Here is a 57,129-nt window from a genome sequence, read left to right on the forward strand (position 1 = left end):
AGCACACCCGCCCCCGCCACCAGCCCGAACGCCAGCGTCGTCACCAGACCGAACGACACGACCAGCGACGTAGCGTCGGCGACCGCGCCGATTGCCGACGGGGCGATCAGGCCCGAGGTGTACGTAATGGTCGCGACGCCCGCGATCGCCTGGCTCGGGTTCGGGCCGCTGCGGCCCGCCGCCGCGAAGGCCAGCGGGACGACGACCGCGACGCCTAGCCCGATCAGCGCGAACCCGCCCATCGCGACCGCCGGATGCGGCGCCACCACGACCAGCACGCCACCGGCCGTCGCCGCCACCCCGCCCACCCGGACCGTACGCACGGCACCGAAGCGGTCGACCACCTTGTCCCCGGCGAGCCGCGCCACGGCCATCGTCAGCGCGAAGGCGGTGGTTGACGCCGCGGCGAGGCCCGGCGACGTATCCAGTACGTCCCGCAGGTACACCGCCGACCAGTCCAGGCTCGCCCCCTCCGCGAACACCGCGCAGAACCCGATCGCGCCGATCACCAGCGCCGACTTGGGCGGCAGCGCGAACCGCGGGGGCGCCTGCGCGTCAGGGGCGCTGCGCAGGTCGAGTACGCCCTGGCATGCGGCCAGGCCGAGCACGGTGAGCGCGGCGGCGGCGAGCACGTGGTGCAGGCGGGCATCGCTGCCGAGGTGTGCGGCAAGCGTCCCCGCGGCCGAGCCGATCAGTGCGCCCGCGCTCCACATGCCGTGCAGCCCGGACATGATCGACTTGTCGAGCCGGTTCTCGGTCTCGACGCCGAGGGCGTTCATCGCGACGTCCGACATGCCCGCGGTGGCGCCGTACACGAAGAGCGCGGCGCACAGAGTGCCCAGATTCGTCGCCAGGGCGGGCAGCGTGAGAGAGAGCGTCCACAGTGCCAGCAGCCCCCGCAGCGCGCCCCGCGCGCCGAAACGGTGGCTGATCGCGCCGGCCAGCGGCATCGCCACCGACGCGCCGATCGCCGGGAAAGCCAGCGCGAGGCCGAGCTGTCCCGCGCCGACGGAGGCGTGGTCCGCGATCCACGGGATGCGGGTGGCGAAGCTGCCCGTCACCGCGCCGTGCACACAGAAGACGGCGGCCACGGCGTAGCGCGCCCGCCTCAACTTCCCCTGACTGAAGACTTCGCCCGACATGCGTCGCGTCCTCCCCGGATCGTCCCCGGACCCTCGGTGCGTCCAGCGTGCCGGAGTAAATTATCAGGAACCCTGCCTGATAAATAGATCTGAGAGGATCCGCGGCATGCCCGCATCACCGAGCACCGCCCGGGCCATCAACGACCGGTTCGCTCTGAAGCTGCTTCAGGAAGAGGGCCCGTTGACGGCAGGGCAGCTGAAAACGCTGACCGGACTCTCCCGTCCCTCCGTCGCCGACCTGGTCGAACGGCTGCAAGGAGCAGGGCTGATCACCGTGGTCGGAGAGGCCGGGGCGCAGCGCCGCGGCCCCAACGCCCGGCTCTACGGGATCGTCGCGGACCGGGCGCACCTCGCCGCGCTCGACGTACGTACCCAGGGCGTCTCCGTCGTCGTCGCCGACCTGCTCGGCACGACCCTCGCCGAGGCGACCCTGCCGATCGACGGCGACACGACGGGAACCGAGCCCGCCGTGGAGCAGGCGGTGGCACTGCTGGAACACACCGCCCGCGAGGCCGGGGCGCAGCGGCTGCACAGCCTCGGGATCGGCGCGCCCGGCCTGATCGACCCGGCCACCGGCGAACTCCGCCAGACCACAGGGCTGCCCGCCTGGCACCGCAGACTGGTCGCCGCCCTGCAGGAACGTCTTCCCGCCACGGTGCTCGTGGAGAACGAGACCAACCTCGCCGCCGTCGCGGAACAGCGGCTCGGCGCGGCCCGCGACCGTGACACCTTCGTGCTGCTCTGGCTCGGCCACGGCGTGGGCGCGGCGCTCGTTCTCGACGGCAAACTGCGCCGCGGGGCGTCGGGCGGCGCGGGCGAGATCGGCTTCCTGCCCGTGCCCGGCACCGTGGGGCTGCCGTCGGCGACCGCCTGCGACGGTGGCTTCCATTCGCTGGTGGGTGGCGCGGCCATCGCCCGACTCGCCGCCCGGCACGGCATAGCGACGCCCGGAGACACGTCCGCCGCTGCCGGTGTACGGGCGGCCCTGGCGGCGGGCCGTCGCGGCGAGCCCTTCCTGGACGCCCTGGCCACGCACCTTGCCGTAGGCGCGGCGGCCGTCACCGCGGTCCTCGACCCGGGCTGCGTCCTCCTGGGCGGCGAAACCGGCCACACGGGCGGCGCCGCCCTCGCCGAGCGCGTCGCCGACCGGCTGGCCGCCCTGTCACCGCTGCGCACGGAGGTACGGGCGGGGGAACTGGGCGACGGGGCGGTGCTCCAGGGTGCGCTGCTCACGGCGCGGGACGCGGCCCAGGACGACGTATTCGCACCTCAGAACTGAGAAAGTCCGCACCTTCCGCACCCCAGAAGGGAGCAAGAGGGACCCGGCGGCGGGAAGGGCCGGTCTCCGCCGCCGGGCGTTCAACTGGGGTCAGCAGGCTCCGAGGTCCTGCCAGACGCCCCACTCACCGGTAGTACCCGGCTCCTCTCCCTTCGTCCACCACTTGGACTTCCAGGTGTGTGCCTTGTGGGAGACGGTCGTACTGCCTCCGTACTCGGCAGAGGCGCTCCAGGCGGGCGTCGCGGCGCACGGCCCGCCCGGGCTCGGCGTGGGGCTCGGGTCCGGCCCCGGGCCGGGATCGGTCCCCGGGTCCACCACCGTCGTACCGCGTGCCAAGTCCCCTGCCAGGGCGTACGACTGGCCGCCGAAGGTCACCGTCCAGTTGGACGGAGTGGACGTCGGCAGGTAGTAGACGAAGTCCAGCTCCACCGAGGCGCCGGGCGCCAGCGTCTGCCAGGCCGGGAGCTTCAGCGAGACGCGGTTGTAGTCGCCCTTCAGGCCGCCGATGTTGTTGGCGGCGGTGTGGTCGCTGCGCACGATCGTCGTGCTGAAGCCGGACTGGTCCTTGGCGTTGGCGGGCGCGGAGGTCGCGTAGTCGAACTGGAACTCCGTGCCGCCGGGCAGGGTCGCCTTCGAATTGTTCGTGATCTTCAGCTTGGGGCTGATGGGGTAATTCGAATCGCCGAGCGGGAACTGGCCGAAGTCGACACCGATGTCCAGCGCCTTCGTCGGCAGTGTGACCGTGGACCGCTTCGCGCCGTACGGCGAGGCCGACTTGAACGTGTCGTACATCGCGGTCGTCAGCGAATCACCGATCTCGTACTGCCCCTTGGTCGCGTTCCAGTCGTAGTCGCCCGCGAGCTCCCAGACCATCGTGCCGCCGATGCCCTTGTCCACCACGTAGTCGGCCTTCGCCTTGACCGACTGCTCGTCCTCCGTCGACAGGAAGACCTTCTTCTCCGCGTTCCACAGCCACGGCGCGACGAGCGTCGAGTCGTACTTACGGGCATACGTGCCGGTCAGCTTCGTGTCGGCCGGGAAGCCGTACTGCGTCACGTAGTCGCCGACGACGCCCTTCTCCAGGTTCTTCGCGTGCCACATCGGGTTGGACCCCGCCGGGGACTCCTTGCCCGCCGTGTCCTTGTCGTGCCACAGATTGTCGATGCCCGAAGCGCCGTCGCCGCACTTCGTCAGGCCTGCGCCGGCCGGGCAGTTCGTCGAAGGTGCCTTGCCCCACAGCCCGTCCGTTCCGCCCTGCACATTCTTGTGTCCACGGGTGTAGTACGGCAGGCCGATATTGATGCGCCCCGCCGGCATGGAGCCGCGGAAGTAGTGATAGGCCCAGTCGGTATTGAGATAACCGGTCCCGCCGTACTGCGCGGTGGAATACACGCCGGCGGCGGCCAGTTCGGCGTCCTTGCCGTCGTCGAAGAGCGAGGCATTGGGGCCGACGTATTCGTTCCAGGCGCCATGGAGGTCGTACGACATGATGTTGACGTAGTCCAGATACTTCTGGACCTGGAAAGTCTCCATGCCGCGCAGCAGATAGCCGGACGACGGCGCGGCGACCGTGAGCAGGTAGTGCCTGCCGTCGGCGGCGCCCGCCCGGTCGAGCTTCTCGCGCAGCGACTTCATCAGCGCGGCATAGCCCTTGACCAGCCCGGCACGGCGCCCGTTGGAGAACGAGAAGTCCAGCGGATTGCCCGCGTCCTTCATCGTCGTCGGGTACTCGTAGTCGATGTCGACGCCGTTGAATCCGTACTTCTTGATGAAGGCGACCGTCGAGTCCGCGAAGGTGTCGATGCCGGCCTGGTTGACCGAACCGTCCGCGTTGGTCGCCATGGAGTAGAAGCCGCCGGAGTTCACCCGGTCGCCGTTGTCGGCGAAATACCCGCCGGTCTCTGCCCAACCGCCCACCGAGACAAGTGTCTTGACGTCCGGATGCTGCTTCTTGAATTTACTCAGCAGGTTGAAGTGGCCCTTGTAGGCGTACGCCGGGTCCATTTCCGCACCGGCCACACCGGGCCAGGTCATCCCGGTCGCGGCATTCTTCTCGCCGTCGGAGCCCACCGAGATCTTGTTGTCGCTGCCGATGTGCGCGAAGGCGTAGTTGAGGTGGGTGACCTTGTCCCACGGGATGTCGGAGGCGAGGTAGGCGGGCTCGCCGTTCTTGCCGGTACGCCAGCCGGTGAAGTAGCCGATGACGCGGCGCTGGTGGTCGGCGCCCATCTTCTCGCGGCCCTCGGTGTCGTACACCGAGCAGTACGGGACATCGACGCCCGGCGTCTTGTACAGCCCGTCGGGACGGCAGAGCTCGTTGTCGGCTGCGTGCGAGACGCCTCCGGAGAGGGAGCTGAGCAGGAGTCCGGCGACGGCGGCGCCGGCGGCGAGCAGAGAGGTTTTCGCTCGGGTGGGGGACAGCACGGTCTGTTCCTCCTGGGGAGGGTCGGCCTGGCACCGCGAACTGGGGATTGGGTTCGCGTTGCGAGCAGACGCTAAGAGGACTAGACCAGAGCGTCAATAGGTATGGACCAATCTCTGTGAGCCGGACCACAAGGCCTCGCATGCATGACCGTCGATCAGGCGTGGCACACTGACCGTGTACCAGCAGCAGCGCACTCCGGGGTCGGTGTAATTCCGAACCGGCGGTTATAGTCCGCGACCCGGTCACCTCCAGTGGCCGGTTGAACAGGTGAAATTCCTGTACCGACGGTGAAAGTCCGGATGGGAGGCAGTGCGCGGCGGGCCGTCACAGGTCATTGGTACGCCGCTGTCGGCAGTCCGGCTCGCCCCCTGGGCGACCCCTCTTTCGGCCTCGGCGTTCCCAGTGCTCGTGGCGTGTTTCCCGCTCTCTGTCGTCATTGACAGGCCCCGGAGTCCGTGCCCGAAGAGGCAGGAGGACCCGGTGGCCACCGCAGCCGACGCAAACGCCATGCGCCGAGCCATTCTGCTCGCCGCACGCGGACTCGGCTCCACCAGCCCCAACCCGGTCGTCGGGTGCGTCGTCACCGACGCCTCCGGACAGACCGTCGGCGAGGGCTGGCACCAGCGCGCCGGCGGCCCGCACGCCGAGGTCCACGCCCTGCGCGACGCGGGCGAAAAAGCCCGGGGCGGCACGGCGTACGTCACCCTCGAACCCTGCAACCACACGGGCCGCACAGGCCCCTGCGCCCAGGCGCTCGTCGATGCCGGGATCGCCCGTGTCGTGTACGCGGTCGCCGACCCGAACCCGCAGGCCACCGGCGGTGCGGACACCCTCCGCGCAGCCGGGATCGACATCGAGCAAGGGCTCCTCGCCGACGAGGCCGAGGCGGGCAACATCGCCTGGCTGACCTCCGTACGCCTCGGCCGCCCGTACGTCCTGTGGAAGTACGCCGCCACCCTCGACGGCAGGATCGCCGCCGCCGACGGCACCAGCCGGTGGATCACCTCGCCCGAGTCCCGCGCCGACGTCCACCGGCTGCGCGCCGAGGCGGACGCGGTCGTGGTCGGCTCGGGCACCGCCCGCGCCGACGACCCGCACCTCGCCGTACGCGGCATCGAAGGCGCCGTCCAGCCGCTGCGCGTCGTCGTCGACACCGAGGCCACCGCCGTCAAGCCCGGCGCCCGCGTCCTCGACGACGCCGCGCCCACGCTCATCGCGGTCGCCGAGGACGCCGAGACCTGCCTTCCCGGTACCGATGTCGTACGGCTGCCAAGGACCGGGCGCGGCCTCGACATCCCCGCGCTCCTCGCCGACCTGCACGGACGCGGCGTCCGCTCCGTGCTCGTCGAAGGCGGCCCGACTCTCGCCGGAGCCTTCGTCGCCGCAGGCGCCGTCGACACCGTCGTCGGCTACCTGGCCCCCGCACTGCTCGGCGCAGGCCCCCATGCCCTCGCCGACGCCGGAATCCCCACCATGTCCGGGGCGTTGCGCCTCGACATGACCGAGGCCGTCCGTATCGGCCCCGATCTGCGCATCACCGCCACCGTCCAGCACGTCCAGCAGGAGGACTGAGTGTTCACCGGAATCGTCGAAGAACTGGGTGAAGTCACCGCCGTCGAGAACCTCGGCGACTCCTCCCGCTTCCGACTGCGCGGCCCTGTCGTCACCGAAGGCGCGAAGCACGGCGACTCGATCGCCGTCAACGGCGTCTGCCTCACCGTCGTCGACTTCGGCGGCGGCGAGTTCACCGCCGACGTGATGGCCGAGACGCTCGACCGCTCCAGCCTCGGCGCCCTCACCACCGGCTCCCGCGTCAACCTGGAGCGCCCGATGGCGGTCGGCGGACGGCTCGGCGGACACATCGTCCAGGGCCATGTCGACGGGACCGGCACCATCGTCGAGCGCAAGCCCTCCGAGAACTGGGAGATCGTCAAGATCTCGCTCCCCGCAGCCCTCACCCGGTACGTCGTCGAAAAGGGCTCCATCACCGTCGACGGCGTCAGCCTCACGGTCGTCGACGCGGGCCCCGACTACTTCACCATCAGCCTCATCCCCACCACGCTCGCCCTGACCACGCTCGGCATCAAGCAGGCCGGCGATCCGGTCAACCTTGAGGTCGATGTCATCGCCAAGTACGTCGAGCGGCTGCTCGGCGCCAATGCCGAGGAGTCCGCCAAGTGAGCGCCGTGTCCTGGCTGAACAGCGAGGCCTTCACCGCCTTCGACCAGCACATCATGTGGTCCGACATGATCGGCAACACCATCGGACTCGCCGCGCTCGCGCTCGGCTGGCGCCGCTCCATATGGACCTGGCCCGCCCAGCTCCTGTCCGGCGTCATCCTCGTCGCCGCGTACTACTCCGCGAACCTGAGCGGCGGCGTCGGCAAGCAGCTGCTGGTCATCGGTGTCGCGATGTGGGGCTGGCGGCAGTGGCAGCGCGGCAGGCAGCAGGCCCAGGACGGTTCGATCGCCGTCCGCTTCGCCACCTGGCAGGAGCGCGGACTGCTGCTGGCCGGGGCCGTGGTGGGCACGCTGGCTGTCGGCGGGCTGTTCACGCTGTACCCGTCGCTGTCCTGGAGCCCCTGGGCCGACGCGTACATCTTCGTCGGCACGCTCGTCGCGATGGTCGCCCAGGCCCGGGGCCTGGTCGAGTTCTGGTTCGCCTGGCTGCTGGTCGACCTGGTGGGCGTGCCGCTCGCCTTCAGCAGCGGCCTGGCCTTCTCCGGTCTTGTGTACGTCGTCTACTTCGCCCTCGTCATCTGGGGTGCCTACGACTGGTGGCAGCGCTCGCGTACGAGCGTGAAGCCGGCCATGGAAGGAGCAGCAGCATGAGTGCCCTGCCCACCTGGTACAGCACCGACAACGTCGAGGACCTCGCCCTCGACCCCGTCGAACAAGCCATCCGTGACATCGCGGCCGGGCGGCCCGTCGTCGTCGTCGACGACGAGAACCGGGAGAACGAGGGCGACCTCGTCATCGCCGCCGAGAAGGCGACCCCCGAGATCGTCGCCTTCATGATGAGCGAATGCCGCGGCCTGATCTGCGCCCCGATGGAGGGCGACGAACTGGAGCGGCTCGACCTTCCCCAGATGGTCGAGAACAACACCGAGTCGATGAGCACGGCCTTCACCGTCTCCGTCGACGCCTCGGCCGCCCACGGCGTCACCACCGGCATCTCGGCCGCCGACCGCGCCACCACCCTGAGGCTGCTGGCGAGCGGCGGGTCCACCGCGGGCGACTTCGTCCGTCCCGGCCACATCTTCCCGCTGCGCGCCAAGCCCGGCGGCGTGCTCGTCCGCAACGGCCACACCGAGGCCGCCGTGGACCTCGCCAGGCTCGCGGGCCTGCGCCCGGCCGGCGCGATCGTCGAGATCGCCGGCGAGGACGGGGTGATGCTGCGGCTGCCCGAGCTGATCCCCTTCGCCCGCAAGCACGGCCTGACGATCATCTCCATCGAGGACCTGATCGCCTACCGCCGCACTTCCGACCCGACCGTCCGCCGCGAGGCCACCGTCAATCTCCCCACGTCCTTCGGGGAATTCACGGCGTACGGCTACCGCTCCACCGTGGACGGCGTCGAACACGTCGCCCTGGTCCACGGCGAGATCGGCGACGGCGAAGACGTCCTCGTGCGGATGCACTCCGAGTGCCTGACCGGCGACATCTTCCACTCGCAGCGCTGCGACTGCGGCCCCCAGCTGGAAGCGTCCATGCAGGCCATTACGGACGCGGGCCGCGGCATCGTCGTCTATCTGCGCGGCCACGAGGGCCGCGGCATCGGACTGCTGTCCAAGCTGCGCGCGTACGAACTCCAGGAGCTCGGCCGCGACACCCTCGACGCCAACCTGGAACTGGGCCTGCCCGCCGACGCGCGTGACTACGCGGCGGGGGCGCAGATCCTCGAAGACCTCGGCGTACACAGCCTCCGGCTGATGACCAACAACCCCGAGAAGACCGCGGCGCTCGTACGGCACGGCCTGAAGGTCACCGGCCGCGAGGCCATGCCCGTCAAGGCGGGCGAGCACAATCTCCGGTACCTGCGGACCAAGCGGGACCGGATGGGACACGACCTGCCCTGGCTGGACGGCACCCCCGCCTCCACCTGCGGCAACCAGTAAAAAAGTCACCAACACAACTTTCAGGAGAGACGCGTGAGCGGCAAGGGCGCACCCGAACTGAGCGTGAAGAACTGCGGCGACCTGCGGGTGGCGGTGATCGCGGCCCAGTGGCACGAGAAGGTCATGGACGGCCTCGTCAACGGCGCCCTGCGCGCACTGCACGAGCTCGGCATCGACGAGCCGACCGTCCTGCGGGTCCCGGGCAGCTTCGAGCTCCCCGTCGTCGCCAAGGTCCTCGCGGGCCGCGGTTACGACGCGATCGTGGCGCTGGGCGTCGTCATCCGTGGCGGAACCCCACACTTCGAGTACGTGTGCCAGGGCGTCACCAACGGCCTCGTCCAGGTCTCCGTCGACACCGGCGTACCCGTCGGCTTCGGCGTGCTGACCTGCGACACCGAGGAGCAGGCCCTCGACCGGGCCGGCATCGAGGGCTCCAACGAGGACAAGGGCCACGAGGCGGTGACCGCGGCCGTCGCCACCGCGACCACGCTGCGCACGGTTGCAGAGCCCTGGCGCTGAGTGGCCACAGGCCACCCCGTACTCTTAGGACCATCATGGCGAACAAACCCCCCAAGAGCTTCGAAGAGCTCTTCACCGAGCTCCAGCTCAAGGCCGCCAACGGCGACCCCTCGACCTCCCGCACCGCCGAGCTGGTGGACAAGGGTGTCCATGCCATCGGCAAGAAGGTCGTCGAGGAGGCCGCCGAAGTCTGGATGGCCGCCGAGTACGAGGGCAAGGAAGCCGCCGCAGAGGAGATCTCGCAGCTGCTGTACCACGTCCAGGTGATGATGGTCGCCCGCGGTATCTCCCTCGACGACGTCTACGCCCACCTCTGAGCTCCGCACGCTTCAACGCAACGCACGTACGACTACGACTCCCATCGCACAGAAGGACCTGACCTCATGCTGCGCATCGCCATCCCCAACAAGGGCTCCCTCTCCGGACCTGCGTCGGAGATGCTCCATGAGGCCGGTTACCAGCAGCGCAAGGAGTCGAAGGAGCTCCGCCTCGTCGACCCCGAGAACGAGGTCGAGTTCTTCTACCTCCGCCCCCGGGACATCGCGATCTACGTGAGCTCCGGCCGCCTCGACATCGGCATCACCGGGCGCGACCTGCTGCTGGACTCCGGGGCGAACGCGGAGGAGATCCTCCAGCTCGGCTTCGCCCGCTCCACCTTCCGCTACGCCACCAAGCCCGGCACCGCGACCGGTGTCAAGGACTTCGGCGGCATGACGGTGGCCACCTCCTACGAGGGCATCGTCGCCAAGCACCTCGCCGACGAGGGCATCGACGCCGCCGTCGTCCACCTGGACGGCGCGGTCGAGACCGCCATCGAGCTGGGCGTCGCCCAGGTCATCGCCGACGTCGTGGAGACCGGCACCAGCCTGCGCAACGCGGGCCTCGAAGTGATCGGCGAGCCGATCATGAAGTCCGAGGCGGTCGTGATCCGCCGCTCCGGAGTCTCCACGGACGAGGCGGCCGACCCCAAGGTGCAGCAGTTCCTGCGCCGCCTCCAGGGCGTCCTGGTCGCCCGCAGCTACGTGATGATGGACTACGACTGCCGCGCCGAGCACCTCGAAGCGGCCGTGGCCCTCACCCCGGGCCTGGAGTCGCCGACCATCTCGCCGCTGCACAACGAGGGCTGGGTCGCCGTACGTTCGATGGTCCCGGCCAAGGAATCCCAGCGCGTCATGGACGACCTGTACGAGCTCGGCGCCCGCGCCATCCTCACCACGGCCATCCACGCCTGCCGTCTCTGACCGCCGGACGCGCCCGCGCCTGAGCCCCCGCCCTGTCCGAAGGAATCCGACCGCTGTGTCCCAGTCCGAACTCCCCGCCCTGCCGGTCACGTTCCGGCCGACCCGTACCCGGGCCGTCCTCCTGACCGTCGGGGTGGCGATGTTCGCTGTCATCACCACCGTCGCCCTCATGCTGGAGACCCTCAGCGGGGGCGAGCGGGTCTCCTTCATCTTCACCGCCGTGCTGCTCTTCGGCGTACTCCTTCTGCTGAGCCGCCCGAAGGTCGTCGCCGATGAAACCGGCGTCACCGTGGTCAACCTCACCACCACACGCCGGCTGGAGTGGGCTCAGATCCTCCAGGTCAATCTGCGTCCCGGCGACGCCTGGGTCTTCCTCGACCTCAGTGACGGCACCAGCCTGCCCGCCCTCGGCATCCAGCCCGGCATCGCCAAGGAGCAGGCCATCCGCGACGCCCGCGCGTTGCGCGCTCTGGCGGAATCCCGCGGCACCGGCACACACACCGGCTGAGCCCCTGCCCTGCGCGGCGCACTGTTGATTACTCTGTTGACCGGTGCGCCAAGAGCGCGCCGCCTCGCATTGCACAGCCGGTTCAGTACGGCTCGCGGGGCACCTGCGACCCGAGGAGTGACTCCCTCCAGCAATGGACGGATCGTCCGGTAGTACCTGCGCCGCCCTCTCTTCAGAGGCGGCGGCATGACCATCCCCCTTCTGCTGCTCGCCGCAGCCTTCCTCCTGATCCTCGCCAACGGCTTCTTCGTAGCCGCCGAATTCGGCCTGGTCACCGTGGAGAAGCAGGACGCCGAGCGCGCCGCCGCCGAAGGCGACCGGCGGGCCCGCACCGTCGTCGAAGCGCTGCGGGAGCTGTCCTTCCAGCTCTCCGGAACGCAGCTCGGCATCACCATCACCTCACTGGTGGTCGGCATGCTCGCCGAGCCCGCGCTCGCCCACCTGCTGGCCGGCCCCTTCACCGCCCTCGGCATACCCGCAGCAGCCGTCCCCGGCGTCTCCGTCGTGGTCGGCATGCTGCTCGCCTCCGCCGTACAGATGGTGATCGGCGAGCTCGTTCCGAAGAACTGGGCGGTCTCCAGGCCTTTGCAGGTCGCACGTTTCGTCGCAGGACCGCAGCAGCTGTTCTCGACCGTCTTCCGGCCCGTGATCTCCCTGCTGAACTCGGTCGCCAACCACCTCGTACGGGCGCTGGGGGTCGAGCCGACCGCGGAGCTGGCCTCCGCCCGCACCCCGGGCGAGCTCGTCTCGCTCGCCCGCCACTCGGCCCGGGCGGGCACTCTCGAACAGGACACCGCCGACCTGTTCGTACGCACCCTCTCGCTCGGCGGCCTCACCGCGCAGCACGTCATGACACCGCGCGTGAAGGTCAGCGCGCTGCAGTCCTCCGCGACCGCGGCGGACGTCCTCAACCTCACCAGGGCCACCGGCCTCTCGCGCTTCCCCGTCTACCGGGAGCGCATCGACGAGGTCGTGGGCATGGTCCACCTCAAGGACGCGCTCGCCGTGCCGGTGCACGAGCGGCACCGGACCTCCGTGGCCAAAGTCGCCGTGCCGCCGCTGATGGTGCCCGAGACCCTGCCCGTACAGCAGCTCCTCGAGCAGCTGCGCAGTGAGCAGCCGATCGCCGTCGTCGTCGACGAGTACGGCGGTACGGCCGGGGTCGTCACCCTGGAGGACATCGTCGAGGAGCTCGTCGGAGAGGTCAGGGACGAGCACGACGACGAGGGCGCCGAGCGGCCGGAGCTGGCTGCGGCCCCCGCCGAGGACGGCAATCCGGCCTGGGAGGCGGACGGCAGCTGCCGCGTCCTCACCCTGCGCCGCATAGGTCTGGAAGTGCCCGAGGGGCCGTACGAGACGGTGGCCGGGCTCGTCGCGGATCTGCTGGGGCGCATTCCGGCCCCGGGCGACCGGGCCGAGCTGCCGGGCTGGCGGCTCTGCGTACGGCAGGTGGACCGCTACCGGGCGGAGCGGGTGCGGCTCGTCCGTACCGCTAGTACCGCGAAGGTCCTGGAGGCCGTGCGATGAGTGTTCTCCACCTTCTCTTCGCACTGCTGCTCGTGCTGGCGAACGGCTTCTTCGTCGGCGCCGAGTTCGCACTCGTCTCCGTACGCCGCAGTCAGATCGAACCGCTCGCGGCCAACGGCTCGGCGCGGGCCAGGCAGGTGCTGCACGGACTGGAGAATCTGCCGCAGATGATGGCCGCGGCGCAGTTCGGGATCACCGTCTGCTCGCTGACGCTCGGCGCGGTGGCGGAGCCGACCGTCGCGCATCTGCTGGAGCCCGTCTTCCACGCGGTGCACATGCCGCAGGGGCTGATCCACCCGCTGGGATTCATGATCGCGCTCGCCGTGGTCGTCTTCCTGCACCTCGTCGTCGGCGAGATGCTGCCGAAGAACCTCGCCATGGCCGCCCCCGAGAAGACCGCCCTGTGGCTCAGCCCGGGCCTGGTCGGCTTCGCGCGGCTGTGCCGCCCGGTGACGGCGGGGCTCGGTGCCTGTGCGCGGCTCGTACTGCGCCTGTTCCGGGTCGAGCCGAGGGACGAGGTCGAGGCGGTCTTCACCAGCGAGCAGCTCAACCGTCTCGTCGAGGACTCCGGCCAGGCCGGACTGCTGGAGCCGGGGGAGCGCGAGCGCCTCGGGGACGCGCTGGGGCTGGGCAGCCGCCCGGTCACCGACGTCCTGCTCGACAGGGCCTCACTGGTCACCGTGAAGCCCTCGGTCACGCCGCGCGAGATCGAGGAGTTGACGGTGCAGACCGGCTACTCGCGCTTCCCGGTGTGCGGCGCCGACGGCGGGGCCTTCATGGGCTACCTGCACGTCAAGGACGTACTCGACCAGGAGGAGCGGGAGCGGGCCGTGCCCCAGCAGGTCTGGCGCCCGATGGCGACGCTGAGCGCCGAGCTCCCGCTGGACGACGCCCTGACCGTGATGCGCCGCGCCGCGACGCATCTGGCACAGGTCGCGGACGGGGCCGGCCGGGTGCTCGGCCTGGTCGCCCTGGAGGACGTACTGGAGATGCTGGTAGGCGAGGTACGCGACCCCGCGCACCGGGTAGTGGTGCCCCGGCTGCCCCGTGGGGCCTCCCCGGCACCGGGCAGGACAGCGGCCGACGACGCGTCGGGAACGGCGGCGGCGCTGGTGGGGTGATCAGGATCAGAGCGCGGGCGGTTCCTGCGGGCCCCGGCTCGCGGGGCCGCGGCCCGACAGGACCTCGCCGTACGCCTGCATCAGGTCCGGCAGCCGCAGCGTCGCCAGGTCGTCGCGGGTGGGAGTGGCGGCGTAACCGGAGAGCCTGAGGTCCCGGTACGCACAGCTCTTCTCGTACAGCGTGCGCAGGAAGCGGCCGTTGCCCAGCTCGTCGATCCACCCCTGGTCGACGACGTGCCCGCTGATGCTGCGCAGCTCGTCCAGGGCCTCCTCGTCCCAGGCGTCGCCGTTCTCGGCGGCCAGCACCTCGCCGATGGCGGTGAGCTCCAGCGGCCGGTAGCTGGGGAAGTCGACCCGGGTGGTGAAGCGGGACGAGAGGCCGGGGTTGACGGCCAGCAGGCGGTCCATGCCCTCCGGGTAGCCGGCCAGGATGACGACCAGGTGGTCGCGGTTGTCCTCGGCGCGCTTGAGGAGCACCTGGAGGGCCTCGTCGCCGTACGCGTCGCCCTTGCTGTATCCGGAGTTGGAGAGGCTGTACGCCTCGTCGACGAAGAGCACCCCACCGATCGCCGAGTCGATCAGCTCATTGGCCTTGACCGCGGTCTGACCGAGGAACTCACCCACCAGATCGGCCCGTTGGGCCTCCACCAGATGGTCGCCGCCGAGCAGCCCGAGTGCGTAGAAGACCCGCCCCAGAATGCGGGCGACGGTAGTCTTGCCGGTGCCTGAGGGGCCCGAGAAGACAAAGTGACGTTTCGGCGGCTGGACAGGGAGGCCCTGCCCGGCTCGTAACCTGGCCATGTTCAGCTGCGCGGACAGCGCCTTGACCTGGCGTTTCACCGGCTCCAGGCCCACCATCCGCTCCAGCTCCGCCAGCGCCTCGGCCAGCAGCGCGGGATCCGAGGGACCGGCCGGAAACGGCTCGGACTCCGGCCTGCGCGGTACGGCCGCCTTCTCCCGTACGCCGCTCTGGGCGACCGGCGGCACAGTGCCTCCCAGCGGGGTCTGGACGCCGTCGCCGAGCCGCAGGTCGCGCCCCTCCGGCGCGTCGGGCCCGGTCAGACTCTCCGCGTCGCCCGCGCCGTCCGCGGTGTCCTGGCCGAGCCCGCCCAAGGACACGGCGGCGAAATCGGCGGAGTCCTCGTACCCGTCGCCCTCGGCGATCGCCGCGAGCCGTGCCGCGGTGTCCATGAAGGCCGGATCCACCCGGTGCACGGCCCGGTAGAGCGGCAGGGCGGCGGCGCTGCGCCCGGTGCCCTCGTGAGCGCGGGCCAGCCAGTAGCGGAGCTCTTTGCGCTGCGGCTGTTCGCTGCGGCAGCGCATGAGGGAGGCGGAGAGCATCGGCTCGGCCTGCCCGTACATCTCCAGGCGCACCCGGGCCATGCCGCCGAAGAGCCCGGTCTCGATGCCGAGCAGGGGGTCGTCGACTAGCGGGTCCGTATGGCGTACGAGCTGTTCCCAGTCCTTGACCAGATACGCCCGGCAGGCGTGCAGGAACCGCACCTGCGGGTCGGCGTCCACCGGCGGCAGCCCGGCCAGCGCGCGGTCGAGCTCGGGAACGTGGCGGCCGTCGAGCCAGTGCGAGGCGTGCGCGAGCAGCAGGTCGCGCGGTTTCTCCAGGACGGGCTGGACCCACCAGCCCAGCCAGTACCAGGAGTTGAGGGTCCGCCGGTGCCGGGCGCGCTGCTCGCCGAAGCGGTCGCGGTGGCGGTACATGCGCAGGAGTGCGGTGGTCGTGTCGATGCGCAGGGCGTGCAGCCCGAGCCAGCCGTCGGCCATGCCGGGGTCCATTCGTACGGCGGCCCGGAACTCCTCTTCGGCCTGCGGATACGCGCCCATCGTGTACGCGTCGACGGCGCGCAGCCAGGCGAGGTCGGCCGGGGCGTTCATGCCCCTCGTACCGAAGTCCGTCACGTCCCCCACAGACCGAGCCCCCCGTGATGTGCCGCCGGGCGTGCGCCCGTCGGCAGTTCGCAGAACCGCCTTGTCGCGGACGGGAATTGACCGCACCGTGGGGCATCGTACCTGTGCAGAGGGTCAGGACCTAAGGGTGGTGCAGGCCTGACCCTGACGGTGACCGAGGGTGAGCGGAAGGCATCACCGGACGCCCGGAGGAGGGCTGTGAGGGCAGAACGAAGCCCCCGATCACGGGGGAACAACCGGGGGCTTCGCGTCTGCGACGGCTTCGGAAAGCCGCACATTGAGAACGTAAGACCTGTACGCCCCCTGGGTCAAGCGGAGTTGAGGCACTCACGGGGGAGGTTTTCAGGCCGTTTCGGAGGGTGGGGGCAGGCGGTCACGCGCGGTGACAGATTGGTCCGGCCACGCTGTCGCGGCAGGCCCCGGGCGCCACACGTACCCCTCCTGAAACTGCTCTACCAGCAGATCTGCGTAGGGCCGCGAGGGGTCCTCGGCGAAATGGCGCATCTCCGCCGCTGTCCATCCGTCCCAGAAACCGGACTGTGCCGTTCCGTCCCTGCGCCGTCCCCGCGCCCACGCCCGGGGCGCGTCCAGGTCCATCCAGAGCAGCCGCGCGAGACCGGGGCGTACGGCGCTGCGCCCGGCTCCCACCCCCTCGATGATCACGACGGGTGCGGGGGGCAGCGGCCGGGGCGGGCCGAAGCGGCGCAGGGTCCAGTCGTACGAGGCGTACCGCGCGGTTTCGCCCCGGGAGAGCGGGCCCGTCACCTGTTCGCGCAGCCTTCCCGTCCACTCGAAGAGCTCGTCGTGGGTCGCCAGGTCGTCGAGGTGCACAACGGGTGCGCCGCCGAGCGCCGCCGCGAGCCGTGCGGCGAAGGTGCTCTTGCCGGAGCCCGCGTGCCCGTCGACCGCGATCAGACGCACGGGGCCGCAGGAGGGCGGCAGGGCGCGGAGCTGCGCGGCGAGCGGGTCGAGGTGTTCCATTCCGCCCACCCTAGATCCCTGCGGGCCCCACCTCGCAAGGGTCCGCAGGGCACACTGGTGGCCTGCGCCAGTGGTCTACACCAATATTCCCGGTGCGACGCGGTCCGAGGTGCTGGCAGAAGTCGGCCGGGACCGGCCATAGTTGGCGGACCGTCGTGTACCTGCCTGTGCCATCCGCACCCGACTGGAGGGCCGTGATCATGACCAGACCCGCTTCGCGCCGCACCGTCCTGACCGCCGCGATCGCGGCAGCCGCAGGCACGACCGCGGCATCAGCCACGGCTCCGGCCGCCGCTGCCCCACCCGCCGCTGCCGCCTCGTCCGACGTCTCTGCCGCGCCGCAGCTCGTCGACAACCGCTTCTGGTCCTCCTACACCGACTGGCGCAGCGGCACCGCGGACGGCACCGAGGCCGTGGCACACCGCCGCCCCGGGCTCGTCATCGCCGCGCCGAAGGGGCGCACCGACTACCGGGACCCGCACACCGGCAAGACCTCCACCTGGGAGTACGCGACCTGGACCTCGCCGGTCCACCGTTCGACGGTCCCGGCGTCCGAGGTCATCGCGTCCTGGAACGCCGACACCCCGGCGGGCACCTGGCTGGCGGTCGAGTTCTCCGGCACATACTCGGACGGCGGCACGACGCCCTGGTACGTGATGGGCCGCTGGGCGGCGGGCGACGGCGACATCAGGCGTACATCAGTCGACAAGCAGACCGACGGCCGCAGCGCCGTCTGGACCGACACCGTCGCCGTCAATGCCTCGGCAGGCGGCCTGCGCGTGGCCTCGTACCAGCTGCGACTGACGCTGTACCGCACCCCCGGCACGACGCTCACCCCCACCGTCTGGCGCCTCGGCGCCATGGCCTCGGACGTGCCGGACCGCTTCACGGTGCCGGCGTCGCAGCCGCAGGTGGCCAGGGAGCTCGTGGTTCCGCGCTACTCGCAGAACACGCACATCGGTCAGTACCCGGAGTACGACAACGGCGGCGAGGCCTGGTGCAGCCCCACCTCCTCCCAGATGATCAGCGAGTACTGGGGCCGGAAACCCACCGCCGAGGACCTGGCCTGGGTCAATCCGGCCTTCGACGACCCCCAGGTCTGCCACGCGGCCCGCTTCACGTTCGACTACCAGTACAACGGGTGCGGGAACTGGCCCTTCAACGCCGCCTACGCCGCGACGTACGAGGACATGAGCTCCGTCGTCACCCGCCTGCACTCGCTCGACGACCTGGAGACGCTGATCCGCGCGGGCATCCCGGCCATCACGTCGCAGTCCTTCCTCAAGGGGGAGCTGACGGGCGCGGGCTACGGCACGGCCGGTCACATCATGACGGTCGTCGGCTTCACCCCCGAAGGGGATGTGATCGCGAACGATCCGGCGTCGCCGAGCAACGAGGCCGTACGCCGCGTCTACAAGCGCCGGGAGTGGGAGAACATCTGGCTCCGTACGAAGCGCTACAACGCGAGCGGAAAGGTGGTGTCCGGCGTGGGCGGCGTCTGCTACGTCTACTGGCCCGCCCACCCCACGACCACCCAGCAACGCGCACTCGAAGCAGTAGGCATCAGCTGACGCACGGCGCGTCCGCCCTCCAGTGCCGACCCGGGACCCCCACCAGGCCGTACAGCACCCGCACCGGCCCCCGCCCCGGCAGCAGCACCACACCCGCCAGCACCGCGAAAAGCCCCAGCCCGACCGTCCACCCCATCACGCGTACGAGGAGACTCGCGGCCAGTGCCCCGGCGAACGGCAGGCCGTAGACCCCGGCCGCCGCGACGGCGACGGCCACGACGCGCGGCACCTTGCGGTCCTCGTCCGCACCCGGCAGCCGCCACCCCTCCACCAGCCAGCCGATCTCGGTGAGCAGCATGGTCCCGATGACGGCCGCACCCAGGACCAGCAGCGCGAGGAACGTCCCCGACGTCAGGAAGTCCAGGACGTTGTTGACGACGCTCTCGCGGGGCCAGTCGGCGTACGCGCTCGCGCTGGTGGTCAGCAGCCGCCGGTAGCCGTTCCCGTCCCAGCCGTGGATCAGCGTGCCGAAGAGCAGGAAGTAGCCGCCCACGGCCTGCAGGTACGCCCAGTACCCCGCCCCCACCAGCACGAAGACCCGGGCCACCAGGAACCCGAGCAGCGTGGCGACGACGATCCCGCCGGCGTAGAACAGTACGAAACCGGCCCACAGGCCGTCGTGCCCGTGCGCCACGTGCATGGTCGCCCAGGACGGGTTCTGCCAGAGCAGGAAGAGCCCGGACGGCACCATCAGGACCGCCGCGAAGAGCAGCGTGAGTGCGAGATACGGATCGGCGGCGCGACTGCGTGTCCGTACGCCCTCGCCCTGCACCGACCGCTCCCACCACTGGAGCTGGCGGCCCGCGGACAGTGCGAAGGTCGCCCCGATCGCGTACGCCCAGAAGAGCGCCGCCTGGATCTGGATCACGACGCCTCCAGTGTCAGTCCGTCCGTAACGATCACGTCCGATGTGACGAGCGCCTGTTCGGCACTGACGTCGGTCATGAACACGAAGGGCGGCACCACGGGAGGTACGGGCAGGCCGTCCGGGGTGAAGGTGAGGCAGAGCACCCCCTGCAGGCAACCGCTGAACTTGGTGAGGTAAAGGGTGACGTTGCCGCTCAGGTCCAGGGTGTCCGCGCCGAGGGCCAGTTCGTCGCGGCCGTCGCGGGTCTTGAGGCGGTAGTCGGTGAGGGACGCCGACCGCATCTTGAGCACCATCGCCTTCACGGGCCCGTCCGCGGTCGGCACCTCCCGTACCCCCGCGATCAGAAAGCCCTTGGGGGCGAAAACAGTGGTGGTCACGGTCGGCGGCGTCCGGGGCGCGACGATCGGGCCGGGCGCCGGCGCCCTCCCGACCGGCGTCCCGCCGAACGTCGCGGCCAGCAGCACGACGGGCAGCGCGGCCGCGAGCGTGCGCGGCCCCTGCCCGTCCCGCAGCGGCACCCCCTGCTCGGCCTCCTCGTCCCGTACGGGCGTCCAGCCGAAGCCCATCGCACTGCCCGCGATCCCGAGGCCCATGCCGACCAGGAAGCCGCCCAGGTTGGTCGCGGCGAATGACAGTACGGACAGGATCAGCGCGTTGATGCTGACGTAATGCCGGGTGTGCGGCAGGAACCACAGGAACAGCCCCGCGGCGATCAGCGCGAGCCCGATCCCGATCGCCGCGAGCCCGCCGAGCCCGAGACTCACCAGCACCGTCAGCGGCGACAGCGGTACGAGCAGCAGCTCGGCGCCGCCCAGCATCAGCAGCAGCCCGCCCCAGAACGGGCGGGTCCGCCGCCAGGCGCGAAACCTGCGCCGCCCGTCCGGGTACGGCAGCCGGTCGTCCAGCCATCCGCTGGCCGGATTCGTCAGAAGCACTTCTTGCCGTCCAGGCTCACGTCGATGCTGAGCCCCTTCAGCCGGAAGTTCCCGCCGGTCGCGGACCAGGCGTGCGACTTCACGCCCGAGACCTCGATGTCCCCGGCCTGGAGCCCGAACTTTCCGGTCTCGCCCTTGACGCCCGGCACCTGGTCGAGGGTCGAGGCGTCACGGCCGATCTGCGCCGTGCCGAAGCGGGCGTCGCCGACCAGGTCCTCCGCGTCGATGACCAGACTGCTGGCCGTCACGTCACCGGCCTTGCCGCCCGCCGTCAGCTTGAAGACGACCTTGCCGACCGGAGTGCCGATCTCGGCGGCCTGGCAGATGTCGCTGAGCCGTGCGTCGCCGATGCCGAGCAGAGCGACGGGATGGCCCTTGCCGTCCGCCGACCGGTCCGTCTGTACGTAACTGGACAGGCCCTGGCTGGTCAGCTTCCCCGACGACACCTGGAAACTCGTGCCGGACACGGCGAACGAGGCGGCCAGGGCGCCCTCGCCCATCATGGCGGCCATCATCCCGACGGTGAGGACCGCCGGCATCGCGACGACCGCGGTCTTCTTCCATGCCGTTCTGCCTTCGACCCCAGCAGTCGGCTTCTTGGCTGCGCTGTTGGCTGCGCTCATGTTTTCGTTCCTCCCGTACGTCGTCCGTGCGCAGGGGAAGTGCGTGGAAGAGCACCTGCAGGACGGCGCAGAAAGGGAGTTGGCGCAGGTCTGCCATACTGCGGAGATCCTGTGGCAGTTGGAGACTAGGGCCGAATTTGAATATTAGTCAACAGCGCGGTTCCACCGAGCGTTCGCAGGTGCGCCGCGCCGAACTCATCGCGACCGGACGGAAGTTGTTCGCCGACACGTCGTACGACGCACTGTCGATGGACGACATCGCCCGGCACGCGGGCGTCGCCAAGGGCTTGATCTACTACTACTTCAAGAGCAAACGCGGCTACTACCTCGCCATCATCGAGGAGTCCGTGGCCGACCTGGTCGCGCGCGCCGGCAGCGACACCGACCTCCCGCGCACCGAGCGCGTCCAGCGCACCATGGACGGCTACCTGCGCTACGCCCAGCACCACCAGGCTGCGTACCGGACCATCGTCACGGGCGGCGTCGGCTTCGACACCCAGGTCCAGGCGATACGCGACGCGGTGCGCGAGGAGCTGATCGCCACCATCGCGGAGGGGGCGTACGGCCGCCGCGACATCCCGCTTGTCGCCCGCCTGGCGCTGATCGGCTGGATGACCGGCGTCGAAGGGGTCACGCTGGACTGGCTGGGCCATCAGGAGCTGGAAAGGGACGAAGTGCGCGAGCTGCTCATACGGCTGCTGCGCGGCACTCTTCGTACGATCGAGGAACTGGAGCCCGGCTGCCCCGCGCCGCCCGCCACCCCGTGACGGGAGCCCTTCCATCGGGCATACTCATCCCGCCACAGCCGCTGGCCAGCGACTTCCGTGATCCGGAGGGCGCGAAGGCGGCCCGGCAGCGAGACCCGGCGGCGCCGCCACACCCTGCGCGCGCGACCGCCGCAGTGCCCGACAGGGAGGAGAGCGCCGCAATGCCCGACCGCGCCCCGGAGACGGTGGAACGTCAGCTGCCCACGGAGGAGTCCCGGGATCTGCTCGCACTGGTGCGAGACATGATCCAGCGGGAGATCGCGCCCCAGGCGGCGGCCGAGGAGGACGCCGGGCACTTCCCGCGCGAGATCTTCACTCTGCTGTCCGCATCAGGTCTGCTCGGTCTGCCGTACGACGCCGAATACGGCGGCGGAGACCAGCCGTACGAGGTCTACCTTCAGGTCCTGGAAGAGCTCGCCTCGGCCCGCCTCACGGTCGGCCTCGGCGTCAGCGTCCACAGCCTCGCCTGCCACGCACTCGCCGGATACGGCACCAAGGAGCAGCGGGCCGAACATCTGCCCGCCATGCTGGGCGGCGGCCTGCTCGGCGCCTACTGCCTCTCCGAGCCCGCATCCGGTTCCGACGCGGCCTCGCTCCGCACCAAGGCAGTCCGCGACGGGGACGACTGGGTCATCAGCGGTACGAAGGCCTGGATCACCCACGGAGGGATCGCCGACTTCTACACGCTCCTCGCGCGTACGGGCGGGGAGGGCGCCCGGGGTATCACGGCCTTCCTGGTGCCCGGCGACGCCGAGGGGCTGAACGCCGCGCAGCCCGAGAAGAAGATGGGCATGAAGGGCTCGCCCACCGCCCAGCTGAACTTCGACGGCGTACGCATCCCGGACTCCCGCCGTATCGGCGAGGAGGGCCAGGGCTTCGCGATAGCGCTGTCCGCGCTCGACTCGGGCCGGCTCGGCATCGCGGCCTGTGCGGTCGGCGTGGCGCAGGCGGCGCTGGACGAGGCCGTCTCGTACGCCACCCAGCGGCAGCAGTTCGGCAGGCCGATCGCCGACTTCCAGGGCCTGCGCTTCATGCTCGCCGACATGGCCACCCAGATAGAGGCGGGCCGGGCGCTGTATCTCGCGGCCGCCCGCCTGCGGGACGCCGGGCGCCCCTTCTCGCGGCAGGCGGCGATGGCGAAGCTGTTCTGCACCGACGCGGCGATGCGGGTGACGACCGACGCCGTCCAGGTGCTCGGCGGCTACGGCTACACGCTGGACTTCCCGGTCGAGCGCTTCATGCGCGAGGCGAAGGTGCTCCAGATCGTCGAGGGGACGAACCAGATTCAGCGCATGGTCATCGCCCGCCATCTCGCCGGGCCCGAAACGCGCTGATCCGTTCCGCGTCCGGCCATGCCGGGGACGCCACGAGCCGCACCCACTCGGGGTCGCGGCGTCCCGGCAGGGTCCGGCCGCTGCTCTGCCACTGGTACATGAGGGCCCGGTAGAGGGGCGGATCCGGGGCATGCGGAAGCGATTCTTCGAGCGACAGGGGAGCGAGGCGCCGGCGTCCGTCACCGGCCTCGATGTACTGCAAGGTCATGCCTGGGCAACAGCCGGGGGTCCACCGGGGTTATCGCACGGACGGTCCGAGCGTCCGTTCGCACAGTGACCGTACCGTCCGGCGGTGACACGAGTATGGCCCCGGGCACCATTCCTGACGTACCGTCATGTCCGCCGCCGGGGCCCGCACCCTCGGGCGACGCCGTATCCCGCTACGTCCGCCCAGGAGGACCGCCGTGGCCGAGGACCGCCCCATCGCGCTCGACGAATACCCCATCCACCAGGCCCCGCTGTCGATGAAGCACGTCGCGACGGGCGACCGCAACGCCTACGACCGCTGCATCTTCCAGCTCGTCGACCACACCGGCCGCGCCCTGCTCATCGCCGGTCTCGGCGTCTACCCGAACACCGGGGTGATCGACGCCTACGCGACCCTGCGCATCGGCGACCGGCTGCACGCCGTCCGCGCATCCGACGCCCTCACCGACGACCGTATGAACCTCTCCGTCGGCCCGCTGCGCATAACCGTCGACGAGCCGTTGCGCCGCTTCTCGCTGCACTGCGACGCCGATCCGGCGGACCCGGACTCTCTCTCGTACGACGTCACCTGGACGGCGGAGTTCCCCGCCGTATGGGAGCCGCACCACGTCCAGCGGCGCGGCGACCGCCTGATGCTCGAAGGCCGCCGCTTCGTCCAGGCGGGTGGCGCCGCGGGCACGATCCGCGTGGCGGGAGAGGAGATACGCCTGGCGGCGGGGGAGTGGACCGGGACCCGCGACCGGAGCTGGGGCGTGCGGCCCATCCCCGGCGAGGACGGCGGCCGCGCCGCCGAGGAACACCGCCCCGAGGGCTTCCACTGGCTCTGGATCCCGGTGCGCTTCGACGACCGCTTCCTGATGGTGATCGCCCAGGAGGACGCCGACGGCCACCGCACCCTGAACGAAGCGCTCCTCGTGCGCGAGGGCGAACGCGACCTACAGCTCGGCTGGCCGCATGCCGACATCACGTACCGCCCGGGCACCCGCCACCCCGAGCGCGCCGTCATCCACCTCACGGACCCCGCGCGCAAGCCGCTGGAGCTGGGCGTCGAGATCCTGAACTCGTCGCCGCTGGCCGTCGGCGCCGGATACCCGCCTGCGGCCGACTGGCAGCACGGCAGCTGGCAGGGCCGCGGCTGGACGGACCGGCGTACGTACGACCTGTCCGACCCCACCGCGCACCCCATGGCCGCGTACGGCGTCACCGACCACGCCGCCCGCTTCACCCTGGACGGGCGGATCGGCCACGGCATCTTCGAACACGGCACCTTCGGCCGTCACGACCCGAGCGGCTTCACCGGCTATGACTCGGTCGCCGGTTAGCCGCCCGGGCCGCCGCATTGCCTCAGAGGACGAAGACGCTCTGCGCGGTCTCCGTGTAGTACGTCTCCCCGGGGTAGACCAGCCAGTCGACCTGACCCGTGCAGTCGGGCCCTGTCCAGACTTCGGCGATGGCATCGGTGTGGTTGCTGACAGACGACGGGAACCAGTCGATCGGATAGCAGCCGCTCGGATCGGTGTGTCCGACGCCATTGATCACCAGCACGCCTTCGGCAGCGTAGGCGGAGTTCGGCACGGTCAGTGTGAGAGTCACGGCGGCCACGAGCACCCCCAGGGTCGTCGCCATGCGTCGCATCATGCGCGTGCTCCTTCTGCTACGGCGAGCCGCGCCCGACGCGACCCGCTGAGGTAACCGAGCGTATGTGATCGCATACGACGCGTCATCGGCGTGCGGAGGCAACTCCCCACGCCGAGTGCGCTGTTCACCCCACCCACCTGCGAGGAGCACCGACATGGCCACCGCGCCCCGCCCCCGCACCACCACCCGCGACCCCGGAGAACTCGGCCGTCGGCTCACCGCCTGGCTCGGCACCCGGCTGCCCGGCGCCGAAGTCACAGGCGTCGGCGTCCCCGAGTCCAACGGCATGTCGAGCGAGACCCTGCTCTTCGACATCGAGCACCCCGAACCGCCGCTGCGCGCCTGCGCGTTGCGACTGGCCGCCGACCCGGACGCGTACACCATCTTTCCCACGTACGACATGGCACGCCAGCACCGCACCATGAGCCTGGTCGCGGAGCACACGGATCTGCCCGTGCCCCGTGTGCTCTGGCTGGAGGAGGACCCGGAGCCGCTGGGGGCGCCCTTCTTCGTCATGGAGCGCGCCGAGGGCCGCGTGCCGCCGGACGTCATGCCCTATACGTACGAAGGGAACTGGCTGCACTCCGCCACCGACGCGCAGCGCGCCCGCCTGGAAGAGGCCTCGGTCTCGCTGATCGCCCGGCTGCACGACCAATTCCCCGTGAAGGAGGCGGAATTCCTGGCCGCTCCCGGCGAGGGAAGCGCACTGCGCCGCCATGTCGAGGCCCAACGCGCCTACTACAACTGGGTAGTGGCAGGGCTGCCCGCCTCCCCGCTCATCGAGCGCGGCTTCGACTGGCTGGCGGAGCACTGGCCCGCCGACGAGGGCGAGCCGGTGCTCAACTGGGGCGACGCACGCATCGGAAACGTCATCTACGACGGCTTCGAGCCGGCGGCCGTACTCGACTGGGAGATGGCGGCCGTCGCCCCGCGCGAGGTCGACCTCGGCTGGATGGTCTATCTCCACCGCTTCTTCCAGGACCTGACGGTGAGTTTCGGCCAGCCGGGCCTGCCGGACTTCCTGCGCCGCGACGCCGTCGAGAGGCGCTACGCCGAACTGACCGGCCACACGCCCCGCGACATGGAGTTCTACACGCTGTACGCCGCCCTGCGGCACGCCGTCGTGATGCTGCGCGTCGCCTACCGGCAGGTGCACTTCGGTGAGGTCCGGGTCCCCGCGGACCCGGACGCGATGATCCTGCACCGGGCATCGCTCGACACGATGGTCCGGGGAACGTACTGGAGTGAGCCCTGACTTCAGGCAGCGTGCCGCAGCTGCGCCTTGACGGGACGCGAGCCCGGACCGCCGACGTGCGAGAAGGGCTGCGTCCGCCAGTCCAGCTCCTGAGGGAGCGTCAACAGCAGTGCGGTGTCCTGCTCCTGGACCTCGAGCGTCTCGTCGGCGGGCTTCGCGTCCGCCGCCGGGCGGCCGGTGCCCGCGCATGCCGTGAGCCCGAACGGGTTCCACGGAGTGGGGCACTTCGCGTGCTCGGGCAGGACGGTCTCGTCCGCCAGCAGCGCGATCGGCTGGGCACAGTCCGGGCAGATCACCCGGTACATCTCAAAAGTGTCGTAGTCGTCGAGAAGATCATCGTCGTCGACGGATTCAACAGGCTCCGGTTCAGTACGTCCGGTGCGCTTCAGGCTCTGCATGGAGACACTCCCCCTCGGGTGGGCCGACAAGGCGCTGCGGCCTCGACCACAGCAACCAATTCCCGCCGCACACGCGCGGTAACCGCGCAGCCGCCGCGGACACGGCCGCAGGCCTGTGGCATTCGTCACATGCCGCCCGCAGGTGCCCGCCGGGGGAGCCCCAGGCTGTGCCTGGAGCGCTGGGGGGCATAGGTTGATCCGCTATGGAGGAGCTGGATCGTCAGATCGTGGATTTGCTCGTCAAGGACGGGCGGATGAGCTACACCGACCTGGGCAAGGCCACGGGCCTGTCCACGTCGGCCGTGCACCAGCGGGTGCGCAGGCTCGAACAGCGGGGCGTCATCCGCGGCTATGCCGCCGTTGTCGACCCCGAGGCCGTCGGGCTGCCGCTCACCGCGTTCATCTCGGTGAAACCGTTCGACCCCAGCGCCCCCGACGACATCTCGGAACGCCTCGCGGGCGTCCCCGAGATCGAGGCGTGCCACAGCGTGGCGGGCGAAGAGAACTACATCCTCAAGGTGCGCGTCGCCACCCCGCTCGAACTGGAGCACCTGCTGACCCGCATCCGTTCCCTGGCCGGCGTGTCCACCCGTACGACCGTGGTCCTCTCCACCCCGTACGAGGCCCGCCCGCCACAGGTCTGACCCCGGGCACAGAACACCCCTTCCGAGGGGCGAGACTGGTCCCCATGACCGAGCACAACGCCCCCCGGGCCGAACACCGCACCGTGCTGCTGCGCGGTGGAGACGTCCACAGCCCCGCCGACCCCTTCGCCACCGCGATGGTCGTCGAGCGGGGACACGTCGCCTGGGTCGGCTCCGAGGGAGCGGCCGACGCCTTCGCCTCGGGTGTCGACGAGGTGATCGACCTCGAAGGCGCCCTGGTCACCCCCGCCTTCACGGACGCACATGTGCACACCACGTCCACCGGTCTCGCCCTCACCGGCCTCGACCTGTCCGGGGCGCGCTCCCTGGCCGACGCGCTGGATCTTGTACGGGCGCATGCCGCGGCCGGCCCCGCCGGCCAGATCCTCCTCGGCCACGGCTGGGACGCCACCCGCTGGCCCGAGCAGCGCCCCCCGTCCCGCGGCGAACTCGACGAAGCGGCGGGCGGACGGCCGCTGTACCTGCCCCGGATCGACGTCCACTCGGCCGTCGTCACCACCGCGCTCCTCGACCTCGTCCCCGGCGTCACAGGGCTGGCCGGCTACCACCCGGACGCCCCGCTCACGGCCGCCGCCCACCACGCCGTACGCACCGCCGCCCACGGAGCCGTCACGCCCCAGCAGCGCGCCGAGGCGCAGCGCGCGGCGCTCGCCCGCGCCGCCTCGCTCGGCATCGGCACGGTCCACGAGTGCGCGGGCCCCGAGATCTCCGACGAGCAGGACTTCACCGGCCTCCTGAAGCTGGCCGCCGAGGAGCCGGGCCCGCGCGTCTTCGGTTACTGGGCCGAACGCGTCGCGGATGCGAAGGACGCCGAGCGGATCCGGGAACTGGGCGCGATCGGCGCGGCCGGAGACCTCTTCGTCGACGGCTCGCTCGGCTCCCACACGGCCTGCCTGCACGCGCCGTACGCCGACGCCGCGCACACCGGCACCGCCCATCTCGACGCGGCGGCCGTCGCCGCCCACGTCACCGCCTGCACGGAGGCCGGACTGCAGGCGGGCTTCCACGCCATCGGGGACGCCGCGATCAGCTCCGTCGTCGACGGCGTGCGCGCCGCCGCGCAGAAGCTCGGCCTCGCCCGGATCCGTGCCGCCCGCCACCGCGTCGAGCACGCCGAGATGCTCACCCCGGACACCGTCGCGGCCTTCGCCGACCTGGGCCTGACCGCCTCCGTGCAGCCCGCTTTCGACGCGGCCTGGGGCGGCGACGAAGGGATGTACGCGCAGCGCCTGGGCGTCGAGCGGGCCCGTACGCTCAACCCGTACGCCGCCCTGCTGCGCGCCGGTGTGCCGCTGGCCTTCGGCTCCGACAGCCCGGTCACTCCGCTCGCCCCGTGGGGCACTGTCCGGGCGGCGGCCTTCCACCGCACGCCCGAGCACCGGGTGTCCGTACGTGCCGCCTTCACCGCCCACACGCGCGGCGGCTGGCGGGCCGTCGGCCGCGACGACGCGGGCACCCTCGTGCCCGGGGCCCCCGCCGACTACGCGGTCTGGCGGGCGGACGAACTCGTGGTGCAGGCCCCCGACGACCGGGTGGCCCGCTGGTCGACCGACCCGCGCTCCGGTACGCCCGGCCTGCCCGATCTCACTCCGGGCGCCGAACTCCCGGTCTGTCTGCGGACGGTGGTTTTCGGACAAACAGTTTTCGTACACCCGGACGAGTGATGTGCGCGGGGCGCGTACCGCCGATCGGTGTTCCCAGGGGTCTTCCTGCCACGTGCGTATCTTCCGCACTGACCTGGTGATTTGGGCAAACACCGCAGGTCACACGACTGTTGACAGAAAGCGGCCAGCGGCGGGTAGGTTCGGCCGAGTCCACCGCAGGATGTCCGACCGGCAAACCTCCACGCAGTCGTCGAACGCCGCTGGGTCATGGGGTGGTGCGCCGCACGGGCGCACCAGTACTCGGAGCCAGGTTCAGCGCCCGCGCCTCGGGGGCGAGGGAAGGTTTCAGCCGGGAGGATGTCCCCTCCTGCTCCTCGCGAGCTCGGGGGAGGGTGTGACCCGGGTGGGGCCCGGATGTTCAGTAGACAACGGCTCTCGGCCGACCCGCAGCCGGCGGGTCCGAGGCCGGCCCGAAGGACGCCGGGCCCCGATCCGCAGAAACGAATTTCTGTTTTCCCCGATTTCCCCGATATCGGGAAGCCTTCCGTGCGGGCCCGCGGAGCACGATCGCTATGGTGGTGCATCTGTGTACGGACATTAAGGGGCAGCAGTGAACGACGGCGGTCAGAGGCGTTACGGCCCGCTCGGCAGAGCCTTGGTGATCATTCCGACCTACAACGAGGCCGAGAACATCAAGCCGATCGTCTCCCGGGTGCGCTCCGCGGTGCCCGACGCGCACATTCTCGTGGCCGACGACAACAGCCCCGACGGCACCGGCAAGATCGCGGACGAGATCGCGGTCGGCGACGACCAGGTCCACGTCCTGCACCGCAAGGGCAAGGAAGGGCTGGGCGCGGCCTACCTGGCGGGCTTCCGCTGGGGCACCGAGCACGGTTACGGCGTACTGGTGGAAATGGACGCCGACGGCTCCCACCAGCCCGAGGAACTGCCCCGCCTGCTGACCGCCCTCAAGGGCGCCGACCTGGTCCTCGGCTCGCGCTGGGTGCCCGGCGGCCGCGTCGTCAACTGGCCCAAGCACCGCGAGATGCTCTCCCGGGGCGGCAGCACGTACTCGCGGGTGCTCCTCGGCGTCCCGATCCGCGACGTCACGGGCGGCTTCCGGGCCTTCCGCGCGGAGACCCTGGAGGGGCTCGGGCTCGAAGAGGTCGCGTCCCAGGGGTACTGCTTCCAGGTCGACCTCGCCCGCCGCGCGGTCGAGGCCGGATACAACGTCGTCGAAGTGCCCATCACCTTCGTGGAACGCGAACTGGGCGACAGCAAGATGAGCCGCGACATCGTCGTCGAGGCGCTGTGGCGGGTAACGGCCTGGGGCGTCGGCTCCCGGGCGAACAAACTCCTGGGCCGCAAGCCCTCCTCCTGATCTTTTACGCCGCCCAGGCGCCCAGCCAGGCACACTGGAAGCATGACGACCGGCTCACCGACTCCGACAGCTCCGGGGCGCTCGCGCGCCCGCACCTTCGTACCTCTTGGCGTCGCCGTCTGGCTGGTGCTCGAGATCTGGCTGCTGACCGTAGTGGCCGACGCCGCGGGCGCACTCACCGTCCTGGCGTTGCTGATCGCGGGCGTCGTGCTCGGCGCCGTGGTCATCAAGCGGGCCGGCCGCCGTGCCTTCAAGAACCTCACCGAGACCCTCCAGCAGCAGCAGTCGGGCGCGACGCCCGCCCAGCGCGAGGGCAGCAGCGGCAATGGCTTCCTGATGCTGGGCGGCCTGCTGCTGATGTTGCCCGGCCTGATCTCCGACGTGGCGGGGCTGCTGCTCCTCGTGCCGCCCGTGCGTTCGCTGCTCGGCAGGTACGCCGAACGGTCGCTGGAGCGCAGGATGCGCGCGGCGACTCCCGGCAGCCTGGGCGACGCTTTCCAGCAGGCCCGTATTCACCGCCCGGACGGCAAGGTCGTACAGGGTGAGGTCATCAGGGAGGACGGGGCGCCCGCGCCGCGACGCGACGACGGCCCGAGGCCGCCGATCGCCCCCTGATCAAGAATCTTGGGCCCAGGATCATGGGCCGGAGATCATTGGCCGGAAATGAAGCCGGAAATGAACAAGAGCCGCGGGGGTGTGACACAGACTCGCTGTGTCACACCCCCGCGGCTCTTGCCGTTGTGCTGACTGCCGTCAGGCGCAACGCCGAAGCATTACGCGGACTTGCGGCTGTCCCGCGGATGCACCGCAATGTTCATGGCGCCTGAACGCAGTACCGCAAGCCTCTCGGCCAGGACCTCTTCGAGCTCCTCGCGGGTGCGCCTCTCCATGAGCATGTCCCAGTGCGTACGCGCGGGCTTGCCCTTCTTCTCCTCAGGCCCGTCGCCGTCTACAAGGAGTGCCTGGGCGCCACACGCCTTGCACTCCCACTCCGGCGGAATTTCTGCCTCAACCGAGAACGGCATCTCAAATCGATGTCCGTTCTGGCATGCGTACTCCACCGCCTGGCGCGGGGCCAGATCGATGCCGCGGTCCGTCTCGTAGCTGGTAACCACAAGTCGCGTGCCGCGGAGAGCTCGCTCACTCATGAATCGTGCCTCCCGGGCTTGTCGCCCACAGGACAGGTGTCGCTGTCGTCGTCATCCGGTCAACGTCCGGTCGGCGGTAAAGATTCCCGTTGCGGGTCATGCGTCGCCCGTCGTGCCGCCCCTTGTTGTACCCACCAGTGCCCGGTTTGTCACTTCTGGCAGCAGATGTCACCCAGCGTTGTCGATGTCCGAGCGCGCAGTAACGGTCCGCCTGGCAGGCCAAAGGCGTACACTACCGGCCTTTCACTTCAAGCACTAAATCCGCTCCGGTACGGGGTTTCCCGCCGCCTCCACAGCTCGCCGTACAGGCACCCGTGCGAGTAGTACGAAGCCCAGCGCGAAGAAGGCCACGAGAGAGATGATCGCATCCCGGTAGCTGCCGGTCAGCTGGTACGCGAGGCCGAAGACCAGCGGTCCCAGCCAGCTCATTCCCCGGTCGCTCATCTCGTACGCCGAGAAGTACTCGGCCTCCTTGCCGCGCGGCACCAGGTGGGAGAAGAGCGAGCGGGACAGGGCCTGGCTGCCGCCCAGCACCAGCCCGATCGCCGACGCCAGGGCGAAGAACCAGACCGGAGCCCCGGCCGGCAGGAAGTAGCCCGCGCCGATCGTCAGCGTCCAGGCCGCGAGGGAGCCGAGGATCGTGCGCTTGGCCCCGAAGCGCTGGGCCAGGCGGCCCATGCCCAGCGCGCCCGCCACCGCGAGCACCTGCACCAGCAGGATGGCAGTGATGAGGGTGGTCTGGTCGAGGCCCAGCTCCTCGGACCCGTAGATCGAGGCCTGCGAAATGACCGTCTGTACACCGTCGTTGTAGACCAGATAGGCCAGCAGGAAGGACAGCGTCAGCGGATGGCGGCGCATGTCCTTGATCGTCGCGACCAGCTGGCGCCACCCCGCACCGACCCGGCCCGCGGCCTGCGGCTCGCTCCGCTCCACCCGGCGGTCGCGCAGCCGCCGCAGGGGTATGAGCGTAAAGGCGCCCCACCACAGGCCGGCCGAAGCGAGGCAGATCCGTACCGCTGTCCCCTCCGAAATCCCGAAGCTCTCATGGCCGGAGTAGAGGACGAGATTGAGGACGAGGACGAAGGCGCCCGATGTGTAGCCGAACGCCCAGCCCCGTGAGGAGACTCTGTCGCGCTCCTCGGGCTCGGCGATCTGAGGGAGATAGGCGTTGTAGAGCACCATCGCGACGGACTGGGAAGCGTTGGCGACGATCAGCAGGAACGCGCCCAGCAAATAGCGCTCCCCGTCCAGGAAGAACATGCCCGCTGTAGCGGTCGCTCCCAGGTACGCGGCGGCAGCGAGCAGCGGCTTCTTTCTGCCCGTACGGTCCGCGACCGCGCCCACCAGAGGCATGACCAGAACGGCCACTACGACCGATACGGAGACGGTGTACGCGAAGAGAGAGCCCGCCCGCACCGGGATGCCCAGCGGGTGGACGAAGCCGTCCGCGTCGGCGGCTGCCTTGGCGACCGTCGTCAGGTAGGGGCCGAGGAAGACGGTGAGCACGCTCGTCGAGTAGACGGAGCAGGCGAAATCGTAGAAATACCAGCCCTGTTGCTCGCGTTTGCGGGCGGTGGCCCCGTCCGTACGGTCCACGGTGTCAGTTCTCACCGTGCGCCCCCCTCGCTCGTCCCCGTGCCGGTGCGGGCCACGGGGCGTGCGGGTCAGTTCCAGGTACCCCGCTCGGTCAGCACCGTGCGCAACGTCTCGATGTGATCCGTCATGATGCCATCCACGCCGAGGTCGAGGAGCGCCGTCATCCGGCCCGGATCGTTGATCGTCCAGACGTGGACCTGCAGGCCGAGGGCGTGCGCCGTCCGCACGAAGCGGCGGTCGACCACCCTGATGCCGTTCTGTACCTCGGGAACCTGAGCGCATACGGCGCTGCGGCGCAGGGCGGCGGGCACCGAGCGTGCGCGCAGCCACAGACCCAGGACGCCTGTGGTGCCGTACGAGGTGGCGAGGCGGGGGCCCGCGAGGCGCTGCGCCCTGGCGACGCGGTTCTCGTTGAACGACCCGACGCACACCCGGTCCCAGGCCCCGGTCCTGCGGACGAGGTCGACCAGCGGGCCCAGGGCGGGCTCCGCCTTGATGTCCACATTCCAGCGGGCGTCCGGGAACTCCTCCAGCAGTTCCTCGAAGAGGGGCAGCGGTTCGGTGCCCGCCACGCGCGCCCGGCTGACGTCCCTCCAGGGCAGCGCGGCGATGCGCCCGCGCGCGTCCGTCACCCGATCGAGGGTCGCGTCGTGGAACGCGACGAGCCGGCCGTCCGCCGTGGCGTGCACATCGGTCTCGAAGTAGCGGTACCCGGAACCGGCAGCGCGCCTGAAGGCCGCCGCCGTGTTCTCAAGACCGTCACCGGCCCCGCCCCGGTGCGCGAAGGCGATCGGAGCGGGGTGGTCCAGATAGGGATGGCGTACGCGAATCACCGGGGGATTATTGCGCGTTCCTGTGTATGCGTGGCGACGACCGTACTGCGGGAGCCCGGCGAGGGGACGGCGAAGAAGCGCAGGAAGAACTGCGCGAGCGGCCCGATCGCGAGCGCGTAGACCACGGTCCCGGCGCCGACCGAGCCGCCCAGGGCGAAACCGGCGGCGACGACGGCGACCTCGATGGCGGTACGCACGAGCCGGATGGAACGCCCGGTGAGCCGGTGCAGCCCGGTCATCAGCCCGTCCCGCGGACCCGGCCCGAAGCGGGCGGCGATGTACAGGCCGGTCGCCAGCCCGTTGAGCGCGACGCCACCGAGCATCAGCGGAACCTGCCCGGCGAGTCCGTGCACGTCCGGCACGAGGGCCAGCGTGCCGTCCATCGCGATGCCGATCACCACGACGTTGGAAACGGTGCCGAGGCCCGGGCGTTGCCGGGCCGGGATCCAGAGCAGCAGGACCGCGGCGCCCACGATGATCGACACGACTCCGATCGTCATCCCGGTCCGCTCGGCGAGCCCCTGGTGCAGCACTCCCCAGGGTTCGAGGCCGAGGCCCGCCCGTACGAGGACCGCCGAACTCACTCCGTACAGCACCAAACCGACGTACAGCTGAATCAGCCGACGGGTGAGTTCTCTGGACAAGGAGTGCTCCCTGGGTAGTGCTGGTGGACCGACACGTGACACCCTGTGGCTTGGCAGGAGATGCCATCCATGGCCAATTCGGGTTAGGTGGACTGGAAATCATGGCTCAGTGGACTTCAGCGGTCGGGGTGGCTCAGCTCGCCAGGCAGCTCAATGCCCAGCAGCCCCGCCCCGCGGGGCCCGGTACGCGCAAGCCGCCGGCCTACCGAGCCCTCGCCGACGGCATAAGGCTGCTCGTCCTGGAAGGACGCGTTCCGGTCGCTGCCCGGCTCCCTGCCGAGCGCGAGCTCGCCGTGGCGCTGGCCGTCAGCCGTACGACCGTGGCCGCGGCCTACGAGGCGCTGCGCGCGGAGGGCTTCCTGGAGTCGCGCAGGGGAGCAGGCAGCTGGACCGCCGTCCCGGCCGGCAATCCGCTGCCCGCCCGGGGCCTCGAACCCCTGCCGCCCGAGTCCCTCGGCTCGGTGATCGACCTCGGGTGCGCCGCCCTGCCCGCGCCCGAGCCGTGGCTCACGCGCGCGGTCCAGGGCGCCCTGGAGGAGCTGCCGCCGTACGCGCACACCCACGGCGACTACCCGGCGGGCCTGCCCGCGCTGCGCGAGATGCTCGCCGACCGCTACACCGCGCGCGGCATCCCGACCATGCCCGAGCAGATCATGGTCACCACGGGCGCGATGGGTGCGATCGACGCGATCTGCCATCTCTTCGCGGGCCGCGGCGAACGCATCGCCGTCGAGTCGCCGTCGTACGCGAACATCCTTCAGCTCATGCGCGAAGCGGGCGCCCGGCTGGTGCCCGTCGCCATGGCCGAAGGGCTCTCGGGCTGGGACCTGCCGCGCTGGCGCCAGGTCATGCGCGACGCCGCCCCCCGTCTCGCGTACGTCGTCGCGGACTTCCACAACCCGACCGGCGCCCTGGCCGACGAGGAGCAGCGTCGCGGGCTCGTCGACGCGGCGCGCTCGGCAGGGACCGTACTCGTCGTCGACGAGACCATGTCGGAGCTGTCCCTGGACCTGGACGAGGGCGTCGGCATGCCGCGGCCGGTCTGTGCCTTCGACCCGGCGGGCAGCACGGTCCTGACGGTGGGTTCCGCGAGCAAGGCGTTCTGGGCGGGCATGCGCATCGGCTGGGTCCGGGCGTCGCCCGATGTGATCCGCAGCCTGGTGGCGGCGCGCGCGTACGCCGACCTCGGGACGCCGGTCCTGGAACAGCTCGCCGTCACCTGGCTGATGAGCACGGGCGGCTGGGAGCAGGCCGTGGGCATCCGCCGTACCCAGGCACGGGAGAACCGCGACGCGCTCGTGGCGGCGGTGCGCAGGGAGCTGCCCGACTGGGAGTTCGACGTTCCGCGCGGCGGGCTGACGCTCTGGGTCCGTACCGGCGGGCTTTCCGGATCGCGGCTGGCCGAGATGGGCGAGCGGGTCGGCGTACGGGTGCCTTCCGGGCCGCGTTTCGGTGTCGACGGTGCGTTCGAGGGGTATGTGCGGCTGCCGTTCACCGTGAGCGGCCCGGTGGCGGACGAGGCCGCCGTGCGTCTGGCGGCGGCCGCGAGGCTGGTGGAAAGCGGAGCGAGCTCCGGTTCGGAAACGCCGCGGACCTTCGTCGCCTGACAGGTCGCCGGACAAGGCCGCTCGGGAGCTTGAGAGGTCGCTTGCCGGGGGCTCAGCCCTCGGCAGGCACCGGTTCCGGTCCGTGGACCGGGGCCTGGCCCTGGGCCGGAGTCTGAAGTCCCGGACCGGGATCCGGCTCCGACGGCTCCGGTTCCGGCTCCGACTCCGGCCCCAGCTCGGGCTCCGGAAGTACCTGGTACTCGGGGAGCAGGTCGAGTACGGCCTGCCGGTGCGCCTCGCTCGTCGCGTCGTCGTACGGGTCGGGCGTCGCCGGGACCTGGAGCCGCATCACAGGCCCGGTGCCCAGCCGTGCGTAGCCCCGGCCGGGCGGCACGTCGCGGGTCGGTGTGGTGTGCGGCGGCGCTCCCAGTACGGCTTCCACCTGGGCGGGGACCGCCGGGCCGAGCACCGCACGTGCGCGCGTGTGCGTCCGTACGCTCTCGCTGAGGGCTTCCATGGTGTCGAACTGCTCGGCCACCACCACCGTCACATTCGCGGCCCTGCCGTGCCGCAGCGGCACCTGGAGCAGCTCCTGGGGGTCGGTGCGCCCGTCGGCCGCAGCCAGATGACCGAAGACGCTCGGCCGGTCCAGCAGGATCCACAGCGGCCGCCTGGTGTCGTCGGGCGCCGGATGCCCCGACTGACGCGCCCGGTTCGAGGCGATGAGCCGCCGCTCCGTCTCGTGCGCGGCCCACTCCAGGCTGGCCAGCGCACCTGTGAGGCCGCATTCGACGGCCAGAACGCCCCTGCGCCCGGTGAGGCAGGCGTACTCGCCGGTACCGCTGCCCTCGACGATCACTACGTCGCCGTGCTGGAGGGCCTGCAGCGCGATCGAGCGCAGCAGACTGGTCGCACCGCTCCCGGGCTGTCCGACGACGAGAAGGTGCGGCTCCGTCGAGCGCGCACCCGTCCGCCAGATCACCGGGGGAGCGTCATTCGTCTTGTCTCCCTGAGTGACCGGCACAGTGCGCTGGACCGCATCGGCGTCGGTGAAGCCCAGCACGGTCTCACCGGGCGTGGTGACGAAACGCTGTGCCGCGATGGAGGTGGGGAGTCCGGGGAGCACCTTCATGAGCAGCAGGTTGCCCTCCTCGTCCCAGTCGAAGTGGTACTCGCGGCCGCGGCCCGACTTGGTGTGCAGGAGCTGCTCGATGCGCCGGCGGCTCGCGGCTTCGCCGTCGGTGAAGTGCGCCGGGTACTGCACGAGGAGCCGGACGAGCCGTCCGTCCTCGAAGGTGTACTCGCAGAAGGCCTTGTCCCACTCGCCGCCGTGGGTGAACAGAGGGCTGGGGTCGTCGGCCACCGCGAAGTACGGGACCAGGGCTTCGTAGATGGCCCGGAGCCGGTCGGTCTCGGCCGGGCTGGGACCGGCGTGCACCGCGATGTATCCCCTTCCCTTCCAGGCGGCCGCGCCCATCACCGTAATCAGGGCGAGCAGCGGCCCGTACGGGATGAGCGCGACCACCAGGACGATCGCCGCCACCAGAAACAGCGCGGAACCACGCCGCTCCTTGGGCGTATCGGTCCACTTGCACCGGCCGGCGGCAGTCAGCTGCCGCAGGCCACGGGTGATGACGATGAGCGGATGGAGGACGTCGGTGGCGCTGTCGGCTGCAGTGCGCGCGATCTCGCGGCTGCGGGTGATCGAAGCACTGCCGCTGCTCAGAATGCGGGGGAGTGGACGAATTCGCCGGGCCACTTCGGTCTCCTGGGGGTGTTGAAGCGGTTACGGCAGGTCAGAACTTGATCCCGCCCAGAAGGCTGGCGAGGCTGGCGCCTCCTGCCTTGATACTCGGGGCGATCGCCGTACCCGCGAGGTAGAAGCCGAACAATGCGCAGACGAGCGCGTGGGACGCCTTGAGGCCGTCTTTCCGGAAGAACAGAAAGACGATGATTCCAAGCAGCACGACGCCTGAGATGGACAGGATCATGTGGGTCTCCTGGTTGATGGGGACAGTCACCCTGAGTTCTTCCAGGCTCACAGCATGTATCTATACGGCAAAAGGTGCAAATGGGTTACTTTTCAGTTTTTTCACTGGACTGGCCGATGATGGTCCGCTCGCGTGGATCTTTGCCGCAGGTGGGCCGGGTCATGTCGTCCGACGGGCAGTACCCTGACGATTCACTCGTACGGCGCTGCTGCCGTACGCACAGGTCACAGCAGTGAACGGCAGAGGAGGGCGGTCCGTCCGATGAGCGAAACCCCGGATCCCGAAGTGGTCGAACTGGCTACGAAGATCTTCGACCTGGCACGCCAGGGAGAGGCCGAGGCGCTTGCCGCGTACGTCGACGCAGGCGTATCCGCGAACCTCACCAACGACCGGGGCGACTCCCTCGTGATGCTCGCCGCCTACCACGGCCACGCGGCGGCGGTCGACGCCCTGCTCGCCCGCGGCGCCGACCCGGACCGGGCCAACGACCGCGGCCAGACGCCCCTCGCCGGCGCGGTATTCAAGGGCGAGGACGCGGTGATCCGCGCCCTCCTGAGCGGCGGTGCCGACCCGGCCGCCGGAACGCCGTCCGCGCTGGACACGGCACGCATGTTCGACAAGAAGGACCTGCTGGAGCTGTTCGGCGCCCAGTGAGGGCCGCCGCCGCGGGGCGCCGTAAATGTGGTCGCGTCGGCGAAATGGCTGGGTCATCATGACGTCGGATTCACATGCACGAGGTAAGGGCAGAAGTTGCCGGACCACGGGAATGTGAGCGGGCCCGCTCCGGGCCCACCGACGAGAGGCAGAGGAAAATGGTCTACAGCGAGCACGAGACGACGACGGACGGCCGGACATGTTGTCGCGCGGCCTAGACACGGCACGTCCCCGGTTGCGTCGACAGCTTGATGTGAGGCTTTTCCCATGTTCGATCCAGTCATAGCGCCGAGCGGCACCTTGCTCGGCCTCCTGCAGAGGGGCCGCGGCGACGGCACGCTGCACGCGCTCGCCGCGCCCCGCTCCGAAGCGCTCGCGGCCCTCAGCCACTGTGTTCTCGACGATCCCCGCCACGACTGGCAGGTCGAGAACCGCTCCCTGTACTACGCGCGCCTTTATCTGGATCTCGACGGTCGGCTCGAATCGATCGAGCAGCACCTCTTCGACCCCGAGGACCTCGTCGACTCCGACGAGGCCAGAACCGGCCTGGCACTCGCCGTCCTCGGCCACCTCGCCTCGTACGGCAGGAACGACGCCCTCGTGCTGCTGCGGCGGTACGCCAGGACCGGTGCCAACTGGGCCTGGGCTCTGGACGAGCTCGCCCTGCGCGACGACGACGCCGGACTGCGCGGCCTCGCCGTGCCCGTCCTCGATCGATTCCCCGCGACCCCGCAGGGCGAGGCCGATCTGGCCGCCGCCGTACGGGACGCCTACGAGCCCCGGCCCTGGCGCCTGTGGGCGGAGGACCCGCGCGAAACGGTCGGCGCCCGAGTGCGGGCGGCGGGTGAGCGGGGATCGTTCGACCGCTGGCAGCGACAGATGCGGCCGACCGGGCCCCGCCCCGGCTGGAGCGTCCAGGCCGTGTTCGACTGGGCACAGCAGGGCCTGGACCGGGGTACGCCGCTCCATGTGCCGGCCGCCCGCTGTCTGACCGCGGTGGCGGGACCCTCCGACCGCGCGGCGATCGTCGAGGCCGCCCGCAGCGGCCAGGACGGGGCGCGCAGCACCGCGCTGCACTACCTCGCGGAATCACGGGACCCTGCCGTCCTCGACCTGATCGAAGCGGGCGCGCAGGACCCCTCACGTACGGTCGCGGACGCCGCAGTCGCCGCCTTCGAGCGGATGTGCGGCGACGATGCGGTGGACCGGGCCCGTGGGTGGGTCCACCGTCCCGACGCCCTCGGCGCATCGGCGGCGGGCGTGCTCGCCTGCCGGGGCGGGGCACAGGACGCCCCGCTCGTACTCGGTGCGCTGCGGGAGACCGTACGGTCCGACGGGCCGGACGCACTGCTCCTGTGGACCCTGGTCGACGGGGCGGGCCGGCTCGGCATCTGTGCCGCCGCACCCGTACTGCGGCACATCTACCGGGAGACGGCCTCCTCGCACCTGCGCGGCCGCGCGGCGCGCGCCCTGGCCGCCACCGACCCCTCCTACGCCACGGGCTTCGCCGTCGAGTGCCTGTGGGACTGCGAGGAAACCACCAGGGAAGTGGCGGCACTTCACGCCGAGACAGGCGACGCACGCGTGGCGGAGAGACTGCGGCGACTGGCCGCCGACCCGGCCGAGGAGGCCGAGGTACAGACCGCCGTACGCAGCAGGATCGGGCCCGACGCGCCCGCTCTCTGAGCGGGCGCTACGGGGGCGCCGAGCGGGCGCTACAGTCCGGCCCCGGGCCGGCTGTGAGCGGGCTACGGGCACGGGGGGCCAAACGCTCATAGGACGTTCCCCGCACGGAAAGATCCAAGTCGGCCGGGCCACTCCCGGCGGGACGACAACACGAATATGCGTGTCGCCATCGTCACCGAGTCCTTCCCGCCCGACGTCAACGGCGTTGCCCACTGCGCCCTGCAGACCGCCCGGCACCTCGCCGCCCGCGGTCATGACCCGCTCGTGATAGCCCCGGCCACCGCGGCCGGGACAGGCTCAAGATCCGGCACAGGATCTGGATCCGGCTCCGGATGGGGCTCCGAGTCCGGCTCAGGAACCAGCCACGAAAACGGGCCGCCGTACCCCGTGGTGCGCGTGCCCTCCCTTCCGCTGCCCGGCTATCCGCAGGTACGGGTGGCGCTGCCCAGCCGTAGGGTGGCCGCCGCACTCACCGCGCACCGGGCCGAACTGGTCCACCTGGCCAGCCCGTTCGTCCTCGGCGTGCGCGGGATGGCGGCCGCCGCCCGGCTGGGCATTCCGGCCGTCGCCGTCTACCAGACCGACCTCGCCGGCTATGCCCGTACGTACATGGGCACGGGCGAAGGAACCGCCTGGCGGCGGATCCGGGCCGTACACAGCGCGGCGGATCGCACTCTCGCGCCCTCCACGGCCTCCCTGCGGGACCTGGAGGAGCACGGGGTGCCCCGGGTCCGGCTGTGGGGGCGCGGCGTGGACACGGCGCGGTTCCGGCCGTCCCTGCGCGACGAGGCGCTGCGGCGCGCGCTCGCGCCCGGCGGGGAACTCCTCGTCGGATACGTCGGGCGGCTGGCTCCCGAGAAGCAGGTGGAGCTCCTGGCGGGCGTGTGCGGCCTCGCGGGAGTACGGGTCGTGATCGTCGGGGACGGGCCGAGCGAGCCGTCGCTGCGGGCCGCACTGCCGGGCGCCGTCTTCATGGGGCGCAGGACCGGCGAGGACCTCGCGAGCATCTTCGCCTCCCTGGACGTATTCGCGCACACCGGACCGTACGAGACCTTCTGCCAGACCGTGCAGGAGGCCATGGCGAGCGGGGTGCCGGTGATCGCCCCCGCGGCGGGCGGCCCGCTCGACCTCGTCGACCACGGGCGCACCGGCCTGCTGGTCGAACCGCGCGACGCCGGGGCCCTACGGGCGGCGGTGTCCCTACTCGTGGCCGACCCCGCACTGCGGACGGCGTACGGAAGGGCGGGGCGGGTGGCTGTCGAAGGCAGGACCTGGGCCGCTGTCGGCGACCAACTGCTCGGCCACTATGCCGAGGTGCTGTACGAGCGCACGGTGGTGGCGGCATGAGCGGGTCACTGCGGATCGTACGGCTGGCCAATTTCGTCACGCCTTCGTCGGGCGGCCTACGCACCGCCCTGCGGGAACTGGGCCGGGGCTACTGCGCGGCGGGGCACGAGCCGGTGCTGGTGGTTCCGGGCGAGCGGGAGAGCGACGAACTCACGGCACAGGGGCGGGTGATCACGCTGCCGGGCATCGTGCTGCCCGGCACGGGCGGCTACCGGGTCCTCGCGAACCGGCGCCGCCTGCGCCGCCTCCTCGAAACCCTCGCACCGGACCGTCTGGAAGTGTCCGACCGTACGTCGCTGCGCTGGACGGGGGAGTGGGCACGGCGCCACAGGGTCCCCTCGGTGATGGTGTCGCACGAGACGGCGGACGGCGTGCTCCGTACCTGGGGCCTGCCCGAGGCAGTGGCGGGGCGGACTGCCGACCGGCTCAACCTGCGCAGTGCGTGGGCGTATTCGCGGATCGTGTGCACCACGGAGTGGGCGGAGCGCGAGTTCGTACGTATCGGCGCACGCAATGTGGTGCGTGCCCCCCTCGGTGTCGACCTGCGCAGGTGCAGGCCGGGGCGCCGCAGTACGGCGCTGCGCGCCCGCCATGCGCGCGGGGCCGACGTACTGCTGGTCCTGTGCTCACGCCTGTCGGTCGAGAAGCGCCCCGGCACCGCACTCGACGCGCTGGGCGCGCTGCGCGGGCGGGGCGTACGGGCCGTGCTGACGGTCGCGGGAGACGGGCCACTGCGGGACGGGCTGGAGCGCAGGGCGCGGGCGCAGCGGCTGCCCGCGGTCTTCCTGGGGCACCTGGGGGACCGCGAAGAGCTGGCGGACCTCCAGGCGGCGGCGGACGTCTGCCTGGCCCCCGGCCCCGCCGAAACCTTCGGTCTGGCCGCACTGGAGGCGCTCGCCTGCGGCACTCCGGTCGTTGCCAGTGCGTCGTCGGCGCTGCCGGAGGTGATCGGGGGCGCGGGACTGGCGGCCGCCGACTCGGGCGATGCGTTCGCCGACGCCGTACAGCAGCTGCTCGCCCGCCCGGAAGCGACACGCCGCACGGCGGCCAGGGCACGGGCGGAGCTCTTCGGGTGGCCGGCGGCGGTGGAGGCGTTCTTGGCGGCGCACGACGCGCAGGCGCGAGTGCGGATGCGGGTGCCGGGGGTGCCGACGTGAAACCTTCAGCCCCTGGGGATCCCCTCTGGACGAAGTCCTTGGGGGAGTTTGAGGAGCGGGGTCCGGGGCGGAGCCCCCTGCGGCGGCAGCCGCAAACGTCACAGTCGGGAAGGGGCGGGGAGGGGAAAGCGCCGCAGGCAGCCTGCCACCGTTCCGCGCCCGCCCTCCGCTTCGCCGCGCTCGGCGACTCTCTCACCGAGGGTGTCGGCGACCCCGTGCCCGGCGGATGGCGCGGCTGGGCCGCACTGCTCGCCCCCGGACTCGCCGCGCCCGGCCAGCCCGCGGAATTCCGCAACTTCGCCGTCAGCGGCGCCCTCACCCGCGACGTCGCCGAACGCCAGGCACCCGACGCCCTCGCCTACGCCCCCGACATCGCCTCCGTCGTTGTCGGCGTCAACGACACCCTCCGCCACACCTTCGACATCCACGACGTCGCGGTGCGGCTCGACGGGGTCTGTGCCGCGCTCACCCGATGCGGCGCCGTACTGCTGACGGCCTGCCTGCCGGACCCCGGGACCATGCTGGGTCTCCCGGCCCCGCTGGCCCGCCCACTGGCCCGCAGACAGCGCGCAGTCAACGCCGTCGTGCACGCCCTGTCCGCCCGCTACGGCGCCGTACACCTGCACATCGCCGACGGGCCCTGGGTCGCCGACCGCGACCTCTGGAGCGCCGACCGGCTCCACCCCGGCGAGCGAGGGCACCGGCTGATCGCCGCACGCTTTCACGCCCTCCTCGCCGTCGAGGGGCTCGCCTCCGGTGCCCCGCCGCGACACGAACCTGAGCAGCCCCCGCCCACCCGCGCAGCCTCGCTCCTCTGGCTGCTCACGGCGGGCACGGGATGGCTGGCCCGCCGGTCCACCGACCTGCTGCCGCAGCTGCTCCAGCTGGCCGCCGCAGAGCTGCAGCACGGAGCGCGCGGCACCAGCGCGCGCCTCGATCTGCGTGCGTCCCAGGCGCTTTCGGCCGCGCTCGCCGCCGTAACCGCACCGGTTTCGGCGCCGCCTCTTGCCAGAATGGGGGAATGAGCGGGCGCTGGGAATTCTGGATCGACCGTGGCGGCACCTTCACCGACGTGGTGGGCCGACGTCCCGACGGACGGCTCGTCACCCGCAAACTGCTCTCGCACAATCCGGAGCGCTACCGGGATGCCGCCGTCGCCGGAATCCGGCTGATGCTGGCGCTCGGCCCGGACGAGCCCGTCCCGGCCGACCGGATCGACGCCGTCAGGATGGGCACGACGGTCGCCACCAACGCGCTCCTCGAACGCCGGGGCGAGCCGACCGTACTCGTCGTCACCGAAGGCTTCCGGGACGCCCTGCGCATCGCCTACCAGAACCGTCCCCGCCTCTTCGACCGCCACATCGTCCTGCCCGAGGCGGTGTACGAGCGAGTCGTCGAGGTACCGGAGCGGATCGACGCGCGCGGGGCGACCGTACGCCCGCTGGAAATCGGCGCCGTCACCGAGCAGTTGCGCGCCGCGCACGCCGACGGCTTCCGCAGCGCCGCCGTTGTGTTGATGCACGGCTACCGCCACCCCGACCACGAGCGCGCCGTCGCGGACGTGGCCCGCGAGCTCGGCTTCACACAGGTCAGCTGTTCGCACGAGGTCAGCCCGCTGATCAAGCTGGTGCCGCGCGGCGACACGACCGTCGTGGACGCGTACCTGTCCCCGATCCTGCGCCGCTACGTCGACGAGGTCGCCGACGAACTGCGCGGCGTCCGGCTGATGTTCATGCAGTCCAACGGAGGCCTGCGCGAAGCCGCCCACTTCCGTGGCAAGGACGCCGTGCTCTCGGGCCCCGCTGGCGGCGTAGTCGGCATGGCCCGTACGTCGGGGCAGGCCGGTTTCGACCGCGTCATCGGCTTCGACATGGGCGGAACATCCACCGATGTGTCGCACTACGCCGGTGAGTTCGAGCGGGAATTCGGCACCCAGGTCGCGGGCGTACGGATGCGCGCTCCGATGATGAACATCCACACCGTCGCCGCGGGCGGCGGCTCGGTCCTGCACTTCGACGGCCAGCGCTACCGTGTCGGACCCGACTCGGCCGGCGCTGTCCCGGGCCCCGCCTGCTACCGGCGCGGCGGCCCGCTCACCGTCACCGACGCCAATGTGATGCTCGGCCGGGTCCAGCCGGAGCACTTCCCCGCCGTCTTCGGCCCGCACGGCGACGAGCCCCTGGACGGCGAGACGGTGCGCCGTCGCTTCGCCGAGCTGGCCGACACGGTGGCCGAGGCGACAGGGGTACGGCGCAGCCCCGAGGAGGTCGCGTCCGGCTTCCTCGACATCGCCGTCCTCAACATGGCGAACGCCGTCAAGAAGATCTCCGTACAGCGCGGCCGCGACATCACCCGGTACGCCCTGACCAGCTTCGGCGGCGCCGGCGGCCAGCACGCGTGCGCCGTCGCCGACGAGCTCGGCGTCGACACGGTGGTCGTGCCGCCGCTCGCGGGAGTGCTCTCCGCGTACGGCATCGGGCTCGCCGACGCCACCGCCATGCGCGAGCAGTCGGTCGAGGCCGAGCTGGACGAGGGGGCGCTCGGGCGCGTACGCGAACTGTGCGACCGGCTGGCCGGGCGTACCCGCGAGGAGCTGCGCGCCGACGGCATCGCGGATTCGGCGATCACCACACGCGCCCGGGTGCTGCTCCGATACGCCGGTACGGACGCGAGCCTGCCCGTGGCGCTGGGCAGCGTCCCGGACATGACCGCGGCCTTCGAAGCAGACCACCGGGCGCGCTACGCCTTCACCATGGACAAGCCACTGGTCGTCGAGGCCGTCTCGGTCGAGGCAGTGGGCGCGGCGGGACCGCACAGCCCGGTCGGAGTGCAGACCACCATCGGAGAGAGCGCGGGCGCGTTGAAGGCGCGTGCGACGGTGCGGATGTTCACGCAAGGGAGCCGACAGGACACCCCGCTGTACCGCCGTGAGGATCTGCACCCCACGGACACGGTCGAAGGGCCCGCCGTCATCGCAGAGGACGACGCCACCACCGTGGTCGACCCGGGCTGGCAGGCGGCCGCCGGGGAACACGGCCATCTGCTCCTCACGCGGGTGCGCCCGCGGCCCGGCAGGACGGCGGTCGGCACGGACGTCGACCCCGTGATGCTGGAGGTGTTCAACAACCTCTTCATGGCCATCGCCGAGCAGATGGGCGTACGCCTCGAAAACACCGCCCACTCCGTCAACATCAAGGAGCGGCTGGACTTTTCCTGCGCGCTCTTCGACGCGGACGGCAACCTGATCGCCAACGCTCCGCACATTCCCGTGCACCTCGGCTCGATGGGCGAGTCCATCAAGGAGGTGCTGCGGCGCAATGAGGGCACCATGCGCCCGGGCGACGTATACGCCATCAACGACCCGTACCACGGTGGAACGCACCTGCCGGACGTCACTGTCGTGACACCCGTATTCGACCGGGAGGGAGGGCCGTTGCGGTTCCTGGTGGCCTCGCGCGGACACCATGCGGAGATCGGCGGCATCAGCCCGGGATCCATGCCTGCCTTTAGTCGTACGGTGCACGAAGAGGGGGTGCTTTTCGACAACTGGCTGCTCGTGAGGGACGGCAGGCTGCGCGAGGAGGAGACCCGCGAATTGCTGACCACCGCCGCGTACCCCTCGCGCGACCCGGACACCAATATCGCCGACCTGCGGGCCCAGATCGCCGCCAACGAGAAGGGCATCGCCGAACTGCGCCGCATGGTGGACCAGTTCGGCCTCGATGTGGTCCATGCGTACATGCAGCACGTACAGGACAATGCAGAGGAGTCCGTACGCCGTATCGTCGCGGGACTGCGGGACGGTTCCTACCGCTACGAGACCGACAGCGGGGCGGTCATCCAGGTCGCACTGAGCGTGGACCGTCAGGCGCGCAGTGCGGTGCTGGACTTCACCGGGACCGCACCACAGCAGGCCGGGAACTTCAATGCCCCCAAGTCCGTGGTCATGGCGGCTGTTCTGTACGTCTTCAGGACACTCGTCGACGACGAAATCCCACTCAACAGCGGCTGTCTGAAACCGCTGGAGGTCCGCGTCCCTGAGGGGTCCATGCTCGCGCCCGTCTATCCGGCCGCGACAGTGGCGGGCAATGTCGAGACCTCGCAGGCCGTCACCGGTGCGCTGTATGCCGCGCTCGGCGTCCAGGCGGAGGGCTCGGGGACCATGAACAACCTCACCTTCGGCAATGAGCGCGTGCAGTACTACGAGACCGTGGCGAGCGGCTCGGGCGCGGGCGACGGATTCAACGGTGCCGACGCCGTACAGACCCACATGACCAACTCGCGCCTCACGGACCCCGAAGTGCTGGAGTGGCGCTTCCCCGTGCTCCTGGAGAACTTCTCCGTCCGCGACGGCAGCGGGGGAGACGGCCGGTGGCAGGGCGGGTGCGGTGTGGAGCGCAGGATCCGCTTCCTCGAACCGATGACGGTGGCCCTCCTGTCCGGACACCGCCGCGTCCCGCCGTACGGCATGGCGGGCGGCGGTCCCGGCGCGACGGGCAGCAACTTCGTCGAGCGCGCCGACGGTACGGTCACGCCGCTAGAGGGGTGCGACACGGCCGAAGTGGGGGTTGGGGACGCGCTGGTGGTGCGTACGCCGGGCGGGGGCGGATACGGCGTGCCTGACGGCTCCTGATGGCCCCTGAGGGGCCCCTGGGGCGCCTCAGGGGCCATCAGCGCCGCCCCGCCGGGACGAAGCGGACGGGGGTGCCCGGGGCGGCCTGCGCCGCAGCGGCGAGATCCGGTTCCCTGACGACCCCGATCACCGGATAGCCGCCCGTGGTGGGGTGGTCGGCCAGGAACACCACAGGGCGCCCGTCCGGCGGCACTTGTACCGCCCCGAGGACCATGCCCTCGCTGGGCAGTTCAGCGTGTACGGCGCGCTCCAGAGCGGGGCCTTCGGTGCGCAGCCCGATCCGGTTGCTCGCCGAGGAGACCCGGTAGGTGGCCGTTACCAGGGTGCGCAGAGCGCGCCCGGTGAACCAGTCCGCACGAGGCCCCGGCCCCACCCGCAGCACCAGTTCGCCGGGAGGCCCCTGCCACGGCAGCGCATCGGCGTACACAGGCGCCCCTGTTACGCCGCCCAGCGGCAGCACCGCTCCGTCGGTGAGCGGCGCGGGGCCCAGCCCGGACAGCAGATCGGTGGAGCGGCTGCCCAGCACGGGCTCGGCGGCGACCCCTCCGGCGAAGGCCAGGTAACTGCGTACGCCGCGTACCGCCGGCCCCAGCTCCAGCACCGCCCCCGCCGCCACCCGTACCGGCGCCCCCCACGCGGCGGGCCGCCCGTCGAGGGTGACGGCGCACGGCGCACCGGTGACCGCGACGGTGACCGCACAACGCGGCCGCACCGCACAGCCGTTGAGGGTCGTCTCCAGGACAGCCGCGTCCGGCCGATTGCCCACCAGGCGGTTGGCGAGGCCGCTCGCGGGCCGGTCCAGCGCCCCCGAGCGCGGCACGCCCAGATGCGCGTGGCCGGACCGCCCCCGGTCCTGAACGGACGTCAGCGCCCCGGCCCTTACGACCGCGAAGGCCCGGTCCGTCACAGTGCCTCCGCCGGGACGGGGACGAAGCGCACCCGGGCGCCCGGCGCCAGCAGCGCGGCAGGCACGCGCTGCGGGTCCCACAGCACGGCGTCGGTCGAGCCGATGAGCTGCCAGCCGCCGGGGGAGGAGCGCGGGTACACGCCGGTGTACGGGCCGGCCAGAGCGACGGCGCCCGCCGGGACAGCCGTACGCGGTGTGGCCCTGCGCGGTACGGCGTACCGCTCCGCGAGGCCGGTCAGGTAGCCGAAGCCGGGCGCGAACCCGCAGAAGGCGACCCGGAATTCGGCCGCGGAGTGGATCCGGCCCACCTCGTCTCGCGGTACGCCCCACAGTTCGGCCACCTCCGCGAGGTCGGGGCCGTCGTACCGCACAGGGATCTCGATCGCATCCCGGACGCCCGGCGTGAGCGGCGGTATCTCCCAGCCGGCCAGCCGCTCGGCGAACGCTCCCGGATCGTCGAGGCCGTCGAGCAGTACGGTGCGCGCCGCGGGCACGATCTCCCGTACGGCGGGGAGGGCGCCCGCCGCACGGCGGCGCAGCAACTCGGCGTGGAGCGCCTCGGCCTCCTCGCCACTGCCGAGTTCGAGCAAGAGGGCCCGGTCGCCGACTGGCAGGGCCCTCATGCTTGTCGTGGCTGTGGCAGCGGTCATGCGAAGGCCTCCACCCGTACGCCCGCGTCCTCCAGACGGCTCCGTACGCGCCGGGCGAGGCCGACAGCGCCCGGCGTGTCCCCGTGCAGGCACAGCGACCGGGCGCGGACGCCGACGGGCTGCCCGCAGTGCGAGGTGACCACACCGAAGCGGGCCATGGAGACCGAGCGCTCGACGACCGCCCCCGGATCGGTGACAACGGCGCCGTCCTGTCCGCGCGGTACGAGCGTCCCTTCCGCCGTGTACGCACGGTCCGCGAACGCCTCGGGGACGACGGGCAGTCCGGCCTTGTCCGCGATGTCGAGCAGCCGCGAACCCGGCAGCCCGAGGACGGGCAGCGACCCGCCCGCGAGCAGCACACCGGAGATGACAGCAGTGGCCTGCTCTTCGTCGTGAACCACGCGGTTGTAGAGCGCACCGTGGGGCTTGACGTACGAAACGGGCGCCCCTGCCGCCCGTGCGAACACTTCCAGCGCCCCTATCTGGTAGGCGATTTCGGCGGTGAGTTCGTCCGAAGGGACGTCCATCGAGCGTCGGCCGAAACCGGCCAGGTCGCGGTACGAAACCTGGGCACCGATGCGTACCCCGTGCTCGGCCGCGAGGTCGCAGACCCGCCGCATGGTGGCGGCGTCGCCGGCGTGGAAGCCGCAGGCGACATTGGCGCTGGTGACGACGGACAGCAACTGCTCGTCGTCGGTCAGCCGCCAGCGTCCGAATCCCTCTCCGAGGTCGGCATTGAGGTCGATCGAAGCCCAGGTCATGTACGGATCCGTCTTCCGGTCAGGCCACGCGGTACTGCTCGTCGCGGGCGTCGGTGATGAACATCTGGCCCGGCGCGTGGGTGATCGCGAAGGGCGGGCGCGAGGACATTACAGCGGCCTGCAGAGTCACTCCGCAGGCCCAGAAGACCGGAATGTCCCCGGGCAGAGCGTCCACCGGATCGCCGAAATCCGGTTGCCCGAGATCCGTGATGCCGAGCCCGGCCGGATCACCGCAGTGCACGGGGCTGCCGTGCACGTCGGGCAGCAGGGCACTCTCCCGGATCGCCGTGGAGAGCAGTTGCGGAGGGACGGGCCGCATCGACACCACCATCGGGCCGTGCAGCCGCCCAGCAGGGCGGCAGGGGCGGCTCGTTGTGTACATCGCGACATTGCGGCCCTGCTCGATGTGGCGCATCGGCACGCCGGCCTCGGACAGGGCCGTCTCGAAGGTGAAGCTGCAGCCGATGAGGAACGACACCAGGTCGTCGCGCCAGTCGCCGGTGACTTCGGCCGGTTCGTCGACGAGTTCGCCGTGTTTCCAGACCCGGTAGCCGGGAAGATCGGTCCGCAGGTCGGCGCCCGGCGCCAGCGGTGTGGTCCAGGATCCGGTATCCGTGACGTCGAGGACCGGACAGGGCTTCGGATTGCGCTGGCAGAAGAGCAGCACTTCGTACGCCCAGTCGGCAGGCACCGAGATGAGGTTCGCCTGTGCGTGGCCGGGGGCCCACCCGGCGGTGTTCGCCCTGATGCCGGTACGGAACCGGGCGCGGGCCTCGGCGGGGGCCCTGGTGGTGGCCGTCGCACTCACAGGAGCTCCCTTCCGCGGGTCTCGGGCAGCCCGAACAGGGCCAGGACGGCGAGCCCGTAGCCGACAGCGCCGAAGATCAGCGCGCCCCCGACTCCCCAGCTGCCGGCCAGGAACCCGACCAGCGTCGGGAAGAAAGCGCCCACAGCACGGCCCGTGTTGTACGTGAACCCCTGACCTGTGCCGCGTACCGCTGTCGGGTAGAGCTCGCTGAGGAACGAGCCGAAGCCGCTGAAGATGGCCGACATGCAGAAGCCGAGCGGGAAGCCGAGGACCAGCACCACACTGTTCGCCCCGGACGGGATGTTCGTGTAGGCGAGGATGCACCCGGCGGAGAGGAAGGCGAACAGCGCGATGTTCTTCTTGCGGCCCAGTTTGTCGGTGAGATAGCCGCCGGTCAGGTAGCCGATGAAGGCGCCGGAGATGAGGAACGTCAGATAGCCGCCTGTGCCGACGACGGTAAGACCCCGCTCTGTCTTGAGATAGGTGGGTACCCAGGTGGCGAGCGTGTAGTAGCCGCCCTGTACGCCGGTCGAGAGCAGCACACCGAAGAGCGTGGTGCGCAACAGGTCCTTCTTGAAAATCGCGGTGAAGGACCCCTTGTTGCTGCTCGCCAGACGCCGCTCTGTCGCCTCCGGTGCGTCGCTGACATGGCGCCGTACATAGATCACGAGGAGTGCGGGAAGGGCGCCGGTCCAGAACATCACGCGCCAGGCCGTGTCCGGGTCGACGTACTGGAAGACCACCGTGTAGACGATGACCGCGAGCGCCCAGCCGATCGCCCAGGAGCTCTGGATGGCGCCGAGCGTACGGCCGCGGTGCTTGGCGGAGGCGTACTCGGCGACCAGGATCGCGCCGACCGCCCACTCGCCGCCGAAGCCGAGGCCCTGGAGCGCGCGGAACACCAGCAGAGTTTCGTAGTTCGGGGCGAAACCGCACAGGACGGTGAAAAGCGCATACGTGACCACGGTGATCATCAGCGCCTTCACCCGGCCGATTCGGTCGGCGGCGATCCCGGCGACGGCACCGCCAATGGCGGAAACGACCAGCGTGACGGTGGTGAGCAGGCCGGTCTGGCCGGTGCTGAGACTGAAGTACGCGGAGATCGCGACCATGCTCAGCGGCAGCGTGAAGAAGTCGTAGGAGTCGAGGGCGTATCCGCCGAACGCGCCCCCGAACGCGCGCCTGCCGCGCGGCCCGAGGGCGCGCAGCCAGGCGAACGCGCCCGTGTCGTCGTGGAGTTCGTCCTGCTTCGTCTGTGCCTGGGTGGTACTCATCTGCACCTCGCAGAGGGGGAGGAGAGTGCTGGAGACCGTGCGGTGACGACAACGTAGGGGATTGTTGAACGATCCGACAAGAGTCATGTCGGGTCGTTTCTTGCTTCTACGATGAAGACCGCGCGCCGGTGGGAGCAGCCGATGCGGCAGACGTGAGGGAGAGAGTGCTGTGAGGACGACGGAGCCCGAGGCCGGCGGGCTGGCCGACGACCGCCCGCTGCTGGGCCGCACCAGCACAGCGGAGCGCGTCGCGGACATCCTCCGCACCCGTATCGCGGAGGGCTACTTCCCTCCCGGGGAGCGGCTCTCGGAGGAGAGCATCGGCAAAGCGCTCGGTGTCTCGCGCAACACGCTGCGCGAGGCGTTCCGGCTGCTGACCCACGAGCAGCTCCTCGTGCACGAGCTCAACCGCGGGGTCTTCGTACGGGTCCTCGCCGTCGAGGACGTCGAGGACATTTACCGCATCCGGCGCCTCGTCGAGTGCGCGGTCGTCCGCGGTCTGGGCGCGCCGCCGTTCGCCGTCGCCGGCCTCGACAAGGCCGTCACCGACGGCGAACGGGCGGCCGGCAACCGGGACTGGAAGGGCGTGTCCACGGCCAACATCCACTTCCACCGCGAACTCGTCGCCCTCGCCGCGAGCCCGCGCACCGACGAGCTGATGCGCAGCGTCCTCGCCGAACTGCGCCTCGCCTTCCATGTGGTGGCCGATCCGCGCCGCCTGCACGAGCCTTATCTCGTACGAAACCGGGAGATTCTGGAATGTCTGCGGGCAGGCGACAGCGCGGCCGCCGAGCAGCTGCTCGCGGGCTATCTCGACGACTCCCGCACCCAGCTCGTCGAGGTGTACGCACGCCACATCGCCGCCGGGAGCTGGGGGTCTTGAGGGGTCGCTTCTGCGCTGTTTCGACCGTTGTCGGTGCGAGGACCTAATCTGTGCCACGTGACTTCGCCTGCATCGACGGAATTCGTTCCGCCCCAGCTCAGCGCGGGGCCGCGCCCCGCACAGGGCCCGGCCGCCGACGAGGGGCTCGCGCGGCGGCTTCGCGCGCTCGCCTGCACGGCGCCGCTGCACGATCTCGACGTACGCAAGGCGAATCTGGCCGGTGAGTACTCGGTCTACGCGATGGCGGAAGTCGCGCTGGCCGCGATCGACCTCGTCACGCTCAACATGGACTTCGACACGGGCGCCGACCACGAGCAGATAGTGGCCAGGCTGCTCCCCCGGGTCGCCGCCCAGGCCCCGGAGCGCCCGCTCGCGGAGCACGAGCGGGTCGCGCGCTGGGTCCTGGAGAACCTGGTCAACGTCGGAAGCGTGGACCGCGGCTTCCGCGCCGTCTACGGCACCTTCGGCCCCGACGGTGCCTATGTGCGCAGGGACTACGACTTCAAGCTCATCGAGGAGGTCCCCGGATACGGCGGCAGCGTCTATCTGCGGACCACCGACGAAGCGGTCAACGTCCTGGTCGGAGCCCTGGACACGGACGTCACCAGCGCACAGATCGCCGCCGAGGTGAAGCTCGAAGTCCTGATCAGCCGCGGCAGGCTCGCCGACGCCCAGCTCGCCGCCGAGCAGGCGCGCTACCGGACCGTGCAGTACGCCGAGACGCTCCGCAGGACGCTGGAGGCCACCCGGCGCAATGTGCGGGCCGTCGACTGGCTCAATGCCGTGCCCGACATGATCGCCGAGGCGCTCGACCACGTCGCCGACCGCTACCGCCACGAGAACGCGATCCTCACGAACATCCGCAAGGCGCGCGACGAGGCCGAGACTGGTTTTGATCCAAAGACAGGCGAGCACAAGCGGCGCGCTGCCGAGCTCGTCGACATCGTGAAGGACTGCATCCGCCGGCACACGCAGCTGCAGTCGCGGCTCCTGGAAGCCGGACCGCTGTTCCGCGCGGAACAGGACCGCCAGGCCTTCGCCACGCCCACCGCGGAGGCGGGACTCGACCTGTACGGCCAGCTGGTCGCCCCACTGCTGCCGCTCCCGGTCGAGCAGGCCATCCGGGTCACCGACGCGTTCTTCGCGAGGGGCACCGGCCTGCGCACCCCCGTATCCGTACGCGTCGGGGATCTGATCGACATACTGCTGACGCCGCCGGTGGAGCGGGAGCACCTGGGCGCCGAAATGCCGGAACCGGATCTGATCGCCACACCCGACGACAGCCGGTTCAGCGAGGAGCAGCTGGCGAGTGCGATGGAGCTGCTCGACCTGCCCCCCGACGCACCACGCAGGCTCTCCGGCCTGCTGGCCGACGCCCGCCTCCGTGACCCCGAGCTCCCCTACCTCGTCGCGCTGCTGGCCGTCCACGCGGCAAGCCCGCCGGTCGGCACCGCCTACCGGCAGGGCGAGGAGCGGCTGCTCTTCGCCGTGGACGACGGGACCGAACTCGACGACCCGGAGTTCGGCGGGGCCGACCTGATCGTGGGGATGGCGCTGCTGAACGCGGCCGGGATGGCAGCGGACCGGACGGAGGCGGCATAGGCATGCGTACGAGCACCATCACCGGGCTCCTGAGGAGCCCCGCCTCCTGGACAGCCAGTGCGGGACGGGACGGGCAGGCGGGCGCGAAACTGACATCGGCCCGCCGTAACTTCGGGTCGCCCCTCTCGGCAGTTCGCCGCACACGGCCCGGCACGACGCCAATGCCGACGCCTCGCGCCGGGAGGCCGGAGCTGGGGCCGGATCACGCAAGGGGCGACCGCCCGCTGATCAGCCCACTCCCGGCCGCCCCAGGCCCCGCCATCGCATCCGTACCCGAGAAGATCCGTATCGAGGAGCAGCAGCCGTGAGCGACCACCACGCAGAGCACGCCGACGCGTGGAGCGAGCAGGGCGGTGGCGAGGCAGCCGAACCGGCCGGGGTGCCCGCGCCCGCCGGGAGCGGCGCCGTCACACCCGCCGACGCGGCCGACGCCGCCCGCCTCGTGTCCTTCGGGCTGCAGCCCAAGCTGCTCCCCGCCCGCGACCTCGAGTACGCCGACCTCCTCCGCCGCTACCGCGAAGAGCCCGCCTTCGCCCGCCTCGCCGACGCCGTCGCGACCGGGCTGGGACTGGTCGTGCTCGAAGTCTCGACGCGCGCCGGCATGGCCGTCTCCGCCGACGAGGACTCCGTCTTCGCCGTACGCATGGGCGACTACGCCCGCCGCGCTTCCGCCGACTCCGCCGACCGCTTCCTGCACGGCCTCGCGCACCTCGCCGTCGCCGCACTGGCCTTCCCCCGCCCCGAAGACCTTGCCGACGACGGCTACATCGGCCGCATCACGGTCAACGGCGTCGACGCCTTCGTGCGCCAGGCCTGCCGCCGCCTGGAAGAGCGCGCCGACGAACAGGGCGAGAACACCGACCCGGCCACCGAGGCCCCCGGCCTCGAAGCCGCCTGGCGGGTCTACGCCCGACGCAGTGCGACCGGCGCCACCAAGGACGCGCGACGGCTGGCCGGTTCCACGACCGGCATCGTCGGCAAGGCCGTCGCCTTCCTCACCGACTCCGGCTTCCTCCAGCGGACGGGCGACGACGCGGGAGGGGCGTACCGCACCACCGCCCGCTACCAGCTCCAGGTCCGCGACATGGCGGGCAGCGCCGCTATGGCCGAGCTGCTGGAACTGGGCGTCGTGCCCGTGACCGACGGCAGCGCGACCCTCGTGCCGCCCTCCGACGCCGACGACCTCGAACTGGCCGCCGACGCGGGCCTGCCCTTCCACGCCTGAGCCCGGCCCCCCAGGGTCCCCCCCCAAACCGCCCCCAGCGCCGCCGAACACCTGCCGCTTCACGACTTACGACGAGAGTCCGCCGCCATGTACGAGTTGTCCCGGGTCCGCCTCTACTCCATCGGGCCTGCCGGTGCGCGCTACGCCGACACCGTGCTCGACCTGCGCGGAGTCGGCGAGCCCGTGCCCAACCCCGCCCCCACTCAGGCGGAGTTCTTCGAGGAGGAGCCGGTCGGTCCGCCGCGCAGGCCCGCGCCCGCCGGCGTCCTCTTCCTGGAAAACGGCGGCGGCAAGTCCGTCCTCCTCAAGCTGATCTTCTCGGTGATGCTGCCGGGCCACCGCAACACACTCGGCGGCGCCAGTTCCGGCGTACTGCGCAAGTTCCTGCTCGCGGACGACTGCGGCCATGTCGCGCTGGAATGGCAGCACACGCTCACCGGCGAGTGCGTGGTGGTCGGCAAGGTCAGCGAGTGGCGCGGCCGGCAGGTCTCCAACGACCCGAGGAAGTTTGCCGAGGCCTGGTACTCCTTCCGCCCCGGGCCCGGCCTCAGCCTCGACTCGCTGCCGGTCGCCGAGTCCACCGCCGTCCGCCCCTCCGCCGAGGGCGCGTCGGGCGCGCAGGGCCGCCGCCGCACGATGAAGGGCTTCCGCGACGCGATCACCGACGCGGGCAAGGTGTATCCGCACCTGGACATCCACTGGGAAGAGATCCACGACCGCTGGAACGAACACCTCGGCGACCTGGGCCTCGACCCCGAACTCTTCCGCTACCAGCGGGAGATGAACGCGGACGAGGGCGAGGCGGCTGGCCTCTTCGCGGTCAAGAAGGACTCCGACTTCACCGATCTGCTGCTGCGCGCCGTCACCGATACCCGGGACACCGACGGCCTCGCCGACCTCGTCCACGGCTTCGGCAACAAGCTCGGCCGCCGGGCCGAACTCACCGCCGAGCGGGACTTCACGGCGGGCTCCGTCGACCTCCTCGGCCGCATCGTCGACGCCGCCGAGACCCGGCTGCGCGCCCGCGACATCCACGCGGGCGCCGAGCGCAGGACCCGTACGCTCGCCCGCAGGCTCTCCGCGCGCGCCGCCGAGGAGCGCGGCCGCACCGCCGAGCTCGCCCAGCAGGTCACGGCCACGGCGCACACCGTCACCGAGGCCGAGCAAGCGCGCAGCCGAAGCTCCCTCATCGCCAGCGAACTCGCCTACCGGCACGCTTCGCTGGCCCTCACCGCCGCCGAGAAGGCGGCGGGCGCACAGCGCCGCGAGCTGGCCGACGCCCGTACGCTGCACGCCGCCTGGCAGGCCGCCGAAGTCGTACTGCGCCACCGTGCCGCCGCCGACCGCTCCGCGCGCGTGGCCGTCGCCATCCGCGAGGCGGAGCGGGACGCAGCCCCGGCGCTGGCCGCCCGCGCCACGGCCGCGGCTGAGCTCGTACGGGCGCTGCAGTCCGCCGCCGAGGACGGCGAGTGCGTCGCGGGCGAGGAGGAAGAGCGCTCCGCCGCTCTCCAGGAGGCCGGCGAGGCGGCGCACCGCGACGCCACGACAGCCGCGACCCAGGCCCAGCGCGCCCGGAGCGAGGCGGGACACCTGCGTCAGCGCCTCGCCGAGGTCGAACAGGAGACGGCGGAGGCGGTACGGGCAGGCTGGCTCGACGACACTGCCCCCGACGCCGACCCGGCAAGGGCGGCGCTGGCCGCGACCGACGCGGAGAAGACGGCGGTCGCAGCCTGGGACGCGGCGCGGGAAGCCGC

At 71.1% G+C, this 57,129-nt stretch carries 52 protein-coding genes and 1 riboswitch (1 of these 53 only partly in view); of the genes, 32 read left to right on the plus strand and 20 right to left on the minus strand.

The features are described 5' to 3' along the window. Positions 1 to 1,142 (minus strand): MFS transporter (locus J7I98_RS02860; RefSeq protein ID WP_214916131.1); only part of this gene is annotated, 1,142 nt, incomplete at its 3' end. 106 nt (positions 1,143 to 1,248) lie between these two features. Between J7I98_RS02860 and J7I98_RS02865 the strand changes: the two genes are divergently transcribed. Beyond that, positions 1,249 to 2,421 carry an ROK family transcriptional regulator gene (locus J7I98_RS02865; RefSeq protein ID WP_214916143.1) on the plus strand — a complete coding sequence of 391 codons (1,173 nt, stop codon included), beginning with the start codon at positions 1,249 to 1,251 and terminating at the stop codon, positions 2,419 to 2,421. Between the two features lie 90 nt (positions 2,422 to 2,511). On the opposite strand, the gene J7I98_RS02870 is transcribed toward J7I98_RS02865, so the two are convergent. Next, positions 2,512 to 4,845, minus strand: coding sequence for a chitinase C-terminal domain-containing protein (locus tag J7I98_RS02870; protein ID WP_214916146.1), 2,334 nt, complete (start codon positions 4,843 to 4,845; stop codon positions 2,512 to 2,514). A 187-nt stretch (positions 4,846 to 5,032) separates the two neighbouring features. Beyond that, positions 5,033 to 5,163: riboswitch (FMN riboswitch) on the plus strand. Between the two features lie 163 nt (positions 5,164 to 5,326). Here J7I98_RS02870 and ribD point away from each other — a divergent pair. From ribD to J7I98_RS02920, 10 genes are all read left to right on the plus strand, one after another. After that, the gene (gene ribD, locus J7I98_RS02875) at positions 5,327 to 6,418 is read left to right on the plus strand and encodes a bifunctional diaminohydroxyphosphoribosylaminopyrimidine deaminase/5-amino-6-(5-phosphoribosylamino)uracil reductase RibD (protein ID WP_214916149.1); all 1,092 of its coding nucleotides are present in this window, start codon (positions 5,327 to 5,329) and stop codon (positions 6,416 to 6,418) included. Next, entirely contained in the window at positions 6,419 to 7,027 is a 609-nt protein-coding gene (locus J7I98_RS02880; RefSeq protein ID WP_214916152.1) for a riboflavin synthase, read from the plus strand. After that, a complete protein-coding gene (locus tag J7I98_RS02885) occupies positions 7,024 to 7,677 on the plus strand; it encodes a nicotinamide mononucleotide transporter family protein (protein ID WP_214916155.1) in 654 nt (217 codons plus the stop codon). Before J7I98_RS02880 ends, J7I98_RS02885 begins: the two co-directional genes overlap by 4 nt. After that, positions 7,674 to 8,963 carry a bifunctional 3,4-dihydroxy-2-butanone-4-phosphate synthase/GTP cyclohydrolase II gene (locus J7I98_RS02890; protein ID WP_214916157.1) on the plus strand — a complete coding sequence of 430 codons (1,290 nt, stop codon included), beginning with the start codon at positions 7,674 to 7,676 and terminating at the stop codon, positions 8,961 to 8,963. Before J7I98_RS02885 ends, J7I98_RS02890 begins: the two co-directional genes overlap by 4 nt. 33 nt (positions 8,964 to 8,996) lie before the next feature. Next, positions 8,997 to 9,482, plus strand: a complete 486-nt coding sequence (ribH, locus tag J7I98_RS02895; RefSeq protein WP_214916160.1) for a 6,7-dimethyl-8-ribityllumazine synthase — start codon at positions 8,997 to 8,999, stop codon at positions 9,480 to 9,482. 35 nt (positions 9,483 to 9,517) lie between these two features. Further along, positions 9,518 to 9,799: a phosphoribosyl-ATP diphosphatase gene (locus tag J7I98_RS02900; protein WP_214916175.1), complete on the plus strand. Its 282-nt coding sequence runs from the start codon at positions 9,518 to 9,520 to the stop codon at positions 9,797 to 9,799. A gap of 66 nt (positions 9,800 to 9,865) precedes the next feature. Continuing rightward, positions 9,866 to 10,723, plus strand: a complete 858-nt coding sequence (hisG, locus tag J7I98_RS02905) for an ATP phosphoribosyltransferase (protein ID WP_214916188.1) — start codon at positions 9,866 to 9,868, stop codon at positions 10,721 to 10,723. 55 nt (positions 10,724 to 10,778) lie between these two features. Next, complete coding sequence (locus J7I98_RS02910; protein ID WP_214916191.1) at positions 10,779 to 11,231, plus strand: PH domain-containing protein; 453 nt, start codon at positions 10,779 to 10,781, stop codon at positions 11,229 to 11,231. A gap of 186 nt (positions 11,232 to 11,417) precedes the next feature. Further along, positions 11,418 to 12,758, plus strand: a complete 1,341-nt coding sequence (locus J7I98_RS02915) for a hemolysin family protein (RefSeq protein WP_214916194.1) — start codon at positions 11,418 to 11,420, stop codon at positions 12,756 to 12,758. Continuing rightward, the gene (locus tag J7I98_RS02920; protein ID WP_214916206.1) at positions 12,755 to 13,879 is read left to right on the plus strand and encodes a hemolysin family protein; all 1,125 of its coding nucleotides are present in this window, start codon (positions 12,755 to 12,757) and stop codon (positions 13,877 to 13,879) included. Before J7I98_RS02915 ends, J7I98_RS02920 begins: the two co-directional genes overlap by 4 nt. A 6-nt stretch (positions 13,880 to 13,885) precedes the next feature. Here J7I98_RS02920 and J7I98_RS02925 read toward each other — a convergent pair whose 3' ends face one another. Further along, complete coding sequence (locus tag J7I98_RS02925) at positions 13,886 to 15,769, minus strand: AAA family ATPase (protein ID WP_214916534.1); 1,884 nt, start codon at positions 15,767 to 15,769, stop codon at positions 13,886 to 13,888. 375 nt (positions 15,770 to 16,144) lie between these two features. After that, positions 16,145 to 16,783, minus strand: a complete 639-nt coding sequence (locus J7I98_RS02930) for a uridine kinase (RefSeq protein WP_214916219.1) — start codon at positions 16,781 to 16,783, stop codon at positions 16,145 to 16,147. Positions 16,784 to 16,983: 200 nt separating this feature from the next. On the opposite strand from J7I98_RS02930, the gene J7I98_RS02935 reads away from it, so the two are divergent. Next, the gene (locus J7I98_RS02935) at positions 16,984 to 18,354 is read left to right on the plus strand and encodes a peptidase C39 family protein (protein WP_214916233.1); all 1,371 of its coding nucleotides are present in this window, start codon (positions 16,984 to 16,986) and stop codon (positions 18,352 to 18,354) included. Here the strand turns inward: J7I98_RS02935 and J7I98_RS02940 are convergent. Genes J7I98_RS02940 through J7I98_RS02950 form a run of 3 tightly spaced genes read right to left on the minus strand, consistent with a single transcriptional unit; the run spans position 18,347 to position 20,696 of the window. Then, positions 18,347 to 19,222, minus strand: a complete 876-nt coding sequence (locus J7I98_RS02940; protein WP_214916236.1) for a hypothetical protein — start codon at positions 19,220 to 19,222, stop codon at positions 18,347 to 18,349. The genes J7I98_RS02935 and J7I98_RS02940 overlap by 8 nt on opposite strands. Next, positions 19,219 to 20,157, minus strand: a complete 939-nt coding sequence (locus tag J7I98_RS02945) for a DUF6114 domain-containing protein (protein WP_214916239.1) — start codon at positions 20,155 to 20,157, stop codon at positions 19,219 to 19,221. Before J7I98_RS02945 ends, J7I98_RS02940 begins: the two co-directional genes overlap by 4 nt. Next, on the minus strand, positions 20,148 to 20,696 hold the full coding sequence (locus J7I98_RS02950) for a DUF6230 family protein (protein WP_251020071.1): 549 nt from the start codon (positions 20,694 to 20,696) through the stop codon (positions 20,148 to 20,150). The genes J7I98_RS02945 and J7I98_RS02950 overlap by 10 nt, the downstream gene beginning before the upstream one ends. A 221-nt stretch (positions 20,697 to 20,917) precedes the next feature. On the opposite strand from J7I98_RS02950, the gene J7I98_RS02955 reads away from it, so the two are divergent. From J7I98_RS02955 to J7I98_RS02965, 3 genes are all read left to right on the plus strand, one after another. After that, on the plus strand, positions 20,918 to 21,547 hold the full coding sequence (locus J7I98_RS02955) for a TetR/AcrR family transcriptional regulator (RefSeq protein ID WP_251020061.1): 630 nt from the start codon (positions 20,918 to 20,920) through the stop codon (positions 21,545 to 21,547). Between the two features lie 161 nt (positions 21,548 to 21,708). Continuing rightward, positions 21,709 to 22,881, plus strand: a complete 1,173-nt coding sequence (locus J7I98_RS02960) for an acyl-CoA dehydrogenase family protein (RefSeq protein ID WP_214916270.1) — start codon at positions 21,709 to 21,711, stop codon at positions 22,879 to 22,881. Between the two features lie 404 nt (positions 22,882 to 23,285). Next, positions 23,286 to 24,410, plus strand: a complete 1,125-nt coding sequence (locus J7I98_RS02965) for a hypothetical protein (protein ID WP_214916273.1) — start codon at positions 23,286 to 23,288, stop codon at positions 24,408 to 24,410. A 22-nt stretch (positions 24,411 to 24,432) separates the two neighbouring features. Here the strand turns inward: J7I98_RS02965 and J7I98_RS02970 are convergent, their stop codons facing one another. Continuing rightward, on the minus strand, positions 24,433 to 24,714 hold the full coding sequence (locus J7I98_RS02970; protein WP_214916276.1) for a hypothetical protein: 282 nt from the start codon (positions 24,712 to 24,714) through the stop codon (positions 24,433 to 24,435). A gap of 166 nt (positions 24,715 to 24,880) precedes the next feature. Here J7I98_RS02970 and J7I98_RS02975 point away from each other — a divergent pair, with 166 nt between their 5' ends. Continuing rightward, complete coding sequence (locus J7I98_RS02975; RefSeq protein ID WP_214916278.1) at positions 24,881 to 25,981, plus strand: phosphotransferase family protein; 1,101 nt, start codon at positions 24,881 to 24,883, stop codon at positions 25,979 to 25,981. 2 nt (positions 25,982 to 25,983) lie between these two features. Here J7I98_RS02975 and J7I98_RS02980 read toward each other — a convergent pair whose 3' ends face one another. Beyond that, on the minus strand, positions 25,984 to 26,379 hold the full coding sequence (locus J7I98_RS02980) for a hypothetical protein (protein ID WP_214916281.1): 396 nt from the start codon (positions 26,377 to 26,379) through the stop codon (positions 25,984 to 25,986). A 203-nt stretch (positions 26,380 to 26,582) separates the two neighbouring features. On the opposite strand from J7I98_RS02980, the gene J7I98_RS02985 reads away from it, so the two are divergent. The 4 genes from J7I98_RS02985 to fxsA all read left to right on the plus strand — a co-directional run bounded on the left by J7I98_RS02985 (position 26,583) and on the right by fxsA (position 30,644). After that, the gene (locus tag J7I98_RS02985) at positions 26,583 to 27,023 is read left to right on the plus strand and encodes an Lrp/AsnC family transcriptional regulator (protein WP_028814025.1); all 441 of its coding nucleotides are present in this window, start codon (positions 26,583 to 26,585) and stop codon (positions 27,021 to 27,023) included. A 44-nt stretch (positions 27,024 to 27,067) separates the two neighbouring features. Then, on the plus strand, positions 27,068 to 28,708 hold the full coding sequence (locus tag J7I98_RS02990) for an amidohydrolase (protein ID WP_214916284.1): 1,641 nt from the start codon (positions 27,068 to 27,070) through the stop codon (positions 28,706 to 28,708). Between the two features lie 550 nt (positions 28,709 to 29,258). Beyond that, positions 29,259 to 30,029 (plus strand): polyprenol monophosphomannose synthase, encoded by a 771-nt coding sequence (locus J7I98_RS02995; RefSeq protein ID WP_214916328.1) that lies wholly within the window; start codon positions 29,259 to 29,261, stop codon positions 30,027 to 30,029. A gap of 42 nt (positions 30,030 to 30,071) precedes the next feature. Continuing rightward, positions 30,072 to 30,644 (plus strand): FxsA family membrane protein, encoded by a 573-nt coding sequence (fxsA, locus tag J7I98_RS03000; RefSeq protein WP_214916331.1) that lies wholly within the window; start codon positions 30,072 to 30,074, stop codon positions 30,642 to 30,644. A 158-nt stretch (positions 30,645 to 30,802) separates the two neighbouring features. Here fxsA and J7I98_RS03005 read toward each other — a convergent pair whose 3' ends face one another. The 4 genes from J7I98_RS03005 to J7I98_RS03020 all read right to left on the minus strand — a co-directional run bounded on the left by J7I98_RS03005 (position 30,803) and on the right by J7I98_RS03020 (position 34,250). Beyond that, entirely contained in the window at positions 30,803 to 31,177 is a 375-nt protein-coding gene (locus J7I98_RS03005; RefSeq protein ID WP_003959706.1) for an RNA polymerase-binding protein RbpA, read from the minus strand. A gap of 255 nt (positions 31,178 to 31,432) precedes the next feature. Further along, positions 31,433 to 32,788 carry an MFS transporter gene (locus tag J7I98_RS03010; RefSeq protein ID WP_214916334.1) on the minus strand — a complete coding sequence of 452 codons (1,356 nt, stop codon included), beginning with the start codon at positions 32,786 to 32,788 and terminating at the stop codon, positions 31,433 to 31,435. Between the two features lie 53 nt (positions 32,789 to 32,841). Then, positions 32,842 to 33,603: a glycerophosphodiester phosphodiesterase gene (locus J7I98_RS03015; protein ID WP_374225062.1), complete on the minus strand. Its 762-nt coding sequence runs from the start codon at positions 33,601 to 33,603 to the stop codon at positions 32,842 to 32,844. Continuing rightward, entirely contained in the window at positions 33,603 to 34,250 is a 648-nt protein-coding gene (locus J7I98_RS03020) for a YitT family protein (protein WP_214916340.1), read from the minus strand. Before J7I98_RS03020 ends, J7I98_RS03015 begins: the two co-directional genes overlap by 1 nt. A gap of 101 nt (positions 34,251 to 34,351) precedes the next feature. Here J7I98_RS03020 and J7I98_RS03025 point away from each other — a divergent pair, with 101 nt between their 5' ends. Then, the gene (locus J7I98_RS03025; RefSeq protein ID WP_214916353.1) at positions 34,352 to 35,857 is read left to right on the plus strand and encodes a PLP-dependent aminotransferase family protein; all 1,506 of its coding nucleotides are present in this window, start codon (positions 34,352 to 34,354) and stop codon (positions 35,855 to 35,857) included. Positions 35,858 to 35,909: 52 nt separating this feature from the next. Here the strand turns inward: J7I98_RS03025 and J7I98_RS03030 are convergent, their stop codons facing one another. Both J7I98_RS03030 and J7I98_RS03035 read right to left on the minus strand, forming a co-directional pair. Further along, positions 35,910 to 37,556 (minus strand): ATP-binding protein, encoded by a 1,647-nt coding sequence (locus tag J7I98_RS03030; RefSeq protein ID WP_214916383.1) that lies wholly within the window; start codon positions 37,554 to 37,556, stop codon positions 35,910 to 35,912. 37 nt (positions 37,557 to 37,593) lie between these two features. Beyond that, positions 37,594 to 37,788 (minus strand): hypothetical protein, encoded by a 195-nt coding sequence (locus J7I98_RS03035; RefSeq protein WP_018534760.1) that lies wholly within the window; start codon positions 37,786 to 37,788, stop codon positions 37,594 to 37,596. 261 nt (positions 37,789 to 38,049) lie between these two features. Here J7I98_RS03035 and J7I98_RS03040 point away from each other — a divergent pair, with 261 nt between their 5' ends. The 6 genes from J7I98_RS03040 (at position 38,050) to J7I98_RS03065 (ending at position 47,265) form a co-directional block, all read left to right on the plus strand. Continuing rightward, a complete protein-coding gene (locus J7I98_RS03040) occupies positions 38,050 to 38,442 on the plus strand; it encodes an ankyrin repeat domain-containing protein (RefSeq protein ID WP_214916386.1) in 393 nt (130 codons plus the stop codon). Positions 38,443 to 38,709: 267 nt separating this feature from the next. Then, positions 38,710 to 40,128 (plus strand): HEAT repeat domain-containing protein, encoded by a 1,419-nt coding sequence (locus tag J7I98_RS03045; RefSeq protein WP_214916399.1) that lies wholly within the window; start codon positions 38,710 to 38,712, stop codon positions 40,126 to 40,128. A gap of 156 nt (positions 40,129 to 40,284) precedes the next feature. After that, the gene (locus J7I98_RS03050; protein WP_214916402.1) at positions 40,285 to 41,475 is read left to right on the plus strand and encodes a glycosyltransferase family 1 protein; all 1,191 of its coding nucleotides are present in this window, start codon (positions 40,285 to 40,287) and stop codon (positions 41,473 to 41,475) included. Next, a complete protein-coding gene (locus J7I98_RS03055) occupies positions 41,472 to 42,632 on the plus strand; it encodes a glycosyltransferase (protein ID WP_214916405.1) in 1,161 nt (386 codons plus the stop codon). Before J7I98_RS03050 ends, J7I98_RS03055 begins: the two co-directional genes overlap by 4 nt. 77 nt (positions 42,633 to 42,709) lie before the next feature. After that, a complete protein-coding gene (locus tag J7I98_RS03060; RefSeq protein ID WP_214916538.1) occupies positions 42,710 to 43,657 on the plus strand; it encodes an SGNH/GDSL hydrolase family protein in 948 nt (315 codons plus the stop codon). After that, positions 43,654 to 47,265, plus strand: coding sequence for a hydantoinase B/oxoprolinase family protein (locus tag J7I98_RS03065; protein ID WP_214916408.1), 3,612 nt, complete (start codon positions 43,654 to 43,656; stop codon positions 47,263 to 47,265). Before J7I98_RS03060 ends, J7I98_RS03065 begins: the two co-directional genes overlap by 4 nt. 37 nt (positions 47,266 to 47,302) lie before the next feature. On the opposite strand, the gene J7I98_RS03070 is transcribed toward J7I98_RS03065, so the two are convergent. From J7I98_RS03070 to J7I98_RS03090, 5 genes are read right to left on the minus strand one after another with little or no spacing between them, the layout of a single operon-like run. Further along, the gene (locus tag J7I98_RS03070; protein WP_214916412.1) at positions 47,303 to 48,172 is read right to left on the minus strand and encodes a biotin-dependent carboxyltransferase family protein; all 870 of its coding nucleotides are present in this window, start codon (positions 48,170 to 48,172) and stop codon (positions 47,303 to 47,305) included. Then, a complete protein-coding gene (locus J7I98_RS03075) occupies positions 48,169 to 48,795 on the minus strand; it encodes an allophanate hydrolase subunit 1 (protein WP_214916552.1) in 627 nt (208 codons plus the stop codon). The genes J7I98_RS03070 and J7I98_RS03075 overlap by 4 nt, the downstream gene beginning before the upstream one ends. Positions 48,796 to 48,818: 23 nt before the next feature. After that, a complete protein-coding gene (locus J7I98_RS03080; protein ID WP_214916415.1) occupies positions 48,819 to 49,583 on the minus strand; it encodes a LamB/YcsF family protein in 765 nt (254 codons plus the stop codon). A gap of 19 nt (positions 49,584 to 49,602) precedes the next feature. Next, positions 49,603 to 50,391, minus strand: a complete 789-nt coding sequence (locus J7I98_RS03085; RefSeq protein ID WP_214916428.1) for a putative hydro-lyase — start codon at positions 50,389 to 50,391, stop codon at positions 49,603 to 49,605. Further along, the gene (locus J7I98_RS03090) at positions 50,388 to 51,665 is read right to left on the minus strand and encodes an MFS transporter (protein WP_214916431.1); all 1,278 of its coding nucleotides are present in this window, start codon (positions 51,663 to 51,665) and stop codon (positions 50,388 to 50,390) included. Before J7I98_RS03090 ends, J7I98_RS03085 begins: the two co-directional genes overlap by 4 nt. Before the next feature lie 169 nt (positions 51,666 to 51,834). Between J7I98_RS03090 and J7I98_RS03095 the strand changes: the two genes are divergently transcribed. The 5 genes from J7I98_RS03095 to J7I98_RS03115 form a co-directional block, all read left to right on the plus strand. Further along, positions 51,835 to 52,548 carry a GntR family transcriptional regulator gene (locus tag J7I98_RS03095; protein ID WP_214916445.1) on the plus strand — a complete coding sequence of 238 codons (714 nt, stop codon included), beginning with the start codon at positions 51,835 to 51,837 and terminating at the stop codon, positions 52,546 to 52,548. Positions 52,549 to 52,605: 57 nt separating this feature from the next. Continuing rightward, complete coding sequence (locus tag J7I98_RS03100) at positions 52,606 to 54,150, plus strand: hypothetical protein (RefSeq protein WP_214916447.1); 1,545 nt, start codon at positions 52,606 to 52,608, stop codon at positions 54,148 to 54,150. A gap of 2 nt (positions 54,151 to 54,152) precedes the next feature. After that, the gene (locus J7I98_RS03105) at positions 54,153 to 54,458 is read left to right on the plus strand and encodes a hypothetical protein (RefSeq protein WP_214916452.1); all 306 of its coding nucleotides are present in this window, start codon (positions 54,153 to 54,155) and stop codon (positions 54,456 to 54,458) included. Then, entirely contained in the window at positions 54,455 to 55,375 is a 921-nt protein-coding gene (locus J7I98_RS03110) for a hypothetical protein (RefSeq protein ID WP_214916455.1), read from the plus strand. The genes J7I98_RS03105 and J7I98_RS03110 overlap by 4 nt, the downstream gene beginning before the upstream one ends. A gap of 87 nt (positions 55,376 to 55,462) precedes the next feature. Further along, positions 55,463 to 57,129 carry the start of a hypothetical protein gene (locus tag J7I98_RS03115; RefSeq protein WP_214916458.1) on the plus strand. It continues 3,505 nt past the right edge of the window, so only the first 1,667 of its 5,172 coding nucleotides appear in the window; its start codon is at positions 55,463 to 55,465; the stop codon falls past the right edge of the window.

It is taken from the genome of Streptomyces sp. ISL-98, from assembly GCF_018614055.1.
GTDB lineage: Bacteria > Actinomycetota > Actinomycetes > Streptomycetales > Streptomycetaceae > Streptomyces > Streptomyces spiramyceticus.

Excerpts from the sequence above, each read along its gene's own strand:
- J7I98_RS03035 (WP_018534760.1), bottom strand. The coding sequence starts at position 37,788 with ATGATCCTGTCCATCTCAGGCGTCGTGCTGCTTGGAATCATCGTCTTT.
- J7I98_RS02915 (WP_214916194.1), top strand. The coding sequence starts at position 11,418 with ATGACCATCCCCCTTCTGCTGCTCGCCGCAGCCTTCCTCCTGATCCTC.
- J7I98_RS03090 (WP_214916431.1), bottom strand. The coding sequence starts at position 51,665 with ATGAGTACCACCCAGGCACAGACGAAGCAGGACGAACTCCACGACGAC.
- J7I98_RS02960 (WP_214916270.1), top strand. The coding sequence starts at position 21,709 with ATGCCCGACCGCGCCCCGGAGACGGTGGAACGTCAGCTGCCCACGGAG.
- J7I98_RS02925 (WP_214916534.1), bottom strand. The coding sequence starts at position 15,769 with ATGAACGCCCCGGCCGACCTCGCCTGGCTGCGCGCCGTCGACGCGTAC.
- J7I98_RS02930 (WP_214916219.1), bottom strand. The coding sequence starts at position 16,783 with ATGGAACACCTCGACCCGCTCGCCGCGCAGCTCCGCGCCCTGCCGCCC.
- J7I98_RS03045 (WP_214916399.1), top strand. The coding sequence starts at position 38,710 with ATGTTCGATCCAGTCATAGCGCCGAGCGGCACCTTGCTCGGCCTCCTG.
- J7I98_RS02900 (WP_214916175.1), top strand. The coding sequence starts at position 9,518 with ATGGCGAACAAACCCCCCAAGAGCTTCGAAGAGCTCTTCACCGAGCTC.
- J7I98_RS02920 (WP_214916206.1), top strand. The coding sequence starts at position 12,755 with ATGAGTGTTCTCCACCTTCTCTTCGCACTGCTGCTCGTGCTGGCGAAC.
- J7I98_RS02935 (WP_214916233.1), top strand. The coding sequence starts at position 16,984 with ATGACCAGACCCGCTTCGCGCCGCACCGTCCTGACCGCCGCGATCGCG.
- J7I98_RS03055 (WP_214916405.1), top strand. The coding sequence starts at position 41,472 with ATGAGCGGGTCACTGCGGATCGTACGGCTGGCCAATTTCGTCACGCCT.
- J7I98_RS03025 (WP_214916353.1), top strand. The coding sequence starts at position 34,352 with ATGGCTCAGTGGACTTCAGCGGTCGGGGTGGCTCAGCTCGCCAGGCAG.
- J7I98_RS02865 (WP_214916143.1), top strand. The coding sequence starts at position 1,249 with ATGCCCGCATCACCGAGCACCGCCCGGGCCATCAACGACCGGTTCGCT.
- fxsA (WP_214916331.1), top strand. The coding sequence starts at position 30,072 with ATGACGACCGGCTCACCGACTCCGACAGCTCCGGGGCGCTCGCGCGCC.
- J7I98_RS03075 (WP_214916552.1), bottom strand. The coding sequence starts at position 48,795 with ATGAGGGCCCTGCCAGTCGGCGACCGGGCCCTCTTGCTCGAACTCGGC.
- J7I98_RS03080 (WP_214916415.1), bottom strand. The coding sequence starts at position 49,583 with ATGACCTGGGCTTCGATCGACCTCAATGCCGACCTCGGAGAGGGATTC.
- J7I98_RS03065 (WP_214916408.1), top strand. The coding sequence starts at position 43,654 with ATGAGCGGGCGCTGGGAATTCTGGATCGACCGTGGCGGCACCTTCACC.
- J7I98_RS02975 (WP_214916278.1), top strand. The coding sequence starts at position 24,881 with ATGGCCACCGCGCCCCGCCCCCGCACCACCACCCGCGACCCCGGAGAA.
- J7I98_RS02985 (WP_028814025.1), top strand. The coding sequence starts at position 26,583 with ATGGAGGAGCTGGATCGTCAGATCGTGGATTTGCTCGTCAAGGACGGG.
- J7I98_RS02980 (WP_214916281.1), bottom strand. The coding sequence starts at position 26,379 with ATGCAGAGCCTGAAGCGCACCGGACGTACTGAACCGGAGCCTGTTGAA.
- J7I98_RS02990 (WP_214916284.1), top strand. The coding sequence starts at position 27,068 with ATGACCGAGCACAACGCCCCCCGGGCCGAACACCGCACCGTGCTGCTG.
- J7I98_RS02950 (WP_251020071.1), bottom strand. The coding sequence starts at position 20,696 with ATGCCGGCGGTCCTCACCGTCGGGATGATGGCCGCCATGATGGGCGAG.
- hisG (WP_214916188.1), top strand. The coding sequence starts at position 9,866 with ATGCTGCGCATCGCCATCCCCAACAAGGGCTCCCTCTCCGGACCTGCG.
- J7I98_RS02890 (WP_214916157.1), top strand. The coding sequence starts at position 7,674 with ATGAGTGCCCTGCCCACCTGGTACAGCACCGACAACGTCGAGGACCTC.
- J7I98_RS03105 (WP_214916452.1), top strand. The coding sequence starts at position 54,153 with ATGCGTACGAGCACCATCACCGGGCTCCTGAGGAGCCCCGCCTCCTGG.
- J7I98_RS02970 (WP_214916276.1), bottom strand. The coding sequence starts at position 24,714 with ATGGCGACGACCCTGGGGGTGCTCGTGGCCGCCGTGACTCTCACACTG.
- J7I98_RS03050 (WP_214916402.1), top strand. The coding sequence starts at position 40,285 with ATGCGTGTCGCCATCGTCACCGAGTCCTTCCCGCCCGACGTCAACGGC.
- J7I98_RS03005 (WP_003959706.1), bottom strand. The coding sequence starts at position 31,177 with ATGAGTGAGCGAGCTCTCCGCGGCACGCGACTTGTGGTTACCAGCTAC.
- J7I98_RS03040 (WP_214916386.1), top strand. The coding sequence starts at position 38,050 with ATGAGCGAAACCCCGGATCCCGAAGTGGTCGAACTGGCTACGAAGATC.